Below are 56,326 nucleotides of genomic sequence, written 5' to 3' on the forward strand. Positions count from 1 at the left end.
AAGCTTTGGAGCTCACTTTCACAGTGCCATCTGCCTGCTTGGCTTCGGTCCACAAGCGTGTGTAAAAAGGTACACCCAGCAGCAGTTTTTCGTTAGGGACCTCTTCCAGCACTCCTTGCAAGCCCCGCTCCACCCATGGTAGTGATGCGACAGAACCAGCTTTTGGACTCGCTGCCCAATGCTCATCATATGTCATCACCGCAACATAATCGACGACCTCAGCCAAAGCTTTCCGATCCAGGAACATGGACCATTGCTTAGCATTTGACTTGATCGTCACATCTATGGAAACGGTCAGTCCTTGCTGATGGAGATACGGCGTCAGCTCTCGAACAAACTGAACGAGTTCCTCTTTCTCTTCTAAATATACGTTCTCAAAATCGATGTTGATGCCATCGAGATCATAAAGATGAGCGTAGTACAGGAGTTGGGCAATTAATTGATCGCGCTTGTCATAGCTACCGAGAACGGACTTGGTCCAATCGGGATTAAAGCCGTTTGTAACTAGCCCCCAAACCTTGTAGCCCCTCTTGTGGGCCCATTTGACGTATGCAGAATCGGCCCTGTTCAACAGATTTCCTTCTGCATCCTTCATTTCAAACCAAGTAGGAGAAACTACATTTACCCCTGGTAATGCATCAATTTTTGAAACATCCGGATTTTTACTGACGACGTGCTCCCATACGAGGTTGATCTTACCCTCAGGCTTCCAAGCTGCGTGTTGTTGTCCGTTAGCAGTCGTGTGCTCCAGCTGGACTTTGCGCACATCCATCATTTCAATACTTCTCTCTGAAATATATCCCCCTACACCCGAGGTGGTTAAAACATGATACCAGTTTTCCTTCTTTCCAAGAACGTCGACAATCTCACCCGCAGACAGCTCTGCTACAATCGGGGTTCGGTGAGAAGCACCGGTACGAACTGCTTGTTTTTCCTCGGCAGCGATCACTTTTGCTCGCTGGATTTCGTAGCCCTCTTTTTCGACGACTAGGACACCCGTATCTGCTTTTCGCTCAAATGAATAAGGATACAGCTTTTCCAAAGGGTCCAGCGGGACATAGCGTGTACCTTCGACCTCTTTTACTGGAACGAGTAAATCCACAGGTTTTTTGTTCAGATAAGCGACAACTTCTCCGCTCTCCATCCGAAGCACCTTATCCTTCGTCGTGACGATAACGGAACGTGTAGGTTCATCCCAAAAAATCGCTGGATCAATGTTTTCTTTAATGAAATCAAAGGGCAACAATATTTGCTCTGATTCCAATATATACGTAGACTCTTTCTGCGATCCTTCGTATACAATCACATTTTTATCACCATCATACGGCTGCACATGCTCGGTTGAGGCACGGAGTACAAAAAACCAGTAAATGCTGCCAAAGATAGCCAACAAGAAAAAGCTTAACAAAAACAGCCTGCCAAAGGCCCTTCTTCTTCTTCGTCTTGGTCGCAGAGCTCTACCAGACTCCCTGCTCATAATCTCCACCTGCTTCCCGGTACATAAGCCTGTCTTCTGACTTGGGCTGTATGATTTGACTCATTATTTCGATCATAGCGTTGGTTCAATACATTCACAACCTTTTGTATTCTGGTAATTCACGGACAAGCTTCTACCAAAAAGAAGACGTATGAGAAGCCAAAAGGTTACAGATATCGACAGAAAGGGTTATGTCCTCCATAAGCAAACACCCCCTGCATCACCGGGATTATCCGATTCAAGCAGGAGGTGCTCATCCATCAAATACATTTTTAGTGGGGATTCTTTTGACAGGAATCACAAACGCCATAAACTTCCATACGATGTCCGGTTACTTTGAAGCCAATGTCCTTGGAAGCAGCTACTTCTGCATCCCGCAAATACGGAAAGTGGAAGTCACTGATTGCCCCACAGGTGGTACAGATCGCGTGATAATGATCTTCTTCCACATTGGCATCGAATCGGCTGGACGCATCCCCGTAAGTGAGCTCTGTAACCAATCCAGCATCTTTAAAGACTCGTAGATTGTTATAAATCGTTGCAACGCTCATATTCGGGAATTTGCCTTCAAGGGCTTTATATATTTCGTCAGCCGTCGGGTGAGTCATCGTTTCCAGCAAATAGGTCAAAATTGCATGGCGCTGTGGTGTCATACGAACCCCGGTATTCTTCAGGATTTCAACAGCTTTCTCCACACGTTGTACCATCTTGTTACACCCCACAGTCTTTCGCAAGACAAAAGAACAAGCTTCTCTAATGTCATTGATTAGAATTACTATAAATAAGTGTACGTCTAGTCGGCGAAAACTGTCAATATCCATTCATTCGATTTGAACAGAAAGAAGTGGAAAATCAAGTTTTTCACTTTGCTTTTGCAGGCTTTTTGGTTGCAGTTTTTTTGGCTTTTTTGGCTTCCGCCTGTGCAAACTTACACATGGATTGAAGTGTACAGCTACCGCACTGTGGATTGCGCGACGAACATACACGTCTGCCGTGCCAAATTAGCCAATGATGCGCATCCGTCCACTTCTCTTTTGGAATGCGCTTCATGAGCTGACGCTCCACTTCGTCCACATTGTCGCTATTCGCAAGGCCTAACCGATTGCCTACGCGGAATACATGTGTATCCACTGCGATCGCAGGAATCCCGAATGCATTGGACAAAACGACATTTGCAGTCTTTCTCCCTACCCCTGGCAATGCTTCGAGCTCGGCATGCGTTTGTGGAACTTCGCTATTGTATTTTTCGTACAAGATTCTACAGGTCTCTAGAATGTTTTTACTCTTATTCTTATACAACCCGAGCCCTTTTATATGCTCTTCCATTTCTTCCTGTGTCAAATGAAGGTAATGCTCCGGCTGGTTTAGGTGCTGGAACATGGGTGCGGTAATCTCATTCACCCGTTTATCTGTACATTGGGCCGAAAGAATGGTCGCAATAAGAAGTTCAAACGGGGTTGTATAATTCAATTCACAGTGCGCATCCGGATAAAGCTGCTGCAAATTATCCAAAATGTCGGCCACAGGTACTTTGCGTTGTGCCATAAATATATCCCCCTTTTCCCTACATTATACCGTCTTGGTCAACACATCGATCGATAGCACCGCAGACTGCAACTGTTGTACAATGAGTCTGGAAGTATTTGACGGGAGGAGGTTTCCATGAAAGTATTCCTGACTGGTGCCACAGGTTTTGTTGGACGGGGTATACTCGAGCGCTTGCCGGCAGAAGGATATGAGACGGTTTGCCTCACCAGAGCTGGTTCAACAGGTAAGCTTCCCTACAACGAAACCGCCAATGCGCATATAACGGAAGCAACTGGCGATCTATTTGATAAAGAATCATTGATGAGAGCGATGCAAAGCTGCGATGCTGTCATCCACCTCGTTGGAATTATTCGCGAACAACCGGGGAAAGGCATTAGCTTTTCTCGTATCCATGTAGAGGGGACAAAAAATGTACTGGAGGCTGCCAAGCGAGCGGGAATCAAGCGCTTTGTCCATATGAGTGCTCTTGGTGCACGCGAAAACGCCACGAGCGCCTACCATCGTACCAAATACGAAGCGGAGCAGCTTGTACAAGCAAGCGGTATTCCGTACGTCATTTTCCGTCCATCTGTTATTTTTGGTCCTGGGGATGAATTCGTGAACATGCTCGCCGATCTAGTCCGGTTACCTGTCACACCGGTCATTGGCGATGGTTCCTACCCTTTGCAGCCAGTCGCTCGCAAGACGGTGGCGGATGTATTCGTCCAAGCCTTGAGCAGACCCGAATCAACCAACCAAACCTACGAAACAGGTGGACCCGAACGGCTTTCCTACGGACAAATTCTCGATACGATTGGCGAGGCCATTGGAAAGCGAAAGGTCAATAAAATCCACATCCCTCTCGCTCTCATGAAGCCTGTGGTAAATATGTTGGAAAGATTTCCATTTTTCCCGATTACCAACACGCAGCTCACTATGCTGCTAGAAGGAAACGCATGTAAGGATGGAAAGCTTCTCTACGAGACTTTTCATACGGAGAAAATCGACTTTCTTCCGGGAATCACCTCTTACCTGCGTACCAAATAAGTGAAAGCCCCCTGTTTGATCCCAGGGGGCTTTTGCCTATTCGTGCAGTGTTTTTTCTACAGCACTTGTCTCTTTATTAACATGGCGAGCTACAACGAACAGAAAATCGGACAGTCGGTTGAGGTATTTGACCACGGACGGGTTTACCTGCTCCTGCTGTGCCACATGAACAGCTTTGCGCTCTGCACGTCGGACGACCGTACGGGAAACATGGAAAGCAGCCGCAGCTGGATGTCCGCCAGGCAAAATAAAATTGGTGAGCGGCGGCAACTTAGCATCTAGCATGTCAATTTGCTCTTCCAGAAAAGTAACGTCCTCTTCTGCAATCGGCCAACCGACCTTCTTGCCTTCTGGTGTCGCCAGCTCAGCTCCTACATGGAACAGCTTTGTCTGAATGACATGGAAGACATCCTGCAATTCCTTCCATTCTTCTGACGCAGGCAACATGGCCAGTGCCAATCCAATCTGCGAGTTGGCTTCATCGCACGTGCCGTATGCCTCTACACGGTCCGCAAACTTAGGCACGCGAACACCTGCGACCAGTGACGTCTCACCTTTATCCCCTGACTTTGTATAAATCTTCATTCCCTATCCCCTCCACAGGTTCCGTTTACAAGGCTTCTGCGACCAGAATCAATTCTGAGCTATTTGCATCAAAAGGTGTCTTTGCAAAAGAGCCGTATCGTTGTGTGACCTTCAAGCCGTTTAAACGAAGCAGGTGATGGAGTTCCGCAGGGAAAATGTAGCGGAGAGTAAATCGGCCTTTTACCCGTTCCGTCACAACTCCCTGTGCATCCGTACGCTCGTAAATACGTGTCACTTCGGACAGTTGCTGAAAATGGTCATAACGTGTGTAATCCCACATCGCAACCTCTTCCCCCGACGGAAGTGGATAGGTGCCACGCAAGGACATCTTTTCATTTTCCTCGTAAAAATGATGAATCTTGGGCACAAACACGTTCATGATGAACTTCCCACCTGGAGCCAGATGCTTGCGAATGCAGGTCAATGCCTTCATTTGCTCTTGAACATGCAACAGGTGCAAAAACGACCGAAACGGAATCATAATCAGCGAAAATGACTCCTGCAGATCAAAAGCACGCATATCCCCTTGCGATAGCTTCAAGCCAGATGTCACACCTTGTTCCTCTGCTTTTACCTGAGCCCTTGCCAGCATATCTTGGGATAAGTCAATTCCGGTAACGTCGATGCCAGCCTGCGCCATCGGAATACTGATTCTTCCGGTGCCGCAAGCGAGATCCAGCACTTTTCCCCCGGCCAGCTTGGCTTGTTCCAGATAGAACTCAACATCACCTGCAACTCCGCGTTGCGTGAGATCATAGTAGTCAGCCCATTGATACATATTGCTCATCGGGTCCTCCTATGCTTGCATTTCTTCTGATTGAAGGTAGGCCATCACGAGCTTTGCCGTGTTGTCGAGCGCTTCTTTATGTGTACGTTCATGGGAGTGGGATGCATCTACTCCCGGTCCGATCAAGCCATGGACAACGTCATATCCGGCTCTCAGTGCAGCACTTGCGTCAGAACCATAGTAGGGATAAATATCCACTTGGTAATTCAGATCATTCGCTTGTGCGAGCTTGGTCAGATGGCTGCGCAATCCGTAGTGGTAAGGTCCAGTGGAATCCTTCGCACAAATGGACACGCAATACTCATCTGTCGTCTGTCCGTCCCCAATCGCGCCCATGTCGACAGCCAGGTACTCCACTACATTGTCAGGGATGCTGGAGTTACCGCCGTAACCGATCTCTTCATTATTGCTGATAAAAAAGTACGTAGTGTAAGGCAGCTTCAAGCCGGATTCACTCAGTTCTTTCAGAACCCCCAGCAGCACAGCCACGCTTGCTTTATCGTCGATATGGCGGGACTTGATAAAGCCGCTATCCGTTACCGTCACGCGCGGATCGAAGGAGACAAAATCTCCGACGGAAATTCCAAGCGCAAGTACTTGTTCTTTGTTTGTGACCTTTTCATCCAGTCGGACTTCCATGTTCGCCTCATTGCGCTCAGCTTTGCCAGATTCTGAGCTGTATACGTGCACGGAAGCTTTGGTGGACAAAATGGTACCGGTTACAAGACGACCGCTGCTAGTCTCTACAACGCAGTGCTCCCCTTCAATCGCATTGAATGCAAAGCCGCCGATCAAGGTCAGCTTCAAGCGCCCGTTGCTCTTTATTTCTTTTACCATCGCGCCCAGCGTATCTACGTGAGCTGTCAAAAGTCTTGCTTTGTCGTTATTGGCCCCCGCTACTGTTGCAACGATTGCTCCTTTGTTTGTCCTTTTATAGGACACGCCAAGCTTCTCTAACTCTTGTGCAACCCAGGCCATTACTTTTTCTGTATTGCCAGATGGACTTGGGATGTTCGCCAATTGGCAAAAGCTTTGTACAACATATTCCGTGGATACACTCATCTGTATGTTCCTCCATTCGCGCTTTGCGAAATAAACGTTAGGATTGAAGTTCTTCCTTAATAAATTGAAGTACTTCCTGCACATGCCCTTTGACCTTTACTTTTGGCCATGCTTTTGCGATGTTGCCTTCTTTGTCGATGACGAACGTCGTGCGTTCTATGCCCATGTACTCTCGTCCGTACATTTTTTTCAACACCCACACACCATAAGCCTCGGCCACCTGGTGATCCGGATCTGCCAGAAGTGGAAACGGCAATTCGTGCTTTGCGATAAATTTGTCATGCGATTTCACAGAATCCGGACTGATTCCCAGAACAACTGTATTCAGCTCAGCAAAGCTCGAATGGAAGTCACGGAAGTCGCATGCTTCTGTGGTACATGTCGGTGTTTGGTCCTTCGGATAAAAATAAAGCACCACATTTTGTCCATGAAATTGGGAAAGTGAGAGGGTCTGATTGTTGCTCGCCTGCAAAGTAAATGCAGGTGCAGCTTGTCCTACTGCCGTCAAACTTTTCCCTCCTCTCGATAATATCCTGTTTTCGCTGGTCCCATTTTACCACAATCTAGTATTCACTTCATCCGCATACAAGTTGCGCTTTGATTCAGAAAAGGATAGAATAAAAAAAAATAAAATTTGGCCTAGTCAGTTGGATGGTGAATTCGCATGAAAGAGTTTTTTGAAGTAACAGATCCAGAAGCGCTAAAATCGCTTGCTATAGCGGAACGGGTTAAAATTTTGGAACTCTTTGAAGATTTGGAGCCCAGAACAGCCAAACAAATCGCTACAGAACTAGGCGAAAATGCTGCACGGCTACATTATCATGTGAAGGAGCTCGTGCGTGTTGGGCTGCTCGAGCAAGTGGATACCCGGGTAAAAGGCTCTATTGTGGAGAAATACTATGAGCCCGTTGCCAAGGTCATTCAGGTCAAGCTCCAATTGATGATTGAAGAAAACGCTCAACAATTAAGTGATGTCATGTTTACACCGTTTCGTACTACGGAAAAGGACCTCATGCGAACGCTCAATCGCTTCGTCGCAAGCGACCAAGATGTTCGGAAAGAATACCAAAATACGTTCGCTTTTAATTTGACCGAATTTTATTTGAGTCAAGATGAACGTAATCAATTTGTAGAAGACATCTCTGAGCTGTTGCAAAAGTACAAAGGGTTCAAACCGGAATCTGGCCGTCGAAAATTCAAGTTTTTCGACATCCTGTTCCCAATGACTCCAGCTGACCCAACAGATGATACAAATGCTCCTTTTGATGATTCGGATGAGTAAGTCACCAAGAGAACCATCAGATACGATGGTTTTCTTTCATTTTCTAATCAAAGGAGAACCCCAATGCGGACGATCTTGTTTGATTTCGACGGCACAGTTGCCGATACCCTCCCCTTAATATTCACCGCTTTTCGTTCTACCTTTCAGGAGTTTTTGCAGGAGCATTATACAGACGAGCAGATTGTAGCTCTCTTTGGCCCCACAGAAACAGGCATTTTACAAAACAAGCTTCCCTCATATGCGCATGACAACGCCTTCGCTCATTTTTATCGTGTATACACAGATGAACACTCCCGCGTACAAAACCCGGAAAATATCCGAAGCATGCTCGACGAACTACACGCAGCAGGTATCCAAATGGGCATCGTAACAGGAAAAGGACGCAAAAGTGCTGACATCTCCCTTCGAGAATGGGGATTAGATTCGTATTTTTCCGTCGTGATCACAGGGGATGAGGTCACACATCCAAAGCCACATCCAGAAAGTATTTTTACCGCTATGAAACAGCTAGGCGCAACTCCTGCGGAAACCATTTTCGTAGGTGACAGTGATGCTGACGTGTTGGCTGGCCGAGCCGCTGGTTTGCGAACAATCGGTGTGGATTGGCTTTTGGTTACACAAAAGGCGGGAAAATTCGATCCCGAGCCTGACTACCACTTTACAGATGTACAAGCCTTTACTGATTGGATACTTGGACGCTAGTTGAAAAAAGGGTGTGCCCTGCGCCGAAGCGTGGACACACCCTTTTTTTGATTAATACGCCCTTCCGAACCAGACGCTATGCTGTGACTCTTTGCCGCAGCAAATGCAGGCTTTCTTTTGTACAGGAGGCTCAAACGGGATGTTGCGCGAGGTGAACCTGGTTTCTTCCTTGATCTTCGATTCACAAGCATCATCCCCGCACCAGCCAGCTAACACCCAGCCGCTCGTCTTTTTTTCGCTCTCGTTTTTGGCAATATGAGCGGATAGCTGCTCCAGTGTATCGATCCCCAAATATGAGTTCTCATCACGGAAGGCTAGTGCTTTTTGGAACATATTTTGCTGAATCTCTTCCAACAGTTGAACAACGGTCTGCCCGATACCGTCAAGTGAAACCGTCACCTTCTCTCCTGTATCACGACGAGCCAAAATCACTTGACCATTTTCCACGTCACGCGGGCCGAGCTCCAAACGCAGCGGAACTCCGCGCATTTCCCACTCATTGAACTTCCAGCCTGGTGTTTCTTCGCGAAGATCAGCACGGACGCGCACTCCTGCGGCCTTGATCTGGTCAAAGAGTGGATCAAACGCCTCCATGACTTTCTCGCGCAGCTTCATCGGACCGACTGGTATCATAATTACCTGTGTCGGAGCCATGCGAGGTGGCAACACGAGACCTCGGTCATCGCCATGCACCATGATCATCGAACCAATCAGTCGCGTAGAGGTTCCCCATGATGTGGTGTGAACGTACTTGAACTGATTGTCACGATCCAAAAACTTGATTTCAAAGCCGCGCGCGAATTTATCGCCCAAATAGTGCGAGGTGCCCGCTTGCACTGCTTTGCCATCCTTCATCATCGCTTCAATGGAATACGTGTCGACAGCACCAGCAAAGCGTTCACTTGGTGTTTTTTGTCCCTTCCAAACCGGAATCGCCAGCTCCTGCTCGACGACCTCTCGGTAAATCTCTAGCATTTGCATCGTTTCCTGACGAGCTTCTTCCTCTGTCGCATGTGCTGTGTGGCCTTCCTGCCAAAGAAATTCCGATGTCCGCAAGAACGGCATCGTCCGCTTCTCCCAGCGAAACACGTTTGCCCACTGGTTGATTAATACAGGTAGGTCACGATAACTCTGAATCCATTGGCTATACATATGTCCGATGATCGTCTCGGAAGTTGGACGTAGCGCGAGCTTTTCCTCTAGTGGCTCGCCACCAGCCTCTGTTACCCAAGGCAGTTCTGGATTGAAGCCCTCGATATGCTCTTTCTCTTTTTGAAAGAAGGACTCGGGGATTAGCATCGGGAAATAGGCATTGCGATGCCCTGTCTCTTTGAAGCGCTTATTCATCGCCTCTTGAATTCGCTCCCATAGCTCAAAGCCATCCGGCTTGAACACGATGCAGCCGCGTACCGGTGTGTAATCCATCAAATCCGCCTTTTTAATGGCATCGATGTACCAACGCGAAAAATCCTCCGATTGCGGTGTAATTTCTTTTACAAACGCTTTGTCCTCTTTCATCCGTCTACGCTCCTTTTTGTTCTTACGTAAAATGCAAAAAATCCCCCATCCCAAAAGGGACGGAGGATTAACTTCCGCGGTACCACCCTGATTGACCACAGCATACGCCATAGTCCTCTCGATAACCCGATAACGGTGGGCATCCGGCTCAGCTCTTCACCAGCGGCTTCAGGATGGGTTGCAGTTAACCTTTACGTATCAGCCTTCCAGACTAGGGCCGACTCTCTGTCACGTGGGTATAGCTGCGGGTCCTTTCATAGCCTTTTGTGACTATCTATTAACTAAACATATTAGCGAGTCACATCGTGGTTGTCAATTGCTGGTACGCGGAGCGATTCTGGAGCCGAGCTTCACATAGATCGGATACGCAACCACTGAAATCATAACACCTTTGAAGAGATTAAATGGTACGATTCCGTACAGAACCAATGACCAGATACTTGTCGCATTGAACATGGTCAAGAGCTGTTCAATCGGCATTTGATAAAGCACAGCGTATGCAGGCAACAGCACATATGCATTTGCCACAGCCATGACAATCGTCATCAAAATCGTTCCCAGAGCAAGACCAGTCAGGAAGCCTTTTTTGCCTTGGCCGAGACGCTGCATGTAAACAGCCGCAAAAATAAAGCTTGATCCTGCCACAATGTTTGCGAGCTCACCGATCAACAGACCGTCTGTATTTTTGAAGAGCATGTGCAATGTATTTTTTAGTACCTCGATAATAACGCCAGCTACAGGTCCGTACATGAGTCCCCCGATCAATGCCGGGAGTGTACTGAAGTCGAGCTTCAAAAAGCTTGGCATCAGCGGAACGGGAACCTCGAGATACTGCAGAATAAATGCAACGGCCGCCAGCATGGGAATCGTCACCAGCTTTTGGGTTGCACGTGTGCGCGAAGAATGCAGCGCTGTTTCTTTCATGTTTACCATCTCCTCATTTTTCTACTCCTTCTTGAGGAATGGCAACAGTCGTTGTACTCACACGTCTTGTTACACAAACAAAAATAAACCCTGTGGCTATAAGTTCCACAGGGCATTTGCAAGCGTATGACAAAACCGTGCGCAAATAAAAGGTACAAGAAACAAGAGGGCTGGCCTCTACGTTCTCATCCCGTTTGCACAGGCAAACAAGCACGTGTGATAAACGTACTGTCGTCATCCTTCTCCCATCCAGACTGTACTGTCGGCTCTGGAATCACACCAGATCCTGCACTCCGTCGCTATTTGCAGCTCGGGAGGCTCGCGGGCTTAACATGCATAAAGCATGATCACCGCCGGTCGGGAATTTCACCCTGCCCCGAAGGAATGTGTAGTTGTATACAGCATATTATACTGCTGTTTTTTGATTTGACAATAGAGGAATCTGCCAGCTCGATAATTTTTGCTTATTTTTCCGATTTGTTTAGTATGAATAATGAGTAAAAAAAGACACTTGCTAACTAGAGAGCACTTCATGCTATCATTCGCTTGTACAATAGAATCGGCTCCTCAAGGGTGGTCGCGGCTCATCCCCATTTGAAAGGGGGTGAGGCCTGTGGTAACGAATGAAACACTCGGACTGCTTTTCCAGTTTGGGTTGTTCCTGGTCGCTTTAATCGGCTTGGTTGTTACCTTGACCAAAAAGAAATAGACCGCCCTTGAGTTCGCACCTCAGCGGTCTATTTCACACCCAGATTTGAGCCGCACCCCTATGGGGGAAGCTCCTATTGTACCGACCGCTCCAGTTGCCGCCGGAACGGTCTTTTTTACTTTATGCTTGTGGATCTCGTTACATCCAATATTACCACAGCGAGGTCGAATTATAAATAATCAAGAACCTGCTCCCCGATACTTCGTAACTCCCCAGTTCCAGACTAACAGCCCGATCCCGAAAAAGATGACAGCAACTACCGGTGTCATTGCCGCATACGTGTACCAGACTTCCTTACGCAAAAAGTAAGCCGCCGGATAAACACCCACGAAGGCAAACGGCAGCACGTAAGTGAGCACAAAGCGAATAGCCTTGTTGTACACGTCTACCGGATAGCGCCCGTATTGCTGGATGTTGTAGATCATCGGGGCAATCCCTGTCCGCGAGTCAGAAAAGAAGCTAACCGCAGCAATCGCGGTATACACGCCACCGTAAATCAGTGCCCCGCTGATTGAGAGCCCGATAAAGATGAACACGTCGTACCAGTAAAACGACAAATCAAGTTGAATGGCTGCATACCCCATGATGATGATCCCGGTTATCACTCCAAAAATGCGGTCTGGCGCAATTGACTCGAGGCACACCTGTGCCAGATTGTGAATCGGTCTCGTTAAGATGCGATCCATCTCGCCCCGGATGATATAGCGCTCATTAAAGTCCCAAAAACCGAAGAACATCGAGAACAATGCGTATGGAACCAAAAAGAAACCATAGATAAAGATAATCTCGTCACGCGTCCAATCCCCCATAAGCGGAACATGCGTGAACACGACAATAATAAAGATGAGATTGATTAGCTCAGAAACCAGATTAGACACAAAGTCCCCGAGAAAATCCGTTCGATAGGCAAGCCTCGTCTTAAAGTACTGGCTCAGGTAGTCGGCAAAAATACTGAAAATATGTCTCATGTTTTGCATGCTCTACCCTCCTTGCACAACCAGCTTGTTGCGGGCAAGACGCCACATCACCAAGATGGGAACCAGTATGACAAACATCCAGATGAACTGAAAACCGATCAATTCCCAGGAACGTTCCGTTGTAATCGCACCTGTGAAGATCAGGCTCGGGTAGTAGTTAACGGCCTGAAATGGAAGGTAACCCATTACCGTTTGCGCCCAGCCCGGGAAAAAGCTGATCGGCAGCACGAGACCAGACAACAGATCCACCACGACCCGCTTGGCTCGCATCATGCCATCGTTTCGGAACAGGAAGAAAGTCAGTAAGCCTGTCACCAGATTGATTTGTGTATTAATCAAAAACGCACACATCAAGCTGATCAAATACAGCCCCCATCCAGTCGCTGTCGCCGGGAAGCTGAACGGAATGATCAGACTGATAAGGAAAATACCTGGACCCGCGAAAAAGAGAAACCGAAAGATCCCTTCCCCGAACGCCTGCGCCGTTTTCACGGACAAGTAATTATAAGGGCGTATCATTTCGATCGCGACCTTGCCTTCTCGGACGTCCTGGGCTATTTCTGTATCGATGTTGTTAAAATAAAACGCCCGCGACATCCAAGCAATCGCAACGTAGGAAGTCATCTGTTCCACCGTCAGCCCGCCGAGCTGCTGCTGCCCTCCGTAGATCGCTCCCCACAAAAAGTAGTACGCACCGATGTTAATCGCGTAGATAATGATCCCGCTGTAATAGTTCACACGATAGGCAAGCATCGTCAAGAACCTCATGCGGATGAGTTCCATATAAAGCTTACGCATGGTTAGCTACCTCTTGGTCTGAGGAATAAATGTTGCGAACGATATCCTCTGTGCTCGTCTCCTCAATTTTCACATCGCTGACTTCAAACGATGACATGACTGTCGACAAAACAAAGGGCAGCATTTCCTGACTTCGCGCTACTTTTACACTGAGGGTAAAATCATTGATTTGCTTGATCTCACAAGGCATCTCTCCCAATGCCTGACGAAGTGCGGCTGTTGAAGTGCGCTTTTTCATTTGGAAGGACACCTCTGTGCCATTGCCCCATTTTTCCTTGAGGTCATTCAACAATCCATCGAAGATCAGCTTCCCTTTGTCCATGACAAGCACGCGTTTACAGAGTGCTTCGATGTCTGACACATCGTGAGTCGTCAACAAGATCGTCATATTTTCCGTCTCGTTCAGATTGCGGAGAAACTCACGGATTTTTTGCTTAACGAGTACATCGAGTCCAACTGTCGGCTCATCGAGAAACAGCAGGCGTGGCTTATGAATCAACGAAGCAGCCACTTCACAGCGCATCCGTTGACCAAGACTCAGCTTGCGCACTGGCTGACTGACGAACGGAGAAATCTCCAGCTCCTCAATCAAACGCTCCAGCCACTTTTCTCCTTCTGCCTCATCTACTTTATAAACACTCTTCAACAGACGGAAGGACTCTATCGGAGAAAGGTCCCACCAAAGCTGAGAGCGCTGCCCGAAAACAACTCCGATGGAACGAACGTACTCTTCCCGCTGCTTGAAAGGCACATAGCCGTTAATGACGATTTCTCCGTCGCTCGGGGTCAAGATACCGGTCAGCATCTTGATCGTGGTCGATTTTCCGGCACCATTTTCCCCAATCAGCGCGAACATTTCCCCTTCCTGTACTGTAAAGGAAAGGTCATCCACCGCATTTACCGTCTTGTACTCCCGACTGAACAAATCACGAAAAGCACCACCAAGGCCCGGTCTGGACTGATGGATGCGGAAATCCTTTTGTAAATGATTTACTTGAATCATGGAAAACCGTCCTTTTTTCTTCGCTTAAATACCATTTGTAGTGTATATGAGCCAATCGAATTGTGCAAAAGGCAAACTGCACCAAACTGTTAATGAAGATAAAGGATCATGCCCGTTTTGTCGTCAGACTTTTTGAAGCGGATATACTGGATGCATTCGGGATCGTTGTTTTCCAGAGAGATGAGCTCGTCTGTGTAACGTTGCAGCCCTTTATGTACGATCGGCAGCACCGTCTCTTCCCACTTCGGCTGTGCTCCACCTAAAGCTCTCGGCATGAAAAGACCATCCGTTGCCAACACTAATGCCTTCACGCCAACTCGATTCATGCGTCCATACTCGATAAAGTCCCGACAGGCAACATCGCCATTCAACACGCCGTAGCCTCCTGGTCCATTCGCCTGATAGCGGTTATGGATCAGGATGTCCATACATCGTTCGTACAGCTCTGTTCGAGTACACAATCCTTCTTTGATTCCTTCTCCCCACTTCGCCATGACTGCCTGTTCCAAATGGCTGACTTGCGTATGCGTCAAGGGGCGTACCGTGTCATCATCATAAACGGCAAAAATCATGCAATCTCCCAATTGAGCGTACTCGATATGGGCATCTCCTACACGAACGACTGCACAGGCCGCTCCCCACAATGCTTCCTTTTTCTCAAGATCAATGCCGCTTTGCCGCATCTGCCCTTGAAGGGCTTCGTTTATCGTCTCCAAATACTCGTGCAAAGCTGCATCCTCCGGCATTGCTTCCAGCTGCTTTTTTACAAGCTCAGCCGCGATAGCTCCGCCTGTCTGTCCTGCTGCGTTCTCATACGGAATCAGCGAAGTAATACCGTCGATGACCGAATACACATGCTTGACCTGCTGAATCACATAGGCGTCCTCATTGCTTTTGCCGCTTCCTTTCATGGAGATGCTCTCAAGTTTCATGATGACCCCGCCTTTACCCAAGGAGTGATTTGCTTGAAAATTGTATCATTTTTCCTTTTCTTCATCTATAGCTCTCGTTCATATCCAGTTGTTGAACTGCTGTGGTAAGATAATGAAGGACTTTTTCCAAAAGAAAAGAGGGAATATGCATGAAACGTGAACGATCCGCGCAACTGCACGAGCAAGCACTCGACGTTATTCTAGGCGGGGTAAACAGCCCTTCCCGCTCTTTCAAGGCTGTAGGTGGGGGAGCACCCGTAACGATGGAACGTGCCCAGGGCGCGTATTTCTGGGACGTGGACGGCAATCGATATATTGACTATTTAGCAGCATATGGCCCCATCATTACTGGCCATGCACATCCACATGTAACCAAAGCGATTTGCGAAGCTGCTGCCAACGGAACCCTGTACGGTACACCTACTCCATGGGAAATTACCTTCGCAAACATGATCCGCGAAGCAATCCCATCGATGGAGCGCATTCGATTCAACAACTCTGGTACAGAAGCAGTCATGACATGCATTCGTGTAGCACGTGCCTATACCGGACGCGTCAAAGTCATCAAATTCGCAGGCTGCTACCACGGCCACTCCGATTTGGTGCTCGTTGCTGCTGGCTCTGGACCATCTACCTTGGGGATTCCGGACAGTGCAGGTATTCCACAAAGCATTGCCAGCGAAGTCATTACTGTACCTTTTAATAATATCGAAGCATTCGCAGATGCTATGAGCAAATGGGGAAGCGAAACGTCTTGCGTCCTCGTTGAACCGATTGTCGGCAACTTCGGTATCGTGGCACCTGAGCCTGGCTTCTTGGAAGAGGTTAACCGCATCACGCACGAAGCTGGTGCACTTGTTGTCTACGATGAAGTGATCACGGCCTTCCGCTTCTGCTATGGCGGAGCACAAAACCTCCTCGGAGTCGAGCCAGATCTGACTGCATTGGGCAAAATTATCGGTGGCGGTCTGCCAATCGGCGCTTATGGCGGTCGTCGGGAAATCATGGAGCAAGTCGCCCCACTCGGACCTGCGTATCAAGCAGGAACAATGGCTGGTAATCCTGCTTCCATCCGTGCGGGAATTGCGTGCCTGGAAGTATTGAAGCAGCCAGGCGTGTACGATGAATTCGAACGACTGGGCGCCATGCTTGCAAACGGCATCATCGAAGCGGCAACCAAACACGGCGTAACCATCCAGCTCAATCGTGTAAAAGGAGCTTTGGCTGTTTACTTTACGGACGAGCCTGTTCATGATTATGATGCAGCTCAGAAAGCGAACGGAGAAATATTTGCCCGCTTCTTCCAGCTGATGCTGAATGAAGGTGTATGCCTGGCACCATCCAAATATGAAGCTTGGTTCGTGACGACAGCTCATACAGAAGAAGACATTCAATACACCATCGCTGCTGTAGACCGCGCCTTTTCTCAGCTGTAAACCATTCCCACGTCCTTTCGCAACCGTCCGAGGAAATAATAAGCCTGTTCGCGATTATGTTTTCGAGGAGGATATCTCGGTGTCCAAAGGTGAAAAATCATATCCGCAGGCTCCAGAAAAGACGTTGGATTCCAAAATGAGCAGTAAAATGCTCGAGGTGACCGGCTTTCAAAACCCGCGAAAAACCGAGCATCACAAAACCCAAAATCACGACAGATAACCATCAAAATAGACACATTCCCAATCGTAATGACGAGGAGTGTGTCTGTTTTTTTCGCCTGCGGCAACATTGTCATTAATGGACACAGATTGTACAATAAAATAATGAAACTGTCATAGGACTTATTCGTATACATGAATATGGGCTAGAATGAAGTAGTATAGATTACAGCGAGGAGTGAGTGTGGAATGTTTTTCCATCCTATGGATTTCCTGATTCTGATTGCATTCGGACTGTCGCTCTGGGCACAGTTCCGTGTGAAAGGAACTTTTAACAAATTCGCCGAAGTTCCTACCTCCTCCGGTCTAACCGGTGCAGAGGCCGCCCGCCGCATGCTTGATGCCAACGGCTTGACGAACGTCCCTGTTCAGCATATTCCAGGTACATTGACTGACCACTACGACCCGACTGACCGTGTCGTACGCCTGTCTGATCCTGTATACCTTGGCAACTCGATTGCCTCTCTGTCCGTTGCTTGTCACGAGGTCGGCCATGCAATTCAGCATAAGGTCTCGTACCCGATGCTGGTAGCTCGCCATCGCATTTTCCCGGTAGTCAACCTGGTGTCCGGTGTGGCGCCATTGCTGCTGTTGGCTGGTTTCTTCTTTAAAATGGCTGGCCTCTTGCTCATCGGGATTATCTTCTTCTCCGGAGCAGTTGCCTTCCAGCTCGTCACACTGCCTGTGGAGTTTAACGCAAGTAGCCGTGCGAAAGACCTGATGCTCCAAATGGGCTTCATCCGCAATGAAGAAGAACGTGGGGCAAGCAAAGTACTGGGCGCAGCCGCTCTGACGTACGTAGCTGCCGCTCTGATCTCTGTTCTGGAATTGGCGAAATACATCATGATTTTCCGTAGCTCTGACGACTAATCCGTTTAACGAAACAGCAAAGGTACAGCTCTCTCATAGGGGAGGCTGTACCTTTTTTCATGAGGCTACGTTACAATAAGACGGGGGGTTTTGCACATGCGAATTGGAATCATTGGATTAGGCAGTATGGGACAAATGCTGGTGAAATCACTCTGTAAAAGCGGTGTGATCCAGCCCGAGTATATCACCGTCTTCAATCGAACAAGAGAAAAGGCTGAAAATGTGCAAGCATCACATGGCATTCTCATAGCCGAAAGTGCGCAAGAGGTATGCGACCAGGCAAAGCTAGTCTTTCTCTGCACAAAGCCACTCGATATCCTGCCTGTACTGCGTGAGTTGTCTATCCCTGAAAGTGTACATATCGTTTCTGTGGCAGCAGGTGTTAGCATCGATGATTTAGAAACCGTCCATGCTGGCGCCGTAAGCAAGGTAATTCCTACCGTCACTTCGCAAGAGCTGCATGGTGTATCTCTATTTACATGCAGCAGTCGAACAAGTGCAGAGGATCGCAATGAGCTCCTCACTCTCCTGTCTTCCATTAGTCAATCACAGGAAGTATCTGAGGTCGAGATCGAAACAGCGACGATCCTCACCAGCAGCGCCCCAGGACTGATCGCAGGAATTCTTGATTCGTTCGCGCAGGCAGCCGTTCGCAAAACACCAGAGCTTGACTTGGATACTGCCAGAAGCATGCTGGTGGAAACGATGCTGGGAACCGCTCTTTTGCTCAAAAACGAACAGCTTAGCTTCGACCAGCTGATCGAACGTGTTGCTACCAAAGGTGGCATTACCGAGGAAGGCTTGCGTGTTCTTGACAAGACGCTTCCTTCTGGATTTGACGAGTTGTTTGCAATGACAGAATCCAAGCACGCTGCTTTGAAGATACTTGTCCAAAAACAAATAAAAGCATAAATCGCGGATAGGAGAACTAGACGATGATCATCGGTTGGATTGGTTTGGGAAACATGGGCATACCAATGGCTAGCAATCTGCTGGCAGCAGGCTACGACGTACGTGTCTGGAACCGTACACCGGGAAAAGCTGCGCCATTGGTGGCATTGGGTGCGAAACAGATTGCGACTTTGTCCAAGCTGGTAGCACAAAGCGATGTACTGTTCACTATGGTAAGCGACGATGAGGCCGTAAAAGCAATCTATACAGGATCAGATGGTCTCTTGAGCCTTCCAGTGCAAGGAAAGCTGGCGGTGGACATGAGCACCGTTTCACCAGATACTTCCCGGTTTCTTGCCGAGCGGACCAAACATGCTGGGCTCCGCTTTCTCGATGCACCTGTCTCTGGCAGTGTAGGGCCTGCAAAAGAAGGGAAGCTCGTCATCATGGTAGGCGGAGAACAGGCTGATTTTGAGGTAGCCAAGCCTATGCTGGACAAGCTGGGCAAAGCCGCGTTTTATTTGGGACCAAACGGAGCGGGTACATCTGCGAAGCTGGCGATCAACCTGCTGCTCGGCATTACAGTACAAGGTGTGTCTGAAACATTACTATTCGCACGATCCCTCGGCATTGGTACAGAGCAGATGCTGGACATCATTTCCGAGAGCGCCGTAGGAACACCACTCATTCGCGGAAAAGCGGCTTCCATCCTCGCTGACGACTATCCGGCTGCCTTTGCCCTAAAGCATATGGCCAAGGACCTTCGCCTTGCGAATGAAGCAGGCGTCTCTACCCCATTGGCTGAATCCGTAAATGCGACCTATCGGCATGCACTGGAATCAGGACTGGGCGAGCTGGATTTGATGGCGATCCTGCGTCATCTCGAGGGAAAATAGTTTTCGTGGTTAGACTGACCCTACATAAAATGAAACAGCGGCTACCTAAGACCGGTAAATAAAGTCTTAGACTGACCGCTGTTTTTTGCATTCCACGCAGAGCATACGCCTACGTTTGACATATATTGCTTACAAAAGGAGGAGTATGATATGCATCCAGATTTTCAATATGTACAATACAGTCATCCACTCCCAATATACGCTGGTAGGACCTTTCGCTATGACTATGATGATGGCAATGTATTTATCATTCATTTCTTTGACGCTACTCATCGGCATGATGAAGGGATTGCTGGACCGCATAAAGGATTCAATGGTTACTATACATTCAACTACGTGGAGATAGATCCTTGCGTTTACTTTATGTATTGGCTAGAAGAAGTCTACACGGTCAGCCAAGTTGCTGATTTTAATAGAATGCTGGTCTATACCCATTATACCTATGATGAACAAGGTGTCCGAAAAAGTCTGTTCCATTCCGGCACCATAACCGAACTTTACTAGCTCCACCTCATAATCCGTGAAAGATGACGAAGCGAAAGACCGGAATTGCTTCCGGTCTTTTGTTGTCCAATCCGCTATTGTTTGGCCTTCAGCCATGCATTAAAAATCTTCGCTTCCTCTACTGCCCGTTGATCTGACATTATATCACTGGGTTTGTTGCCTTCCCCGATGATATAGCCCGCAAATGGCATGCCTACAAAAGAAAACACATACTGAAACTGCTGAATCAGCGGCAGCCCCTTCAATCTGGGCTGGTCTCCGCCAGTCGTAATGACATACGCTTGCTTTTGTCCGAGCGATTCTTTGAAGGAATAACGCTTGTCACGCAAGCTCTGCGACCAGCGATCCACATAGTTTTTCATATGCCCCGACATGCCATACCAATAGATCGGCGTAGAGAAAATCAGAAAATCATGGGTGAGCACCGCTTCTGTCACTTCATCGTAATCATCCGCGACTGCATTGAAGCCTCCCTCGTCATGCCTTTGGTCGTGAATCGGTTGGATCGTCTTCTCTCGCAACCGGATGCTGGTATGAGGCACTCCCTCCAATGCCAGATTGGTTAACTGTTCTGTGTTTCCTGCATCTCTGGAGCTTCCATGCAAAACGAGAATCTTCATATACTCACCATCCTTACATCTTTGTTTGCTCCTTTTATTGTATGGTGAAAGAAGGACTTTCTCAAACCTTTAAGCACCTAACCGAATCTTTAAACTGTCAGACCACCACCTCTAATCAAAAAGGCTGCCTTACCAGTAGAAAAGTCTACGGATAAGACAGCCTGTTCGTGTTTTAGTTTACGGAAACCCCACTAGAATGCTCCGTCTGCTTTTTTTGCAAACGCAGCGCAAAAAGGAAAGCAAGGAGTAACAAGCCAGCAGATACATAATAAACAACCCGGACGCCCTGCCATTCAGCAATAGCCCCCATCACCAGGGCAGAAGTGCCAAAAACGAGTAAATCAATCGTCCCCTTTGCTGACAAGACATAGGGCAGTACTGATTCCTCCGTCTCTTGCTGCAAAAGTGTCTGCTTGCTTACATGCACCATTTCCAAAAACGGTCCCAACGCAAACGAAAACAACAGTGCCACCAGAGCGTTCGTACTACCGCCAAAACAAAAGGTAAAAAATCCGACGCCAATCGTACCGCAAATGATCCAACGAAATAAATGACGCCGCATTCGCTCCGCATACATCAATAGCAGCGTCCCACCCGCAATGGCTCCGAGCATGTAACCGGCATTAATATAGCCCCACCATTCTTCCCCTTGTCCAAGCACATCGAGGACAAATGGCAGCATAATCGCGGCGATCCACACACCCCCGGACAAGCCGATCACGACATCCATCGCGACCAGCAGTCGCAGGACAGGTACATCGCGAATGGCTTTCCATCCAGTGAGCCAGTTGGTTGTCGCCCCAGCTGCCTGTTCTTCTCGCAGCTTTTCGCTTGCCGGTGCAATGCCTGTCATCGCGATCGTTGCCACAACATAGGCACCAACCGTTCCCCACAAAACAACACCTGCTCCCAGCCAAGAAACGAGCAATCCCCCTGCGGCCCAGCCAGCAAAATGAACGGTTTGATCCGAGGTAGCAAGCAAACCATTCGCTCGCATGAGGTCTTCTTGTCCGACCAGCTGCGGCACCATAGCATTGCGTGCAGGGTTTGCCCAGCCATCCATAAAGGCGATAGCTGCCCCCAATCCGAACAATAGCCAGATCCACTCTCCCTGCTCTCCTACACCGCTGCTGACAGCTAATGAGGCTACAGCCAACAGTATCGTCTTCAAGCCTTGCGACAGCACGAGCATTCCCGTCAACGACAATCGCTGAAACACTAACGGAGCCAACAAGCTGCTCACAGACTGCGAAGCTACGATGACAACCGGTATGAACGCCGTGTACATGACAGAGCCAGTTGCGGCGTAGATGATCGAAATAAACGCGACAATATAAAATACATCCCCAAGGTTGGCCAATGTCTGACCCGCCCAGAGGCAAATAAAGCGTCGATGCCACATAAAGCACACCCTCCTGTCGGTTCAGGACAGCCTATACGTCCTGATGGAATATGTTATTCACACCGACTCGCCATCACAATGGAGGTGCACCTCTTTTCGCGAAAATTACCTTTTATTCTATTCCAGAATCAGGATGCTGTACAGATTTGTTTCGAAAAAAGCTGTAGTACACCCAGCCTGCGTTAATAAACAAGAAAGCACTCGTCATGTAAAAGACTCCGCTAATGCTTACATAGCCTGCCAAAAAGCCACCAATCATCGGCCCAAGCATGCTACCAATACTGACGAAGCTGTTGTTATAGCCGTATACGCGGCTGACCATATGTACAGGTGTTGCACGTCGCAGCAAAGCATTGACGGATGGAAGCAATCCTCCCAGCGATAATCCTAACAAAAACCGGAGCGCGACCAATTGCCATACCGTATGTACCAGACCTTGTGGAATGAAGATGATTGCGGCAGCCAAAAGCGAGAACAAGAGCACTTTTTGCGAACCGAACCGATCTCCTAAACGCCCCAGCTGTGGGGAGGCAAAGACGTTTGCTACCCCCATGCACGCCTGGACAATACCGGCCCACAGCGCTACCTTTGCTCCCTCTGATCCAACCAATTGCGAAATGTAGATCGGCAACACAGGGATAATGCTAAACAACGCAAACTGGATCATTACGGTTACAAAAAAGAGCGCCGGGAGTTCTTTGGAAGAAAAGATCATCTGAAAGTCTTCGCGTAGACTCGACCGTTCCTTTTTTTCAGGTGGAACAAAATTCTCTTTCACCATAAACGTAATGACCAAGGTCGCCAGTAATAATACGCAACCGGTAATCACAAAAATCATCCGAAAGCCGATCTTCTCCGCGAGAACACCACCAAACAGCGGTCCCATAATCGTTCCGGCTGTAATAAAAGACTGAAGCAGCCCTGTTGCATAGCCAATTCGTTCTTTGGGTACAGAGGATGCTACCAATGCGGTACTGGCAGGGATGATTCCCCCAACAAGTCCATTGAGCAGACGAAGGGCCAAAAGCTGCCACAGACTTCCCGCAAAGCCGGTCAGTGCCATGGTAATAGACATGAAAAACCCCGAGCGCAAAATCATGATCTTGCGCCCGTGCTTATCGGCCAAATTTCCCCAAATAGGCGAGACGAGGCCCGCCGTCAAAAAGTTGGCTCCAAAAATAATCCCCGCCCAAGCCGTGACTTGATGTGGGTCTTCAATTCCGAAATCCTGCTGAATGTAAAGCGGTAAAAAAGGCATGATCATGCTCATCGCCACCATGACGAAAAACAACGATCCACAGAGCACATATAAATTACGGCGCCATATCTCCATCGGACTTCCTCCAATCCCATCTGCTTATCCCAGTTGAAGGTCGGATGTACTTCCTAAATCCTGCACACTCCAGAGGGCATAGTATGCTCCCTTTTTGGCAAGCAATTGCTCATGCGTGCCTTCCTCAACGATTTGTCCCTCTTTCATGACAATGATTTTGTCCGCATGGGTGATCGTTGAGAGTCGATGGGCCACGATCAGCGTAGTTCTTCCTTTTGCCAATCTGGACAAAGACTCCTGAATCGTGTGCTCTGATTCCAAGTCGAGTGCAGACGTCGCCTCATCCAGAATCAGAATACCCGGGTCACGCAGGAAAACACGCGCTATCGCGATTCGCTGCTTTTGCCCGCCAGAGAGCTTTACTCCGCGCTCTCCCAGTTCAGTATGGAAGCCATTCGGTAATTCGCTAATAAAGTCATGAGCATTTGCCGCCTTCGCAGCTTCTTGCACAGCACTGTCATCCGCCTCAGGATTGCCCATTAAAATATTCACTTTTGCTGATTCACTAAACAAAATATTATCTTGCTGTACCATTCCGATGTGATGACGCAAATTTTGCTGCTTCACATCGCGGATATCGATGCCATCAATCGTAATTTTCCCTTCTGTCACGTCCCAAAAACGCGGCAGCAAGCTAATCAGCGAAGACTTTCCTCCGCCTGACATCCCGACAATCGCAACGGTTTCACCAGAAGAGATGCTCAGATTCACATTGTTCAAGACGAGAGGGCCTTCCTCCCGATAACGGAAGGACACGTTCTCAAAGCGGATTTCTCCGCGAATTCGTTTGGTTGCAGGGTCTACAGGCAGCTCCCCCGCGTTTGGCTTGTCGACGATATCGTATGATTCATCGATAAACTCGAACATCCGGTCCATCGAGGCAATTGCCTGAGTCAATACCGTACTGGAATTGGCCAGACGTCGCAGCGGCGTGTACAAGCGCTCCAAATAAGCATAAAACGCTACGAGCGTCCCTACGCTCATGCTCCCGCCAATGACTTGGTAGCCAGCATAGGCAATGACCAAGAGCGGTGCGATATCCGTCACCGTATTGACCACGGCGAAGGTTCGTGCATTCCACCGCGTATGTGCCAGTGCCTTATCCAAAAACTGATTGTTCTCCTTGGCAAATTCCTTGCTCTCCTGCTTTTCTAATGCAAAGCTGCGGATGAGCGACATGCCGTTCACGCGTTCGTACAAATACCCTTGTAAACGCGCCAGTGCAGCAGAACGATCCTTTGTCAATTGACGCAAGCGCTTGTAGAAAAATTTGACGGAGATACTGTACAAAGGGAAAACGATAATCGCGACAATCGTCAGCTCCACGTCCATATAGAGCATAATCCCCATCGTCAGCGTAATCGTAATCAGGTCCAACCAAAGATTCATCAATCCTGTTTCCACGAAGCTTTTCGTGGATTCCACGTCGTTAATAACCCGAGAGATGACCTCACCTGTTTTTGTATTGTTGTAGTAACGCATCGACAGTCGTTGCAAATGAGAAAATAATTGATTGCGAATGTCAAACAAGATGCGACTAGATACCCACTGTGCATAGTATTGCCGGATGTACTCAACAGGAGCGCGAACGATTGTAAATAACAAAAAGGCCCCGAGCATCAGCCAAAATAACTGTTTCAGCTTTTCCTCTTGAGGAAGCGGACTGGGCAGCAGGTCATCAATGACGTATTTGATAAGAAGCGGCAGAGCAAGTGGGATCGCAAACTTAAGAATACCAATAAATATAGTGCCCAATATTTGTTTCCAATAGGGCAGGACATAAGCCAAATAGCGGCGTATGCTCAACCATCATACCTCCTTTGCAAACAAGGAAATCCCTCCCCCGGTCATTCGGGAAAGGGATTATTCCTCATCATCTCGTACTAAAAGATAACGCTCGTACCAACGTTGGACGAAACCGTTTTGAAAAGGGCCACGTCGTGCGCTTACCCAATCCAGCACCTCTCGCAATGCTGTCTGCACTCTTTCCACAACAAATGGAGGATAGTTCATCTGTTTGCTATGTAAAAGAAACTCCTCTTCGTCGAGAATCGAGTACGTCATATCGGGAAATACTTTTACGTCGAGATCATAGTCTATGTAGCTTAGCAATTGTCCCTTCATGCTGAAGGGCGAACCAATGTTGCAATAATAATAAATACCGTCATCACGAATCATGGCAATGGTATTGAACCACTGGCCTCTACCAAATGTACAAATGGCCGGTTCACGCGTACGCCATTCCCGCCCGTCTGCTTCTGTCACCTTGACCCGATCATTTCCCCCAATCACCACCGCATCACTGGTATGAATCAACGTAGATTTGTCCCATATGCGGTGCAGCGAATGGTCGTGTTTATAACTTTCTATGCGGATATTGGAGCCCGGAGCTGGTGACATGACTCTCCCCTTTCTTCTCTTCTCTATTTGAATGGGGACAAGCCTCCTTTAAGAAGAGAGCTTTTTGGAAAGTGTAACATATTTTTGTACTTCATAGCCAAGTGAAAGGTAAAACGGAAGGACTTCCGGATTTGATTGATTGACCATGATCAAGACGTTATTGACACCTCGTTGCTTGAAACGCTTTTCAATTGCTTCAACGAGTTCGCGACCAATACCTGAGCCTTGCATCTCAGGAAGTACAGCCAATCGGTAGAAATAGGCACGAGCGCCGTCAATCGTGCCAACCACGACCCCTACCACTCTGCCTTCAATTTCTGCAACCATTACCAGATCGCTGTCCCAAGCCAAATGCTGGGCCAAATCGTTCAATGACTCTTTGTCCGATTGGTCCAACCCCGTCTCCTGCCAAATACGTGTGATAGCCGAATAGTCACCGAGTCGAAACGGACGAATCAGCATGTGTTGCCTCCTTCGTAACCTTCTTCCTCTATTGTACAACACATGGACAACTTTGTCTTGTGTCGCAACACCACAAAGTCTCCAACTCCATACTCCATCTTCCATAAATAATTATGTCAAAAGAGAAATACCACCGTCTACAATCAATGTTTGTCCGCGAACCATCCACGCTTTGTCGGAGAGCAAGAACATCACAGCATTAGCCAAATCTTCTGGCTCCACAATGCGTCCTGCTGGCGTACGCTCTGCTGAGCTACCGAGCAATTCTTCACGATTCGGGAAATGTTTGAGTGCATCCGTATCCACCGCTCCGCCAGATACAGCGTTTACTACAATATTATGCGGTGCGAGCTCCACTGCCAAATAACGAGTAATCGCTTCTACAGCTGCCTTCGATACGCCAACCGCTGTATAGTTGTCGAGTACGCGAATGGACCCAAGGCTGGACAAGCTCACGATTTTTCCGCCGTTGCCGCCCTTGATCATTAGTTTTGCCGCTTCTTGCGCACAGAACAACAGCGCCTTGCTGTTAATTTCCATGGTCCAGTCCCAATGGCTTTCTTCCAGCTCCATCAGCGGACGCAGTACACCCGATGCCGCATTGTTCACAAAGACATCCAAGCGCCCGAATTCCTGGTCAATTTCTGCAAACAATTCTTTGATTTTTGCTACATCCCCTACATTGGCTTTGATCAGATGGACACGAGCGCCCTTTGCTTCCAGCTCTGCTGCTGCTTCTCTTGCCGCAGTGCGGTTACGCAAATAGTTCAGCACCAGGTCATAACCCTGTTCCGCCAATTGAAGAGCAATCGCTTTTCCGATCCCTCGGGTCCCGCCAGTAACCAGTGCAACTTTTTTCGTTGTATTCATAAAAAGATTACCTCCCAACCTGACCAACTATTAATAGCAGGTACTAATATGTAAAAATCACCTTTTCATTATACAACTCCACCTGCGCTTTTTCTACCTACGGAAAAAATCCAGGCATGACTTGATCCTCTCAACTATAGCCATACTAAGCTCGCGGTATCAGGCAACCACTACCACATAAGGAGGAATGGCAGGGTGTACATAGGTCGGGAATTATCCGAATTAACCATGGTGCCACTAGCTGATTGGGAAATGAATGAGCTGCTTTATTACCATCACAATTTTTCGCAATTGGCAGCTTACCTCAGTGCAGAAGGAGCCTCTCTTCACGTCAAAGTCATCCATGAGCTTGAATCCCGAGGGCCTGTGAATGGAGACAGCGGGGGATGGGATCATTCCTCGTCACCTATTTACGATTAAGTCAAAAGCCCGGCTGCTCGTGATGTAGACACGGCACCGGGCTTATTTTTAGATACGGAATTGGCCGATCTGGTTTTGCAATTCCTCCGCGAGGTGTTCGAGAGAAACGGCTGAGGAAGCGATCTCTTCCATAGAGGCTAGCTGCTCCTGGGCAGCTGCGGATACACTTTGTGTTCCATCAGATGCTTGCAGTGTCACTTCGGAAATATGACCAATGATCTCAACCACTTGCTGTGCCCGCGTGGAGAAATCACGCGTCGCCTCAGATACCTGGCCGATTTTCTCTGCCACTTCATTGACAGCTGATTGAATTTGTTCGAAGGACTGGCCAGCTTCGTTCACTTTTTCAATCCCTTCCGTGACTTCACGCTTGCTCTGATCCATTACTATCACAGCATGGTTTGTCTCTGCTTGAATCCCGGTGATGAGCTGACCAATTTGTTGTGCTGAGCTTGCGGATTGCTCTGCCAGCTTGCGTACCTCATCAGCCACCACAGCAAAGCCTCGTCCATACTCCCCTGCTCGAGCCGCTTCAATTGCTGCATTTAGTGCGAGCAGATTGGTTTGGTTTGCGATGGCAGTGATCACATCCACGATATTTCCGATTTCCTGAGAACGCGTACCCAAATTATCCACGACTTTCGCCAAACCGTGAATTGATTCGCTGGATGCGTTCATTTGCAGCACAGCCGATTGAATGGCTTTGTTTCCGGTCACTGCCAAGTCTGACGATTCCCGAGCTGCGATGAATACGTTTTGTGTATGCTCTGCGATTTGACCGATTCTTGCCGACATTTGTTCAACTGCTGCGTTACCCTCCTGCGTATGGGAGACTTGCTGCTCGGTTCCTTCCGCCATTTCTTGCATGGTCTCTGCGATCTGTTCTGTCGCTTTGCTTGTCTGATCCGCACTTGCAGCGAGCTGCTCTGCCGAAGCAGCCAGCTGCTGGACAGAATCATTCACAGAATGGAGCAAGGAACGAAGAGATTCCGCCATATGATTGAAGGCTTTGCCCAACGTCCCTAACTCATCGTCACTTCGTATATCTACTTGTTGTGTTACATCGCCTTGGCTCATTTTTTCCGCTGCTTCTGTCAACATGCGCAGAGGACGGAGTAAGGAGCGCAAAATCAGGAAAATGACTCCGCCAGCTACCACCAGTGCAGCAATGATAATCACGAGCATCGTGTAAAAAATCGGGTTCGCTGCTTCTGCTGCTTCGCTTTCATACATTACGCCTACCAGCTTCCAGCCCGTATTTTCATTGGTAGTAAACACAGCCTGTACGGGATTTCCCTCGTGATTAAATTGTAGACGTCCGGACTCTTCCGCATAAACAGTATCTGCCCAAGACTCTGCAACTTCAACGCCCGACTCTCCATTTGGATTGACAAGCATCTTGCGGTTTTTATCTAAAATAGCCATATATCCTTGCGTACCAATCTTCGCCTGCTTAACAGTTGTGTCCAGCGCAGTCAGTTGAATATCAATCCCAAAGACACCGGACCGATCAGGCAATGCCATGGCTATTCCCACCACGACTTTGCCCGTAATGGCATCAATGTATGGGTCCACAATAATGCTTTTCCCAGGATGCTTCATGGCTGCTATGTACCACTCTCTTTTTCGCGGGTCGAATCCGTCCGGGAGCTTGGAATCGGTTGCAGTTATCATGCCGCCATTCTGGTCCCCGATATACGCTTCACTCACTTCCGAATTTATAGCGAGAAAGCGCTGCAATTTCTTTTTCGTGTTCATTCTGGTCTCTTCCAGGATGTCATTGCGTACAATATCAGCAGCGATCCACTCCACATTTCTGGACTGCTCCATCAGTGTGTGATTCAAAAGCGCATCTATCAACCGAACATTTTCAGAGGCAGTCGTAAGTAATTCATCTGACAACTCTGACTTGGCACTCTGATAAGAGAGCAACCCGAGCAAAAGCATGGGGAACACTAATATGGTGGAAAATGTAGCGATTAGCTTAGATTTTACAGTAAGTCTGGGTGTTTTCATTCGCTAGCATCACCTTTCTGCGTGTCATGGTTGTCCTATATTGATACCCGCTATATGCCTAATGGTAAACCTTCATTTGCCCACCAAACTGCACATTTGTTTATTATTTATTATCTTTTATTATATTCAGAATATACTTTCTTCTAGAAATAGGTAAAAAATCGCTTTACAACAAGAAAAAAATGCCATATTCTAAGAGTACGTTCCACACACTACTACTACGGAAAGAAAGGAGGCAGCACCATGATGATGATAGCAATGTATCCAAATCCATCTCTTATTGATCGTCTTGTGGTTGTTCCAACTGAATATAGCAGCGCCTCCTGGGTCGACGAATTCCAGTAGTATTCGTACTCTTTAACGTTTCCATTTCGTCTATTACCGACCACAGGCGTTGTTGCTTGTGGTCTTTCTATGCCCTTCAAAACGGCAAGTCCGTTTGTTGATGCCAGAAGACCGCAGGCTTTCGCCCGTGGTCTTTTTATTTCTCACTAATTAACATTTTTAACCTTGAAAGGGGGTGATTGGTAATGGTACTAAACTTTTTGCTTTTCACAGTCAAGATTGAACGCAATAAGGAACAAGCGGAGACACTTTTCGGAGAATCTGCTCGCTGTCGCTATCTCGAAGAACGCGCTGAAGAACATGCTTTTGAAGCTGCACAATTTGTGAGCCGCATTTAATGGACACCACTACTTGACCATAGGAGGGATTTTGGTATGAAAAACAAACAACGGCGTCAGATGATGAGGTTTACAGGAGTCAAAGCGATAGATGGTAGCTGACTGCACCAAACTAACGGGATGGGAGGGATACACTCATGTACATTCCAATGATTTTCTTCACAATCATTATTGAGAAACGGAAATTGACACCAAAGCAAATTGAAGCAAAATACAAGCAACAGCAAACGCTGAAACGCATCGAAGAACAAAAGCATCAGATCGTGACACAATTTCCAGAGTTTTTAATTCGATAAAACGAAACACTTTCACAAAGATCATGTCTGCGGGGGCATGATCTTTTTATTTTCCACTGCTCCCCCCTCTCGCGAAGCTTTATAATGGATTCAGAAGAGAAACGTGGGGAGTGAAATCATGGAGTATCAAATCGTCTTTTTAGACATTGATGGAACACTCGTCAACGAAGAGAAAATCATACCACCAGATACACTCGAAGCCATTCAAGAGCTGCAAAGAAATAAGATCGAGGTCGTCTTAGCAACAGGCAGAGCTCATTATTATTTTGACGAGCTTGCCCAGCAGTGCGGCATCCACTCGTACGTCAGTTGCAATGGCGCATATGTTGTCTATCAGGGAAAAACCATTTATGATCGCCCCATCCCGACCAAAACACTCGATCAATTGCAACAGATCGCGGCCCAGCACGACCATCCCATCGTGTTTCAAGGCAGTACGGCGGGCTTTTCTACCCATAAGCGTCATCCATATTTGGATTGGACCTTTCAGCAATTGAAGCTCGATTCCCCTGATCACAATGCGGACTTCGCCCATTCTGAAAATATTTATCAGGCGCTGTTGTTTACACCAGATGCACACGAACAGCAGTACAAAGAAGAGATTTCCGCTCTCTCGTTTATACGCTGGCATGAATATTGTATGGATGTTTTTGCGAAAGGCGGTTCAAAAGCGCTTGGTATTGAAGCGCTCCTCTCACATATCGGCCTTGCGCCAAGTAAGGCAGTTGCTTTTGGAGATGGTCTAAATGACAAAGAGATGCTCTCTTATGTCGGGATGGGAATTGCGATGGGCAATGCGCATGAAGCTTTGTTGCCGTATGCCAATTACGTGACCCGCCATGTCGATGATGGCGGAATATCTCACGGCTTGCGTCACATCGGTCTGATGAAATAAATAAAAGCTGCCGAGGAATGCTCGACAGCTTTGCCTAATTGTTATTTTTGTCCCAACAGCTCGCGAATTTTTTGATGTGCCATCGGGATGGTGTAAGCATCTAATTCCTCCCAAGCTGCGTATCTTGTATGAGCGGGGAGCTCGTCCCCCTCGATCCAGTCACAGGACCATACCTGCATGTTCCACTGCAAATGTGAGAAGACGTGCTGAACCGTACCTAGCGGCTGTATGACTTCTACATCGATTCCGAATCGTTCACGCAAACCGACTGCAAGTGCCTCCTGCTTGGCAGCATCACTTTCCTGTTCGGTTTCAACAGTAGGGAATTCCCACATGCCGGCGAGAAGCCCTTGATCGGGACGCTTGTTCACCAAGACTTTGCCGTCGCGAATGATAATGCCTACTTGCAGATCTACAGGACGTGGGGGTTTGGCTTTGCCTTTGACCGGCAGCTCTTCTGCCACTCCCTCCTGACGCGCCATACAGTAGTCAAACACCGGACATGTCAAGCATTGCGGAGTGCGCGGCACGCAGACCATCGCTCCTAGCTCCATTAAAGCCTGATTGAAATCTCCCGCTCTTCCCTCTGGAATGACCTGGCGTACGAGATGCTCAATTTTGATTCTCGTAGCAGGCTTGGCGATGTCGTCGGTTAAATACAACAGGCGGGAAAAGACACGCATTACATTTCCATCCACAGCCGGCTCCGCCTTTTCATAGGCAATGCTAAGAATGGCACCTGCTGTATACGGACCGACACCTTTTAGTGTAGCGATTTCTTCTGGTGTATCCGGCACAACTCCTCCATAGCGAACCGTTACCTCGCGGGCTGCGGCTTGAAGATTGCGCGCGCGAGAGTAATAACCGAGTCCCTCCCACGCTTTCAAGACATCTTCCTCGGGCGCTTTCGCTAAATCACTCACCGTCGGAAATTTCCCCATGAAATTCGCATAATAAGGTTTAACGGTCTCTACGCGAGTTTGCTGAAGCATGATCTCCGATACCCAGATGCGATATGGGTCTTTGTTGATCCGCCAAGGCAAATCCCGCTTTTGTGAGTCGTACCAGGCCAGCAAATCCTGTGCAAAGCCAAACACATGAAATTGTTCAGGAAGTGTATATTTTAAGCTTTCTTTTTTTCTTGCCATTTCCGTTCATTCTACTCCTTTTCAACCCAGTTTAAGCGGGACGAAAAGCCCACACATGCAGTTTCGCAGCTCCGCCGGAAATACAGTCGCAAAAGTCCTGGTCTGCCAATCGGTTTGCCTTGATTTCTTCGTATATATGAACAGTCTCAACCTCAAATGTTTCGACAAACAGACCGGGCTGATCCAGGCCCTCCATCAAGCGATACTGATGTGCACCCATCGCTTCCATTCGCCCAGCCATCGAGGTGAGCAATCGCAGAGCGTGACTCTGCTTTTCAGTATCCAGCTTGTATTCAATGAAAACCGTTAGCATGCGACATGTTCCTCCTTTAACAATTCAACGCTTTCATCATACCCTCCCCACCCCGTGCGAACAAGCACACAAATATTTTCAGAACGGGCGGGAATTAACCTTAGGCAAAAGCTATAATAAACAATAAAAGTGGAAGGAAGGGAGGAAGACAACGATTCCATGGATACAGCCACACATTTTGCCATGGGCTTTGGATTGGCCGGGCTCGCCTATCTTGATCCTGTCGTAGCTTCTACTCCGTCACTTGCAGTGGCCGTCATGATTGGAACGGTCATTGGCTCGCAGGCACCTGATTTGGATGGCTTAGTCCGCCTTCGTGGTACCGCTGCCTACATTCGCAACCACCGAGGCGTTTCTCACTCGGTTCCCGCTTTATTTCTCTGGACTGGAGCCATTTTTGTTCTCATCCAGGCCATGATGCCACAGCCCCATTGGCTGCATTTGCTCGGCTGGATATTCCTGGCCGTCTGTTTACACGTATTCGTTGACTTGTTTAATTCCTATGGCACAAAGGGCCTGTACCCGTTTCGCGACAAATGGGTGGCGCTCAACGCCATTTTCATTTTCGATCCGTTCATTTTCGCTGCTCATCTGGTAGGCTTTATGCTATGGGCGGCAGGTGCGCATCCTGGACACGTCTTTTTATGGATATACGTGATCATTGCTGGATACTACTACTGGCGGATTCAGGTGCAAAGGCGAACGACCGAGCTGGTTCGTCAGCGAATCGGCAAAGCTGGAACCTTCACCATCATCCCTACTCTTTCCTGGACGTATTGGACCTTCGTCGCCAAGACAGAGCAGCATTGGTATGTAGGTGAAGTCATTTCGGGGGACGTCGTCGTCTTGGACACCTTCTCCATCAAACCGGAAAATGAGCGGATTGCGGCAGCCAAGAAAAGTTACAAAGTCCAGTCCTTCCTTGCTTTTACCCATCATGTGCATGTAGAAACAAAGGAACGCTCCTTTGGCTATGAGGTCAAATGGATTGATCTGCGCTACCGCTCTCGTTTTCAAGGGAAAAGTCACTACATGTTCGTCGCTGTGGTCTACCTCAATTTTGATCTGACTATCCGCGATTCCTTCGTCGGCTGGATCCATCGCGGTGAAGAACAGCTTACCAAAAAATTAGATTCAAAACGCTCGTAATAAGTCGAGACTACCGCCCCCGCCAGTAGAGGGCGGTTATTTTTTTGTCATCTGACCCGTTCATTTTTACCAAAATTGCACCTGTTCTCCTAGTCAAATACCCATTACGATCAAGAGAACAACGACATACTGGGGGACTCGACATGATACCAATTCGTTATTCCAAGCGTACCATTACTGATCAGGAGCAAATTGACCAGTTTTTGCAAGTGGCAAAGGTCGGCCATCTCGGCTTGTCCAATGAAATCGAGCCGTACATCCTGCCTTTGAATTTTGCTTGGTGGAATGGCTGTATTTATTTTCACGGCGCGGATTCTGGCAGAAAAATCGAGATGATCAATGGTAACAACCGCGTATGCTTCAGTGTTTGCGAGGAGTACGGCACAATCGCCTCGCCTGTGCCTGCCCATATCGATACAGCTTACATGAGTGTGTTTATCGCCGGAACAATTGAACGTGTTTCTGAGCCTGAGGAGATGCGCGAGGCGATGCAATCCATGATCGACAAGTACGTACCCGGCTACTATTCAGAACCGTTGCCCTTGCAGCATGTCATCAAGTATCGTTCTTCGATGGGCAGTACAACCGCCATCTTCCGGATTACGCCTACCGTGCTGACCGCCAAAGGCAATCCACTTTCTGAAGAGAAACAGTTCTATCCAGGCAGAAAAGTCGAGATGGATGTATAGCAACGAAAAAGACACGCTCCTTTTTATAAGAGGCGTGTCTTTTTTTCCTGACTGATCTTTACTTATTATACGGAGCACTCATTCCTGTCGAAATCGCAATTCGGTTCCAGCTGTTGATCGTATTGATCGCCATAATCAAGGCAACGTATTGGTTCTCGTCAAAATGCTCACGGACCTGCTGATAGAGCTCTTCAGAAACACCGTTAGCTGTAATGACCGTGACAGCTTCTGTCAGAGCAAGGACGGCCCGCTCTGCCTCTGTGTAAACCGCAGATTCTCTCCATACACTGAGTAAATAAATGCGTTGCTCTGTCTCACCGAGCTTGCGTGCATCCTGTGTATGCTTATCCATACAAAAAGCGCAGCCGTTGATTTGGGAAGCACGAATTTTGATCAGCTCATTCAGTTTTTTGTCCAAGCCGCTCTCATTCACGAAATTTTCCAGCTTGAGCATGGTTTGAAGCGCCTCAGGATTTGCTGCACGATGATTGAATCTAGCTTGCATGATTCATCTGTCCTCTCCATTCGAATTTGCTTTCAACCTCAAAGACGAGTGAAGCGTCGTTCTTGTGACGAATCATCCATTTTATTTTTGTAAATGGGGAAGCTTATCTGGATTGACCATCATGTACAAGCGTGCAATGCGATCTTGTTCTTCATTCATTGTGATCTGGATGATCATTTTTAGCTGACCTTCGGAGTAGACGGCGATTCCATCTTGGCCGTTGATCGAGCGAATCTGCATGGTAGCATGAGAAGCCCACCTCGGCCATACCCCCATCCAGAAGGCAGTAATCCGCTCATCTGAGAAGATGGGATGCATAGCCGCACGAACTTTCCCGCCACCATCGCTGACAAACACGGCATCTTTTGTCAAAAGTCCGATCAACAACTTCGCATCTGACTGGGAGATGGCCTGCATCAGCTGTTCTACCAAGCTCGAAGTCCGACTCGACTGAGGGACGATCGCCTGATAACCTGCTTCAGCCAGCTTTTTTCTCGCAAGGCTAAACTTCTTACGGCAATTGACTTCGGTCATTTCAAGCATCGCGGCAATTTCGCCGTATTCGTAGTCGAGTGCCGTCCGGAGCACAAAAACGGCACGTAGCGTCGACGGCAGATTCTCCAAGAGAACAAGCAAGCCATACGAGACTGCTTCTTCGGCAATCACAGTTTGCAGGGGATCATTGGTTTCTGAAGCGTCCAGCATCGGCTCTGGCAACCATTCCCCTACGTACTGCTCCCGCTTCCAACGGGCTGATTTTAATAAGTCCAGACAACGATTAGTCACCGCTTTGCACAGATAGCTTTTTACATGGTGAATGTCTTGGATGTCGGTACCTGCCAACGCAAGAAACGTATCCTGAACAATGTCCTCCGCTTCCGTTACCGAGCCTGTCATCCGGTACGCAAGGGAAAACAGTAATGATTTATACTCCCGATAAACATCCTCCATGTGCACTGGCATTATTTCGTATCGCCAAACTGCCAAAGTGTGTGACTGAGACTTCCATAGCGGATGCTCATATGGAGACGCTTCGCTGTACGTTCATTGTCGGCAGCTCCCATAACGTAAACGAGCGGAACAAAATGCTCAGTTCCATATGCGGGAACAGCTTTTTCAGCATGTGGAGCAAGCTCGCGGTAGTTGGCGAGATCCTCGACATTCCAGTCAGTCAATGTTGTTTGCAGCCAGTCTTCGAATTGCTCCGCCCACTCAAAGGGAGTACTATCGGACTCTCTCAGGTTCATATAGGAAAAGTTATGGACGGTTCCGCCACTGCCGAGGATCAGAACGTCTTTTTCGCGGAGCGGACTGAGTGCTTTGCCGATCTGATATTGCTCTGTCACGGTCAGGTTCGGATTAACCGATAGGGCAACAACAGGAATATCTGCTTCCGGATACATATGGCGCAGAATGACCCAATGTCCATGATCAAGTCCGCGTGTCGTGTTGAGAGCAACTGGCACGCCCGCTTCCTGAAGAAGGCGCACTGTTTCCTCCGCTATTTCTCGCTCTCCTTTTGCTGGATACTCAATATCGTACAACTCCTGCGGGAATCCGCCAAAATCGTGAATCGTCGGGAAGATATCCATCGTTCCCACCATTTGCTCAAAAGCTTCCCAGTGAGCCGAAAACATGACGATCGCACGCGGCTTGCGCGGGAGCAGACTCGGCAATTGGTTCAGTGCTTCTGTATAGGCATTGTTTTCTATAGCAAGTAACGGGGCACCATGTGCAATGAAAAAAGACGGCATCATTTGTGTACACTCTCCTCTATACTTTTTAAATCTAGTTACTTTTAGTAAGTATTATATCTCATAATCATCGCAGTTACAAGTGTATCCATAATCGATGCCGTTTCTTTTCTCTGAACAAAAAAGGCTTGCCGCTCCTAAAGAACGACAAGCCTTATGGCTAGTAAAGTTACTATTACTTCGTTGCTGCGAAACGCTTGCTAACTTCATCCCAGTTTACAACGTTCCAGAACGCACCGATGTAGTCAGGGCGTTTGTTTTGGTAGTTCAGGTAGTAAGCATGCTCCCAAACATCCAGACCAAGGATAGGTGTTTTCCCTTCCATGATTGGGCTGTCTTGGTTAGGAGTAGAGCTGATTGCTACTTTTCCGCCTTCTGCAGTCAACCAAGCCCATCCAGAACCGAAACGAGTAGTAGCTGCTTTTGCGAATTCTGCTTTGAAGTTGTCAAAGCTTCCGAAAGCCGCGTTGATTGCGTCAGCCAGTTCACCAGTTGGTGCGCCGCCGCCATTCGGGCTCATGATTTCCCAGAACAGTGTGTGGTTAGCATGGCCTCCACCGTTGTTGCGAACAGCAGTGCGGATAGACTCAGGCAGAGCATCCAGATTGCTGATCAGCTCTTCAATGCTTTTACCTTGCAGATCAGCGTGTGCTTCCAGAGCTGCATTCAGGTTGTTAACATAAGTAGCATGGTGGCGTCCGTGATGGATCTCCATGGTTTGCGCGTCGATATGTGGTTCCAAAGCGTTGTGTGCATAAGGCAATGCAGGAAGTTGATGTGCCATTGTAACATTCCTCCTCAAATTATGTAGGTCAAGCTTACGACTTCATTATACTGTAAGCCAAACAGTTTTTCAACAAATCGGTATGCAAAGTATATTAATCTATTTATTATTTCAAAGATTTCTATCTTGCAAACGAAAAGGAGCGTGCTAGACTTGGATTATTACAAACGAAGAGAATCAGGTGATTACTAGTGGAAATGGACTTATCAACGATCGTACTTCTCGCCGTCTTTGGATTCATTGCAGCATTCATCGACAGTACTGTTGGTGGAGGTGGACTCATCTCTCTCCCTGCTCTGCTCGGTCTAGGAATGCCACCGTACCTTGCTCTTGGCACGAATAAGTTGGCTGGCACGATTTCATCTGCCACCAGCTCCTACACCTTTATCAAGAACGGCAAATTTGACAAGAAGCTCATGCTGATCTTATTTCCCGTCTCCTTGATCGGCGCCTATTTCGGAGCGAAAACAGTTCTGTTCGTTCCTCAGGAGTTTTTGAAGATCCTTGTCGTTATTATGATGGCACTCATTTTTGTTTACACCCTTTTTAACAAACGATTCGGTCAAGATTCCAATTACAAAGGGCTGACCAAATTTACGCTCGGCATCGGGATTCCTTTTACCTTTTTAATCGGATTTTACGATGGATTTTTCGGGCCGGGAACCGGTTCGTTTTTTGTTTTTCTGATGGTGCTTTTGTTTGGCTATGATTTTGTGATTGCAGCTGGCAATGGCCGAATATTGAATCTAGCCAGTAACATTTCTGCGCTTTTTGTCTTCACAATGGAGGGCAAGGTCGTCTTCATGACTGGGCTCATCATGGGGATTGCGATGCTGTTGGGTGCGAACCTTGGTGCCAAAATGGCCATCAAAACGGGAGTACGTTATGTCCGTCCGTTGTTCTTGGTCGTATCCATTACCTTGATTGTGAAGATGGTGTATGAGTTGATTTTTACTAGTTAATTTAAAAAGGCGTAAAGCCTTGTACGTTACTGTAGTGGTGGGGAGGAAGCAGGAGAAAACGCTCAGCTTCTAGGGCCACCCCCTGTGAGACCCTCTGCACGACTCCATGCAAAAAGCGAAACCGCGTCCAAAGTAGTCCATTCAGGAAGTTTTTCAGAGGTGGACGCTTAAGAGCGTGTTTCGCTTTTTGCATTCCGTCTTGGTCGGTGTCCCTAAGATCTTCGCTTATTTCTCCTGTTTCCTCTACGAGCTTTCCGTGTAATACGATTTTTAAATGCCCTAAAGATTGAAGAATGTAATCAGCTACGCCAGAGAAGAATATTTCCAGACGTAGCGACTTGTGGAGTCCTACCAAGCGGAGAAGGGATTCGCGGGCAAAAGAAACGCAACGTGCTCGCGCTACGTAGCGGCTACCACTTTTGCGTTTCCCCGCGAATCCCTTCGGAGCGGACAGTCCCAGCCCTCAGCAGGACGGAGCCTGGAGCCTAGACTGGAAATATTCTTCTCCCCACTACAGCCATAAGCACGTGATGAGTCAGCCTGCAAACATCTACAGGCTGACTTTTTTATGTCTGGCTTAACAAAAGAGTCTCTTAGTTAGCCCCGGCTGTTACAGCTTTTGCCTGATGATCACGCACCGCCTGATTGCTCGCCGCCATAAACGCCTGCGCGACCGCCATCAGTACATCTCGATGCTCGGAAACTCCTTTAAAATGGCTTCCGTTGGCGCTGACCGTCACGATCGCTTCGCCTGTCGCATGCTCTCCCGACGACAATGAATACAGCTCCATGTCTGTAAACTCCACGTCGAACGGCAGTGCCTGCTTGATGCCTGCCACCAATGCCTCGACAGGTCCTTCGCCGGTGCCAGAGTATGCTTGTTCTTCTCCTGTCACATTGTTCGTAATGGTGCAAGAAGCCATACGACTTCCGGAGGTGCCGGTGAGCACTTGCGCATTGACCAGTGTGAACGGCTCCAGTACAGCATTCACGGTATGTCCTACCAACTCAAGCAACTGATGATCTTGGACAACTTTTTGCTTGTCAGCCAGCTCTTTAAATTGAACGTACAGTGTCTCCATCTGTTCGTCGGTCAGCTTTATCCCGAACTCGTTTACGCGGTGCTTAATGGCATGGCGACCAGAGTGTTTTCCGAGAATGATCATGTTGCGAGGCACGCCCAAGCTCTCCGGGTCCATGATTTCGTAGGTGCTACGCTCTTTTAAGAGACCGTCCTGATGAATTCCCGCTTCGTGCTGAAAGGCATTGCGACCGACAATTGGTTTGTTGAAAGCAATCGGGAAGCTCATGGCACGGGATACTTTTTGTGAAGTGGTGTAGATGTGCTCTGGTCTGATGCCAGTCTCGGCATCCAGTGCTTCTTTGCGCGTCTCAATTGCCATCACCAGCTCTTCCAAGGAGCAGTTCCCTGCTCGATCACCGACCCCGTTGACCGTTACCTCGACTTGGGTGACCCCAGCACGGATCGCTGCCAAACTGTTTGCAACTGCGAGTCCCAGGTCATTATGGCAATGTGCGCTAAACTCTACCTTGTCGCTGCCTCGGACATTTTTCATGACACGAGTGAACATGGCCCCATACTCTTCTGGAAGTGCGTACCCAACCGTATCGGGGATGTTGATAATGGTTGCTCCTTCTTCGATCGCTGCCTCGATCATCTCAAACAGGAACTCATCACCTGTACGAGTCGCATCCATCGGAGAAAATTCGATCCGGTCTACAAACTGTTTGCCGTACGCAATCATCTCGCGTGCGATCTTAATCACTTGCTCTCTCGACTTGCGGAGTTGGAAATCTAGATGAATGCTGGAGGATGACAGGAACATGTGGAGTCTACGGCGCTCTGCCGCTTGTGTAGCACGAACGGCTGCATCGATGTCCTCTTTCACCGCACGAGCAAAGCCACAGATTTCCACACCGTGCACCTCTTGCGAAATACGTTGCACCGCCATGAAGTCACCAGGACTGGAGATCGGGAAGCCTGGTTCTATGACATCCACGCCGAGGTCTGCCAAATGCTTCGCTATCACAATTTTTTGTTCTGGAGAAAGAGACGCTCCTGGTGCTTGCTCTCCGTCACGCAGTGTCGTATCGAAAATATGAATTCGTTTTGTCATGGGTATTGCCTCCTTAATTTTCAGTTATTTTCCCAATAAAAAAACCCGCCGTCTCCCAATACAAGAGACGACAGGCTTTTGGCTGCCGCGGTACCACTCTCGTTGATCCCCTCTTTTTTCAAAAGAGAATCCACCTCGCTGTCCCGATGACGTGGGACGATCCGTCAAGGTCTACTGTTTGTTTTCAACCTTGCCGCTCCCGGGTGAGATTCGAGCATTTCCTGACTGCGTCGCACCTACCCGCAGCTCTCTGGACAAGAAATTCGCTTTACTAGCTCCCGTTCTTCGCGTTTGCTCTATGTCGTTGTGAAAATCAAAAAGGCCTGCCGTCTCTATCGAAGAGACGACAGACCTTGTCTATCGCGGTACCACTCTCGTTGACCCCAGCTACTCGCCAGAAGTCCACCTCATGTACTGATCCTAGTCGATCAGCACAACCCGATCACGGAGGTTAACCGTCAGAACTTACTGTACGATGCAGCGCTACATCTTGTTCAGTCCTGCCGCTCCCGGGCGAGCTTCACTGGCTTCTCTGACTGCGTTGCACCACCCCGCAGCTCTCTAAACAGATCAGTCCACTTACTGTTCCCGTTCTTCGCGTTATTGTTAGTATTGTTTGAAATTTTATTCGGTTTATATCTGGTTGTCAATAATTAATTGAATCCTCTCACCGAGCTGCGGCCGAACTGTCTGTAATAAAGGCAGGAAAGACTCAGTATCACGAGCACTAAGGCGGAGTAAATATTGCTATAGACGGACGCTTCTGGATAGCTATTGAGCAGATTCCAGCTCACAGCAGCTCCTTCATCAATCGTTTTGCCGAACAAGGTAGCTGCAAGTGCACCCGCTATAAAGTTCAGCATTGCCAACATTCCCATACCGACCCCGATCTGTTCCTTTGGTAGCGACTGTGAGATTGCGTTTGACATCGAAATCATCATAAATGCTAATCCGACATTGCCAAAAATCAGAAAAACGGCAATGAGGAACGGGGATACTCCCGCAAAGGAAGAGAAGAGGACAAAGCTGCTCAAAAGTAACACAGACGCTGAGTAAAATAAATACGAATTCCCTTTCTTATCTGCAAGAATCCCAGCCTTTTTCCCCAAGAACGCAGTCACAATCGCTCCCGGTACCATGACAAAGCCAATGAGCCCCGGTGCCAGATGATTCACATCGGCCAGCAACTGTGGACTAAGAAAAGTGAATGAATAGCCACTCCCTATCATCAGAAAGGCAATGACCAGCCCAAGCGAATAGCTTTTACTCCGGAATAAGCCAGGGCGAACAAAAGGTTCTGCGGTCGTCCAAATTCTTACCAAAAACAGAAGGAATGAAAGGATACACCCCAGTGCAAGCAACAAGCTCTGATTCGTAATAGCCAGCAAAAGCAATGCAATCGTTACTGCGAGAAGCCCACCGCCGATCCAGTCCATTCTGACAGCTTCCCGCTCCTCCTCCTCCAAATACTTGCGGAAAAAAGGAACGGCAAAAAGCGTGAACAACGGCATACAGAACAGCCATCTCCAATCGAGCAGACTGACTAGCAAAGAAGAAAGAACGGGACCTAATGCGCTACCGATTGCCATCCCGGTCATGGAGATCCCTAGAGCTCGTCCCCTACTTTCTGAGGGAAAATAACGCACCGGAATAATGGAAGACGTCGCCGGAACAACTGCAGCTCCTGCTGCCTGCACAATTCTGCCCAAAAGCACCATGCCATAATTATCAGCGAAAAATCCGATAACGGAGCCGATGGCAAATAGAATCAATCCGAATGTAAGCAAGTGTTTGAGCTTGTAGGAATCGGCTAGCTTGCCGTACAGCACGGTTCCAACCGCATAGATTAACAAAAAGGCAGACGTCACCCAGCTTACTTGGCTAAAGGATAAATGAAATTCTGTCCTGATTTGCGGTAACACGATATTAAACATCGTTGCACTCATCACCGTAATCATGAGAGTAAACACGAGTACGCGAAGAACTTTTTCAGCAGATTGTTGTTGTGGCTCAGTTTGCATATTGGAAAGACACCTCTCGTTATCACCGATTTCTTCCCGGGAAGGTGATTGTTTGCCTTGCTTGTTGTAGTTTATAATGATTTTTAAATAAACGAAAATATATCTTTTGATATGCAGTTGATATACCTGAGTATATGGAGTTGAATCAAATGGAATTGTTGCAATTGCACTATTTCCGAACAGTGGCTAAGTGGCAGCATATGACGAAAGCAGCCCAAGAGCTGCGGATTGCTCAGCCTGCTCTCAGCAAAACCATTGCTCGATTGGAAGAGGATGTCGGGGTTCCGTTATTTGACCGCGAGCGAGGACGTATTCGGCTGAATACATTTGGGAAGGCGTATCTGGAGCGTGTAGATAAAGCACTGAACTTGTTAGAGGAAGGTCAAAAAGTCGTATCGGATCTGGCCGGAATGGAACATGGTCGTATTCATCTGGCAACGTCGACCTTGGATCTATTATCAGAACCGCTGGGCAAGTTTCTCGCACTCCATCCCGATGTACATTTCCAGATCACACAAGCCACCATTGAAGAAATGGCAACTCTCCTGGAGTCAGGCGAAGTGGATATTTGCTTCACTCATTTGCCGATCAGGGTCCCGGATATTTTGACAACACCCGTATTAAAAGAAGATATTCACGTAGCTGTCCCCCGTACACATCGCTTAGCCAAGCAAACCAGTATTCGACTAAGCGAGCTGGCTGAAGAATCCTTTATCGGCTACAGGGAGGACTTTCCCATCCAAATGCTGTACGATCAGTTCTTTCAAAAAGCAGGGATTACCCCCAAATTCGCTTGTCGGGTAGATGATCCTGGGTCTATTCAAAAGCTGGTTCGGGCAGGTCTTGGCATCGCCCTCTATGGCTGTATCAATCGAGAGGAAGACCCTCACCTTGTCATGGTTCCGATCAAAAACCCGATCTGCCAGCGACATTTTCAAATGATTCGGCATGAAAAAAGATATCTCTCCCTGGCAGCACGCAAATTCTGTGATTTTATCATCCAGTATTTTGCTGAGTCTCTTGATAAATAATCCCCTTTCCAACAGAAAAAAGCCTGGCATCCTTCGCCAGGCTCTTCCCCTACTCTTGTTTTCTTTTTTTCATACGTAAAATAATGCCGTCAATGAGCAGTCCGATCCCCGCTCCGTAAAAAGGGGCCGCAAACCGAGTTCCTTCGGCAAGCGGCAGGTCTTTCAAATACACGATAAACACACCGCCAATAAAACCGATCATCGTGTAGCGCAGCCGGGTCGCCCCCATCAAACGACACTCCCTTTCACGCTACTTCCCGAATTTATTTGGCATTTTCATGTTTTTCATGGTACGGCTCATTTGTTTGAGCTGCTTTTGGTTAAGATTCATCCCCATTGAACGGGCCATGGCTTGAAGCTGCTTGTCGTCCATTTGCATGTTGGACATTTGTTTTTTCAATAAATAAGTCCCTCCATAAAATCCACCAGCGAGACCGATTAACAATGTAACAATTGGAATTACCCAGTTGTACCAAGCCATCAATACATTACCATCCTCTATACGTAATTATGAACTCTTTTATTGTACCATAGTTGGGCTATCTTCTGTAAATTGTGATTAGAAAACTTGGAAAATGAGAACACTGCCCTCAACAATATCTTTGTTTCAAGCATATTCTAATAGCAAGAGGTGAATCAACTATGGCTCCAATTGTGATTCTGGACGCTGGACACGGTGGCAGCGATCCAGGTGGAGGAAACAACACGCAATTTACCGAGAAAGATATGAATTTGCAAATATCACTCTACCAATATAACCGCTTTTTGGCTCTAAATATTCCTGTCGCTATCACACGGACAACCGATGAGACTCTGACAAGTGATGCTCGGACTGCTCTGGTTCGAAACAGCGGTGCTCGCTACTGTATAGCGAACCACATTAACTCAGGTGGCGGCCGAGGCTCCGAGGTCATTTACTCCATTTACGGCACCCCAACCTTTCCTCAATTGATTCAGGATGCCCTGACAGCGGAGGGGATGCCGAATCGGCGCATTTTTACGCGGACACTGCCAGATAATCCGCGGCTCGATTACTATTTCATGCACCGGGAGACTGGCAGCGTGGAGACGGTAATCGTCGAGTATGGCTTTGCCGACAATACTTTGGACGCAAATAAACTGCAACAGGATTGGCGAGATCTCGCGGAAGGGGTAGTCCGGGCATTTTGCACGTACGCTAAACTTCCCTACCAGCCCCCTACGACTCCTACTTCTACTCCAAAACCTACTACAGCACCGACCCTTGCTCCCACCACTTCTCCTGGAAACGGAGAAGGAAATGTGCCTAACTGGAAGCAGGAAGCCGTCAACTGGCTGTATGGTCAAGGCTTATTAACAGACGAACAATGGCGTAATCAACCAGACAAACCTTTGCCGCTCTGGGCACAGGCTGTCATCCTGAAGCGTTTATTCGAAAAGCTGAAAACGTAGAGTCCTGTTTAATCGTCTGCCTTAAAACGGGTCAGCGGCGTATCCGTTAAGCCCGAATAATTTCTTTTTGCTGGTACACTCACCAATTCGTCCTCTGGGTAACGGTAGGCGGTTAGCATTCCGCCGAACACACACCCTTGGTCGATGTTGATGGTGCCATTTTTTCTTTTTGGTTCTGGATGCGGATCATGTCCCCATACGATTATCGGCGAAGTCACTTTTCTCTCTTTTGCCCACTCTCTGCGAATCGGGCGCCCATCCGGCCCTGTCCCTGCCACATCGCCGTATCGACAAAACGTGTAGACCGCAGGCGAATCCATCCCTATGTAATCATCGCGAATCCCCGCATGAACGGCGACTACTACTATTTTTTCATTCCGTTTGATGATCATGTGTGAAGGAGAAGAAAACAGCAATCTGCGGCTTTGCTCTCGCAGCAAAGAGGCCTTCTTCGGACCGTACTCTTGCTGATACAGCCGAATCTCTTCTTCTACCTTTTCATCTCCGTGAGCCAATGTCACTGGTCTTCCATCCAACCAACGAGCTACTTTCCACCCATGGTTACTATCCACCATCTCAGCCAGACCTGCCGTGACATGATGGTGAAAAAATTGCAGCATTTGGATTGAGTATGGTCCACGACTCGTGATATCACCGAGGGAAAGGAGCTTTCGGCCGTGGGGATGGCGATAGGTACCGTCTCGGGTTTGTTCATATCCCAAGCGTTTGAGCAATTCTATAAATTCGTCGTAACAGCCGTGAACATCGCCAACGATATCCACGCCATTGTCAGCCGAAAGCACCTTGGAGCGTGTTTGAGGTTTGTGCCTCATAGCCCGTCCCTCCTTTCCGTAATCTCTCATTCGTTACTTACTATCTTTACCACATCTACGAAAAAAACTCACGGTTTGTATACAAGAAAACTGTGTAAACAAGTAAACGCGCGAAAGAGCCCCTGTTTACTGAGGAGCTTTTTGGCGCGTCTACCTATACATGATGCGATGTGATTAGCCTAAACTATGCGTATGCACGTAAATGGCCGCTTGCGTGCGATCCTCCACATTCAGCTTAGCAAGAATGTTGCTCACATGGGTCTTCACCGTTTTGATCCCGATAATCAGCTCATCTGCAATCTCCTGGTTGGACTTGCCCTGACCGATTAGCTTCAAAACCTCCAACTCGCGCGGCGTCAGTTGTTCATGTGGATGAGACTCTTGACCGTGACGGAAACGGGCCATGATTTTTCCTGCTACCCTCGATTCCAAAACGGGCTCACCCGCCGCAGCAGAGCGGATTGCCTTTGCAATCTCGGCTGCACGCGAAGTCTTCAGTAAGTAGCTGAATGCCCCCGCTTCAATGACCGGATATACCTTTTCGTCATCAATAAAGCTAGTCAAGACAATAACCTTACTGGATGGACAGGTTTCTCGAATACGCCGAGTCGCTTCCACACCGCCGATGCCTTCCATGACTAAATCCATCAAAACGACATCTGGGCGCAGCTCTTGCGTCATTCGCACCCCTTCTTCCCCACTGCCTGCCTCTGCTACGACTTCAATATCATCCTCTGTAGACAAATAAGCAGCCAGACCCATCCGAACCATTTCGTGATCATCTACCAGTAGTACCCGAATCACCGAGCCTTCACCCTTCCCGTTCCGTCTGTGACATTAGAGGAATACGCACCTCAATTTGCGTTCCCTTCCCAATCGCCGAGTAAATCTCCATGGAGCCCCCGACCTCTGCTACGCGTTCTTGCATGCTGCGCAAACCGTAGGACGTCATTTTCTCCCCATCCGGATCAAAACCAACACCGTCATCCGTTACTCGCAGGCGAACCTGCTCTTGCAGCGTAAACAGCTTCACTGTAATCTGGGTAGCTCTGGCATGCCGCAATGTATTAGACAAGGACTCCTGCAAAATGCGGAACAAATGATCCTCAATTCCACTCGGCAAGCCTTCAACGTCTTCGATCTCCCAAGTCAACTGCATGGTATTTTTACGCGTCAGCTCATCTAAAAGTTCCAAAATGGCTTCCTTCAATGACTTGTTTTGTAACGTAGCCGGGCGAAGATGCAAAAGCAATGCCCTCATCTCCGCTTGTGCAGCTGCCGCCATCTCTTCGACCAATTCAATTTGTTGGGCTGCACGTTGGGGATTTTTTTCTACAAGCCGCTTCATCGCCGCAGTCGTCATAGCGATGGCAAACAGCTGCTGGCTGACTGCGTCATGCAGTTCTCTCGCCAATCTCTGTCGCTCCTCTGTTACCGCTGCATGCTTCAATTGTTCAGCGAGAGCCGCATTGTGGTTCGACAGCCGCTGCAAAGATGCTACTTGCTCTTCCCATTGCGAAGCCAAGCGATTGATCTGCCATCCTAATTCGCCCACTTCATCGACACCCAATTCGGGGACCCGATACGACAGCATCCCGCGCCCAAGCTTCATGGCAGCTTCCCACAGTACACTGAGTCTCTTTTTCAACAAATTGCCGATGATATAGGAAATGATTAATGCCACTAAGACACCTGCAGGTAAAGAAACAACAAAAGCAGCAAGCTGAATCAAGCCCTCTGGATCGACAGGCAGATGGATGCCTATATATTCTTCAAACCACCACACGAGGTTGCGGTCGCTGATTATTTCGTTGTACCACCGATGAAGCCCAGGGTGATCTTTCCATAAAAAGTATAGCCAAAAGAAGCAAATAAACGCGGCAGTAACTGCACTGACGGCCAGTAACATGCCATAGCGCACGTATTGCCACTGAATACTTGCCAATCGCTGTCGACGCATCCGCCAGTACCTCCTAGATGTACTTGACTTTTATATCGCCGACAAGCAGCGAGATATGCAAGTTTACTTTTTGCAATGCTTCATCATACTGATCAGCACGAATCTTAACACTGCGATTGATACCTCCCTGACGGTGGCTTAGCACCTCCAGGTCACCAATACTCAACCCTGCCGTTACCGATACAGGAAGATCGACCGGCACATAAATCGTCACATCACCTACCCAGCCCTCTACGACAAGAACCGCTTCATCCCGCACCAACACTGCCCGGGAAAGATCAATCACAACATCCCCGATTCCATGCCAGACATGCAAGTAATTCAGTTCAAAACGCCCCGAGGTCAGGTGATAATCGCCAATCAGAGAACTGCGGGAATCTTTTGGCAACGTGTCGTCAGGTGATGAAAACATTCTTTCGTGATGAGGAATTTTGCCACCAGCCTGCTTCCATTTGTTCCAGCTGTCTAGCCAAGTGTGTTCCTCTGTTGAAACCTTCACGTCATTCGGGACACTCGCATCACTAGCCAAAATCGTTTCAGCAGCAGATGGGGTCTCCTTATCGCCCAATGGTTGATTTACACGGTGATCTCGACTGCTGTTCTTGCCTCGAATCAACTGAAACCCGACAAAAATAAACACGATTGGCACTGCAATCTGGAACAAATCATCAATCCCGACACCAAACCACATGTCCATCGTGATGATGGTCCCCAGGAAGAGTAGAATCCCTCCGCCAATCCTCTTTTTCTGTCCCCACAAACGAAGACCGAAATAAATAAGCACCATCGGCCACAAATCAAATAGACCGAACGAAATGATACCCAAACTGTCTAACAAAAGACCGATTCCCGTAAAAATAATCAGGACACCAGCCAACATTTTGTGCAAACGGGACAGTTTCACAAAAGTCTCCTCTCTCACGCCCCATGCTGATCGTTTTCACTTTGACCATTACGACATGTATAAATGAATGCAGGCGGAATATTCAACAGGGTAAAGTCGATCCCGACCCAAGGAAAACGATCCTGCAACTCAGCTTGGAGTTGTAGCGAATATTGGAATGTAATAAATAGGCCCCCTGGCTTCAGTACAGATTGAACTTCGTCCAGAATTGCTGCCCGCAGCTCTTGTGGAAAATTGGCGAATGGCAGACCTGAGATAATGACATCTGCACCTGCAAGGTCCTGCTCCTCCAAGTAAAACCTAAGTTTAGTCGCTTCCTCCCTGATAGGAAGATCGGGAAAACGTGATTGAAGCATAGAGCGAAATTGGGAATCTCGTTCCACAAGCACATACTGTGTGCCGGGATGCAAGCGCTGATAGATCGTTTGGGTAAATGCCCCTGTACCAGGTCCCAGCTCCAGGATCACATCGGTTGAAGCCCAATCGACGCTTTTCAACATTTGCCCACACAAAAAACGAGAGCTGGGGATTATACTACCGACGCGTCCAGGCTCAGCGATAAACCGCCGCAAAAAGACCAAGAAGTCTTGCAAGAATCGTACCTCCTAGGGGAAAAGCAGCCTGATGTACACAGGCTGCCGAATTGACACAATCTATTCTACACCTTATCCCCCAGTTCCTGTTGAATTAGGATTGTACTGGTTTGGCTATCGGTGATTTCACTTCATTAATGGATGCTTTGATGCTGGCAAGTTCTGCATCGAGATCATCCTTTTCCAGTTCAGACAAAGCGTTCTCCCAAGCGCGGTTCGTTTGACGCCATTGTCCACTCATTTGCGCTTCTGCTTCCATGCGCATGACTTTTTCCTCCATGCGGGCGAAGCCACGGCCTGCGGACTGATTGCCGATACCGACAACTGCCTGATTAACTTGCTTTTGTGTACGAGCTACTTGTGCACGTGCCATCAGTGTGAACTTTTTCGCACGCATTTTATAGAACTCTTCCTTCAGCTCAGCCAGCTTCTCGCGCATTTGCGCAGCTGCCTCGGATGCTGACAGGTAGAGAGTTTCATATTCCGCTGCACGGCCTTCGTATTGCTTCTTGTCAGCGAGTGCTCGACGAGCCAACTCGTCTTCTCCCTCAGACAAGGCGAGCTTGACTTGACGATCGCGTTTTTCGATCAGAGCATTGGCTTCGTCCAATTGCTGACGGAATTTCTTTTCCAGTGCAACTTGACGGGCAACCGCTACTTCAACTTGTCCGATTTCTACTTCCATGTCACGCATATATTGATTCAGCATCACTACCGGATCTTCCATCGAATCCAATGCATCATTTACCGAAGCTACTGTCAGGTCACGCAAACGTTTAAAGATACTCATTATTTTTTCCTCCTCATCATATCACATCATATTGTTCATCCAAAAGACTCTTGCGACATAGTGTTATTGCGGCTGCTAAAACGGTTATGACCGTTTTGTTACGTTTCTCTCCCAAGTGTCCAGCGTATCTTCCTTTAATACTTTTTGGGCCCATTCACGCTCCCAAGCAGGTGGCGCTTGTTTTGGTTCTTGGCTGGGACGCAGTAAGCGATATCCCAGATAAATCACCCCAATGGCCAGAAGCGCGTGAAACAGTAGGTCAAGCTTGCCAATCAACATCAGGAACCCGAATAGGAAGACTAGGATTCCCCAAAAACGTGAACCGGTTTGTCCCATGATCTTTTTGGCACCGTATAACATGATCACGCCGGGAATGATGAACCCGATCAAATCTCCGATATCGATACCCACCAGATCTAGAAGAACCACCCCACCGACTAGCAGCAGAACCAGCCCGAGTAGAACTTTGCCAGACCGTTCGCTCATTACTCGCTTACCTCCATTCGTTTTGCATGTGGTGCTTGTGGAACGTTATGCCCTTATTGTAGCCCCCGGTATAGGCTTCCCATAACGGGCGTGCGGTTGGTTTTTCCCTCCGTCCTCGGACGGAGAGAATTTCCTGCCCTAATCGGACAAGCTGTCCCCCAAGCCAGAACAAGGCCGCGTCGAAAGGCGGCTTGCACTATCGAACGAAAACGTTACAGCATTTGACGGTATCTTTGTGACGAATATGTGAACGAACAGATAAAAAGAAGGAAAAAAAGGACTGGCGTAGAATCTTCGTAAGAGTGCGTGTAAAAAAACATCGAAAAATAGCCGAATTCCGCTTGGCGGAAACGGGGGAACCACGTTTTTGGGGTGAATGGTTGCTACTCCTAGCAGCCTAGGGCGTCCTTTCGACCGAACCCTTCAGCTAACCTCGTAGGCTCACGAAGGGAGCAGTTTCTTTTGCGCAAGGTGGTTTTATCTTTATTTATGGCTGGATTGCTTGCTATGGGGGCAGGCGCTGCACAGGCTGCTGAGGAGAATTCTCTGGGTGAAGTAGTCAGCGACTTGTACGGTACCCCTTACAAATCTTCCGGCTCGTCCAAAAAGGGCTTTGACTGCTCCGGTTTCACGCGCTACGTATTTGATGCGTTAGGTGTAGATCTACCTCACAATTCTGCTTCCCAGTACGAATTAGGTACAGAGGTTGACAGAAAAGAATTGCAGCCAGGCGATCTCGTATTCTTCAATACGAACGGTCACAGCATTTCTCACGTGGGTATCTACATTGGAGACGGCACATTCGTGCACTCGGAATCTGGTCGTGGAGTCGTCAACACCAAGTTGAACGATCCATACTACTGGAGCAAGCGTTATGTAGGCGCCAAGCGTCTGAGCGTTCCTGTTCTAGCGAAAGCAGAAATTCCGAAAAAGGAAAAAGCGGTGCAAGCTGCATCGTTGCCGGAAAAACCAGCTCAAAAATAGTCGTTCGGCAAAATAATAAAAGCCAGGGACAAAACGTCTCTGGCTTTTTCTGACGAAATTTAGTACCTGGTCTAAAGAGGTACCCTCACATATTCGAACAACTTAATAACTTACGGGGTTTCTTCCCCTGACCAGGTCAAAGCATGTTATGATAGACAAGACCCATTCTTTGAATGGTATTCCTTATTAATAGAAGTAACTGGGGGTTGTTCCGGTGAAAGATCACATTTTAATTGTCGATGACAATCTGGAAATTATTGAACTGCTAGAAGACATTTTGGAGAACGAAGGCTTCACCGTTTCCTCCGCAGAGAGCGGAGAAGATGCACTCTCCCTGCTCAGCCAAGGAGAGCGACCCAACCTGATCCTTTTGGATATTATGATGCCCAACATGAGTGGCTACGAGCTCTGCTCTCAAATTCGCCGTGAGTGGGATTTGCCTATACTGTTTCTCAGTGCAAAAGGAAAAGCGGTAGATAAGGTAGTCGGCTTCGAAATCGGCGCAGACGATTACATCACGAAGCCTTTTGATACAGAAGAGCTGCTCGCTCGCATTCGTGCCCACCTTCGTCGCTATGAGCGCATTCGCAAACATACCGAAGAGCAGCCTGAGAAGGAAACAGCCTCTTCTCCAATTACAGTTTTGAAATTCAAGGACCTGGAAATTCATAAAGAAACGTATTCCGTTTATGTATGTAATCAAAAGATTGAGCTCTCTACAAAAGAATTTCAACTGCTCACATTCCTCGCAGAAAACGCGGGCATCGTTTTTACTAGAGAGCAAATTTATGACCGTGTCTGGGGATATGGTTATGGCTCGCTCAATACAGTGACCGTCCATATCAAAAACCTCCGTGAAAAGCTGGAAACAGAACGGCAGTTCATCAAAACACAATGGGGGACAGGCTACGTATTTATCGGGGAGAAGCTTTAAATGAGCTTACGCAATAAAATTTTACTCTCCTTCATTGCCTTGCTCACACTCAATATTTTGTTGTTTAAATTTGTTTTTCAAGACATTATTGTCGCTCAACTCAAAAATGATCGGCATAATCAGTACCAGGCTGAGAAGGAAGCCGCAGAGAAGGTCATGCTCAATCAACTGCTTCTCGTCAGTAATTTCAAGGACCCAGTCGAACGCTTGGAGCTTGATAAGCAGTTGCCAGACGACGTGATGTACCGAATGGTCGTGAAGGATGCTAATGGTAACACCATCTACAGCAAAACATCACGCGCCTATAATTTGAAAATGCCTTCTCCCTCCTCATCAAGCCGTGGCGAATCTGCCAAGCAAAGTGACCTCAAAGTGGTCGCTGAGTACCATTTTCAGCAGGAGCCACCGCGTGTAGGGGAGATCGTTGTTTATTTCTACACAGATGATTACGACATGATGGCGACAACAGGGGTTTCCATGATGCTTTTGTTTATTTACGGAAGCATTAGTCTGGTGGGATTGATTCTGCTCGCTTTGTTCGTTCGCTGGATACTACGACCCGTGAACGAATTATCGCGCGTCACCCAAGAAATCCAGGAAGGGAAGCGGCTGGTCACTTTTACGTATCGCTCGCATGATGAGTTTGGGCAACTCTTTCGATATTTCGGGGATATGGTTGATGAGCTTCGTTTAGCGGAAGAAAGACAGGCCGAAATGATTGCTTCAATCGCCCACGACTTCCGCACACCTCTTACCACGATCAAAGGGTATGCGTCATATATCGGCTCTGGTCGTGTGGCGGATATGACCAAAATACAGAAACAGATGGGCAAAATCGAGCTAAAAACGACGGACTTAGAAAAGCTGCTGGATGAGTTGCAGGACTTCACCACCCAAAGCTCCGAAGTTCGACTCGACATTAACCGCATTCATGTCAAAAGCTTCTTGAGAGGAATCATTGAGGACTATTTGCCAAGAATCAAAGAGGCAGGCCTCACCTTTCAATGGAAGCTGCGCATCTCCAATGAACTACACATTGAAGCGGATGAGACCAAGCTGCGCCGTGTCATGGAAAACTTGATGAACAACGCCATTCACTACAACAAGCCCGATGGCTCCATTTACCTTACTTGTGATCAGCGAGAAGGACATGTCCTTTTTACTGTCATCGACAAAGGTGAAGGAATCGCTACTGAAGATTTGCCGAAGATTTTCACCAAGTTTTATCGGACGGAAAAATCACGAAATCGCAATAGCGGCGGTACAGGCTTAGGCTTAACGATTTGCAAGAGCATCGTCCGGCTTCATGGCGGAGATCTCAGGGTAAACAGTGAACTGGGAATGGGAAGCAGTTTCTCCTTCACCATCCCCTTCTTCCACGGGTAGCTTTCACAAGCTACCCTTTCTTTATATTGATTTATTCTTAGTTAATTTTTTCTTTATATTTTACAAGTAAAATAATTTTTGTAAGCATGTTGCTTTCAGTGATAAATAACCCCCAGTTCGGTATCTGACACAATCGGCGAAACCGTATTGATAAGATGCCTCTTTTTTTGCCCTCCGTTTCCATTTTTTTCTATCTCTTCTCCAAACGCATCGGTAGTCCGTTCTTGGGACGCAAGGTAACCAACGGCTCAGGCTCTACTGTCTGATTCGGTTCAGCCAGTCGTAGTCGATATCGCTGTGCGATCGTCGCCAGTAGCAAAGCTGCCTCCATCAAAGCAAAGTTGTTCCCGATACAAACACGCGGCCCGCCGCCAAACGGGAAATAAGCATAAGCTGGATTTCGTTTTAAGAGATCGCTGTCAAAACGCTCTGGAATGAATTGTTCAGGCTGTTCATAATAGCGTGGGTTACGGTGCATGACAAATTGGCTCATCATCAGTGTTTCGCCAGGCTTGTATGTGTGACCGCCGATCTCAACCTCTTCTACCACTTCCCGGTTAATCGTCCAGGCCGCAGGGTAGAGCCTCAGCGTTTCCTGTACAATGAGATTCGTATACTTCAGCTGGGGAAGATCCTCGACTGTCGGCAGCTTTTCACACAGAACCGTCGACAGCTCGTCATGCAGCTTTTTCTCCACCTCGGGATATGTAGCCAGCAAATAGAAAATCCATGACATGGTATTCGCCGTCGTCTCATGGCCAGCTACAAAAATGGTCATGACCTCATCGCGCACCTGCTCGTCTGTCATTCCTTCCCCATCATCTTCATCACGCGCTGCCAAAAGCATCCCCAACAAGTCCTTATGCTCCTCTCCTTCGCTATTACGCCGAGCTTCGATCAAGGAGTAGATCGTTTTGTCCAGCAGCTCACTCGACTCCAGGAACTCCCGATTGCCTTTGGTAGGTACGGACAACGGAATGTCGATAAAAGAGGAGCCTTTGTTTGCCACGTACTTCAAACCAACATCAATGGCATGTCCAATCTGATCGGCGCCTTCCTTGACGGTTTTGCCGAACATCGTCTCTGTAATGATCGCAAGGGTTACTTTCATCATGTCTGAATGAATATCGCGAAGCTCTCCGGTTTTCCAATCCGCCATGAGATCCACTGCTTGCCGGACCATTACCTCCCCGTAGTTGGCGATACGTTCTCGATGAAAAGCTGGCTGCATAAGCCTCCGTTGTCGCAGGTGCTTTTTTCCTTCACTGGTGAGAATCCCATCCCCTACGACAGGTCGTGCCGCCTGCAATCCTTTCCCTTTCCGAAAATGCGCCTGCTTGCTGACCAAAACCTCTTTGATGTGATCCGGATTCGTTAACAGGTAAATATGGCGGGAAGGACCGAAGCGAAAATGGACGACTTCTCCATGCTCTTCTACAGCGTCGCGGATAAACTGAAGCGGCGATCTGCGAAATGCCATCAAATTCCCTGAGATCGGAAGGCCTTTTGGACCGGTGATCGTGATATTCATGGGTCTCCTCCTTTTTTACATGCAAAAATCCTACCGATAGTATCCGGCACAATAAGGAGATTATGCGAAAAAAAGCCACCCGAACTTCGGATGGCTTAAAAATTCATTTTGTTTATCGTGTAATAGGTTGATCTGTGCGCAACAGACGAGAAGCAATCAGTCGCTCGCGTACCTTGATGCCAATCAAAGAAGCCAGAACTGCTTTGACAACCCCTACAATAAGGAAAGGCGTTACACCAAAAGCGACAGCTTTATCCCAAGGAATGTCCATGACGTATTTGAGCTGAACAGCACCAAAAGCGAGTGTGACAAACATGCCAATGATATTGGCGATGATGGCGTTTTTCAAGGTGAATCTTGTTTTCTCCAAGTAGAGTCCGGTCACATAAGCGGTTGCAATAAACCCAAATATGTACCCGCCGGATTTTCCGACCAATATTTGCAATCCGCCTTTTGC

62 protein-coding genes, 2 riboswitches and 2 other annotated features (2 of these 66 only partly in view) are annotated in these 56,326 nt (G+C 48.0%); of the genes, 22 read left to right on the forward strand and 40 right to left on the reverse strand.

Annotation, left to right across the window (positions count from 1 at the left end; translation table 11 throughout):
* The 3 genes from E8L90_RS17660 to nth all read right to left on the reverse strand — a co-directional run.
* Positions 1–1,477 carry the 5' portion of a glycosyl hydrolase family 18 protein gene (locus E8L90_RS17660; protein WP_137030570.1) on the reverse strand. It extends 257 nt beyond the left edge of the window, so the window shows 1,477 of its 1,734 coding nt (coding positions 1–1,477); it begins with the start codon at positions 1,475–1,477; its stop codon lies off the left edge, out of view.
* 272 nt (positions 1,478–1,749) lie between these two features.
* Entirely contained in the window at positions 1,750–2,184 is a 435-nt protein-coding gene (perR, locus tag E8L90_RS17665; protein WP_012684796.1) for a peroxide-responsive transcriptional repressor PerR, read from the reverse strand.
* 154 nt (positions 2,185–2,338) lie between these two features.
* Positions 2,339–3,022 carry an endonuclease III gene (nth, locus tag E8L90_RS17670; protein ID WP_137030571.1) on the reverse strand — a complete coding sequence of 228 codons (684 nt, stop codon included), beginning with the start codon at positions 3,020–3,022 and terminating at the stop codon, positions 2,339–2,341.
* 117 nt (positions 3,023–3,139) lie between these two features.
* Here nth and E8L90_RS17675 point away from each other — a divergent pair, with 117 nt between their 5' ends.
* Complete coding sequence (locus tag E8L90_RS17675) at positions 3,140–4,051, forward strand: complex I NDUFA9 subunit family protein (RefSeq protein WP_137030572.1); 912 nt, start codon at positions 3,140–3,142, stop codon at positions 4,049–4,051.
* A 36-nt stretch (positions 4,052–4,087) separates the two neighbouring features.
* On the opposite strand, the gene E8L90_RS17680 is transcribed toward E8L90_RS17675, so the two are convergent.
* The 4 genes from E8L90_RS17680 to bcp are packed head-to-tail and all read right to left on the reverse strand — an operon-like array spanning position 4,088 to position 6,993.
* On the reverse strand, positions 4,088–4,636 hold the full coding sequence (locus E8L90_RS17680) for a cob(I)yrinic acid a,c-diamide adenosyltransferase (RefSeq protein WP_137030573.1): 549 nt from the start codon (positions 4,634–4,636) through the stop codon (positions 4,088–4,090).
* Positions 4,637–4,661: 25 nt separating this feature from the next.
* The gene (locus E8L90_RS17685; protein WP_137030574.1) at positions 4,662–5,423 is read right to left on the reverse strand and encodes a class I SAM-dependent methyltransferase; all 762 of its coding nucleotides are present in this window, start codon (positions 5,421–5,423) and stop codon (positions 4,662–4,664) included.
* 9 nt (positions 5,424–5,432) lie between these two features.
* Positions 5,433–6,485 (reverse strand): M42 family metallopeptidase, encoded by a 1,053-nt coding sequence (locus E8L90_RS17690; protein WP_137030575.1) that lies wholly within the window; start codon positions 6,483–6,485, stop codon positions 5,433–5,435.
* Between the two features lie 37 nt (positions 6,486–6,522).
* Entirely contained in the window at positions 6,523–6,993 is a 471-nt protein-coding gene (gene bcp / locus E8L90_RS17695; RefSeq protein ID WP_137030576.1) for a thioredoxin-dependent thiol peroxidase, read from the reverse strand.
* 156 nt (positions 6,994–7,149) lie between these two features.
* On the opposite strand from bcp, the gene E8L90_RS17700 reads away from it, so the two are divergent.
* Together E8L90_RS17700 and E8L90_RS17705 are read left to right on the forward strand one after the other, a co-directional pair.
* Positions 7,150–7,767 carry a winged helix-turn-helix domain-containing protein gene (locus E8L90_RS17700; RefSeq protein ID WP_137030577.1) on the forward strand — a complete coding sequence of 206 codons (618 nt, stop codon included), beginning with the start codon at positions 7,150–7,152 and terminating at the stop codon, positions 7,765–7,767.
* Between the two features lie 63 nt (positions 7,768–7,830).
* Positions 7,831–8,469 carry an HAD family hydrolase gene (locus E8L90_RS17705; protein WP_137030578.1) on the forward strand — a complete coding sequence of 213 codons (639 nt, stop codon included), beginning with the start codon at positions 7,831–7,833 and terminating at the stop codon, positions 8,467–8,469.
* 51 nt (positions 8,470–8,520) lie between these two features.
* Here E8L90_RS17705 and proS read toward each other — a convergent pair whose 3' ends face one another.
* Together proS and E8L90_RS17715 are read right to left on the reverse strand one after the other, a co-directional pair.
* A complete protein-coding gene (proS, locus tag E8L90_RS17710; protein ID WP_137030579.1) occupies positions 8,521–9,987 on the reverse strand; it encodes a proline--tRNA ligase in 1,467 nt (488 codons plus the stop codon).
* A 312-nt stretch (positions 9,988–10,299) separates the two neighbouring features.
* A complete protein-coding gene (locus E8L90_RS17715) occupies positions 10,300–10,911 on the reverse strand; it encodes an ECF transporter S component (RefSeq protein WP_137030580.1) in 612 nt (203 codons plus the stop codon).
* A 233-nt stretch (positions 10,912–11,144) separates the two neighbouring features.
* Positions 11,145–11,299, reverse strand: a riboswitch (FMN riboswitch).
* 225 nt (positions 11,300–11,524) lie between these two features.
* Between E8L90_RS17715 and E8L90_RS30870 the strand changes: the two genes are divergently transcribed.
* Positions 11,525–11,620: a putative holin-like toxin gene (locus E8L90_RS30870; protein ID WP_012684786.1), complete on the forward strand. Its 96-nt coding sequence runs from the start codon at positions 11,525–11,527 to the stop codon at positions 11,618–11,620.
* A gap of 179 nt (positions 11,621–11,799) precedes the next feature.
* Here E8L90_RS30870 and E8L90_RS17720 read toward each other — a convergent pair whose 3' ends face one another.
* From E8L90_RS17720 to E8L90_RS17735, 4 genes are all read right to left on the reverse strand, one after another.
* Positions 11,800–12,597: an ABC transporter permease gene (locus E8L90_RS17720; RefSeq protein ID WP_137030581.1), complete on the reverse strand. Its 798-nt coding sequence runs from the start codon at positions 12,595–12,597 to the stop codon at positions 11,800–11,802.
* A 3-nt stretch (positions 12,598–12,600) separates the two neighbouring features.
* Positions 12,601–13,395 (reverse strand): ABC transporter permease, encoded by a 795-nt coding sequence (locus E8L90_RS17725; RefSeq protein ID WP_137030582.1) that lies wholly within the window; start codon positions 13,393–13,395, stop codon positions 12,601–12,603.
* Complete coding sequence (locus E8L90_RS17730) at positions 13,388–14,398, reverse strand: ABC transporter ATP-binding protein (protein ID WP_137030583.1); 1,011 nt, start codon at positions 14,396–14,398, stop codon at positions 13,388–13,390. The genes E8L90_RS17725 and E8L90_RS17730 overlap by 8 nt, the downstream gene beginning before the upstream one ends.
* An 89-nt stretch (positions 14,399–14,487) precedes the next feature.
* Positions 14,488–15,330 carry a protein phosphatase 2C domain-containing protein gene (locus tag E8L90_RS17735; protein WP_167497608.1) on the reverse strand — a complete coding sequence of 281 codons (843 nt, stop codon included), beginning with the start codon at positions 15,328–15,330 and terminating at the stop codon, positions 14,488–14,490.
* Between the two features lie 149 nt (positions 15,331–15,479).
* Here E8L90_RS17735 and E8L90_RS17740 point away from each other — a divergent pair, with 149 nt between their 5' ends.
* From E8L90_RS17740 to E8L90_RS17760, 6 genes are all read left to right on the forward strand, one after another.
* Entirely contained in the window at positions 15,480–16,766 is a 1,287-nt protein-coding gene (locus tag E8L90_RS17740) for a glutamate-1-semialdehyde 2,1-aminomutase (RefSeq protein WP_137030585.1), read from the forward strand.
* A 79-nt stretch (positions 16,767–16,845) separates the two neighbouring features.
* Positions 16,846–16,986 (forward strand): hypothetical protein, encoded by a 141-nt coding sequence (locus tag E8L90_RS30325; RefSeq protein WP_007729817.1) that lies wholly within the window; start codon positions 16,846–16,848, stop codon positions 16,984–16,986.
* Between the two features lie 188 nt (positions 16,987–17,174).
* Positions 17,175–17,855: a zinc metallopeptidase gene (locus tag E8L90_RS17745; protein ID WP_137030586.1), complete on the forward strand. Its 681-nt coding sequence runs from the start codon at positions 17,175–17,177 to the stop codon at positions 17,853–17,855.
* A 96-nt stretch (positions 17,856–17,951) separates the two neighbouring features.
* Positions 17,952–18,767 carry a pyrroline-5-carboxylate reductase family protein gene (locus tag E8L90_RS17750; RefSeq protein ID WP_137030587.1) on the forward strand — a complete coding sequence of 272 codons (816 nt, stop codon included), beginning with the start codon at positions 17,952–17,954 and terminating at the stop codon, positions 18,765–18,767.
* Positions 18,768–18,790: 23 nt separating this feature from the next.
* On the forward strand, positions 18,791–19,642 hold the full coding sequence (locus tag E8L90_RS17755; RefSeq protein ID WP_137030588.1) for an NAD(P)-dependent oxidoreductase: 852 nt from the start codon (positions 18,791–18,793) through the stop codon (positions 19,640–19,642).
* Positions 19,643–19,792: 150 nt separating this feature from the next.
* Positions 19,793–20,146 carry a MoaF-related domain-containing protein gene (locus tag E8L90_RS17760; protein ID WP_137030589.1) on the forward strand — a complete coding sequence of 118 codons (354 nt, stop codon included), beginning with the start codon at positions 19,793–19,795 and terminating at the stop codon, positions 20,144–20,146.
* Between the two features lie 74 nt (positions 20,147–20,220).
* Here E8L90_RS17760 and E8L90_RS17765 read toward each other — a convergent pair whose 3' ends face one another.
* The 7 genes from E8L90_RS17765 to fabL form a co-directional block, all read right to left on the reverse strand.
* Positions 20,221–20,766: a flavodoxin family protein gene (locus E8L90_RS17765; RefSeq protein ID WP_137030590.1), complete on the reverse strand. Its 546-nt coding sequence runs from the start codon at positions 20,764–20,766 to the stop codon at positions 20,221–20,223.
* A gap of 172 nt (positions 20,767–20,938) precedes the next feature.
* Entirely contained in the window at positions 20,939–22,168 is a 1,230-nt protein-coding gene (locus E8L90_RS17770; protein ID WP_137030591.1) for an MFS transporter, read from the reverse strand.
* Positions 22,169–22,280: 112 nt separating this feature from the next.
* Positions 22,281–23,501, reverse strand: coding sequence for an MFS transporter (locus tag E8L90_RS17775; protein WP_137030592.1), 1,221 nt, complete (start codon positions 23,499–23,501; stop codon positions 22,281–22,283).
* A gap of 24 nt (positions 23,502–23,525) precedes the next feature.
* Positions 23,526–25,307, reverse strand: a complete 1,782-nt coding sequence (locus tag E8L90_RS17780; RefSeq protein WP_137030593.1) for an ABC transporter ATP-binding protein — start codon at positions 25,305–25,307, stop codon at positions 23,526–23,528.
* A gap of 57 nt (positions 25,308–25,364) precedes the next feature.
* A complete protein-coding gene (locus tag E8L90_RS17785) occupies positions 25,365–25,901 on the reverse strand; it encodes a DUF402 domain-containing protein (RefSeq protein WP_012684764.1) in 537 nt (178 codons plus the stop codon).
* A 48-nt stretch (positions 25,902–25,949) separates the two neighbouring features.
* Positions 25,950–26,363 (reverse strand): GNAT family N-acetyltransferase, encoded by a 414-nt coding sequence (locus E8L90_RS17790; RefSeq protein WP_016742780.1) that lies wholly within the window; start codon positions 26,361–26,363, stop codon positions 25,950–25,952.
* Between the two features lie 111 nt (positions 26,364–26,474).
* The gene (gene fabL, locus E8L90_RS17795; RefSeq protein ID WP_012684763.1) at positions 26,475–27,233 is read right to left on the reverse strand and encodes an enoyl-[acyl-carrier-protein] reductase FabL; all 759 of its coding nucleotides are present in this window, start codon (positions 27,231–27,233) and stop codon (positions 26,475–26,477) included.
* A gap of 195 nt (positions 27,234–27,428) precedes the next feature.
* On the opposite strand from fabL, the gene E8L90_RS17800 reads away from it, so the two are divergent.
* Positions 27,429–27,653: a hypothetical protein gene (locus E8L90_RS17800; protein WP_012684762.1), complete on the forward strand. Its 225-nt coding sequence runs from the start codon at positions 27,429–27,431 to the stop codon at positions 27,651–27,653.
* 48 nt (positions 27,654–27,701) lie between these two features.
* On the opposite strand, the gene E8L90_RS17805 is transcribed toward E8L90_RS17800, so the two are convergent.
* Positions 27,702–29,669, reverse strand: a complete 1,968-nt coding sequence (locus tag E8L90_RS17805) for a methyl-accepting chemotaxis protein (RefSeq protein WP_137030594.1) — start codon at positions 29,667–29,669, stop codon at positions 27,702–27,704.
* A gap of 530 nt (positions 29,670–30,199) precedes the next feature.
* Here E8L90_RS17805 and E8L90_RS30330 point away from each other — a divergent pair.
* The 3 genes from E8L90_RS30330 (at position 30,200) to E8L90_RS17815 (ending at position 31,543) form a co-directional block, all read left to right on the forward strand.
* Positions 30,200–30,352: a hypothetical protein gene (locus tag E8L90_RS30330; protein ID WP_167497609.1), complete on the forward strand. Its 153-nt coding sequence runs from the start codon at positions 30,200–30,202 to the stop codon at positions 30,350–30,352.
* 137 nt (positions 30,353–30,489) lie between these two features.
* Positions 30,490–30,648 carry a YrzI family protein gene (locus E8L90_RS17810; RefSeq protein WP_137030595.1) on the forward strand — a complete coding sequence of 53 codons (159 nt, stop codon included), beginning with the start codon at positions 30,490–30,492 and terminating at the stop codon, positions 30,646–30,648.
* A gap of 118 nt (positions 30,649–30,766) precedes the next feature.
* On the forward strand, positions 30,767–31,543 hold the full coding sequence (locus E8L90_RS17815; RefSeq protein WP_137030596.1) for a Cof-type HAD-IIB family hydrolase: 777 nt from the start codon (positions 30,767–30,769) through the stop codon (positions 31,541–31,543).
* 41 nt (positions 31,544–31,584) lie between these two features.
* Here E8L90_RS17815 and mutY read toward each other — a convergent pair whose 3' ends face one another.
* Positions 31,585–32,691: an A/G-specific adenine glycosylase gene (gene mutY, locus E8L90_RS17820; RefSeq protein WP_137030597.1), complete on the reverse strand. Its 1,107-nt coding sequence runs from the start codon at positions 32,689–32,691 to the stop codon at positions 31,585–31,587.
* 31 nt (positions 32,692–32,722) lie between these two features.
* Positions 32,723–33,004, reverse strand: coding sequence for an MFS transporter (locus E8L90_RS17825; protein ID WP_137030598.1), 282 nt, complete (start codon positions 33,002–33,004; stop codon positions 32,723–32,725).
* Between the two features lie 159 nt (positions 33,005–33,163).
* Here E8L90_RS17825 and E8L90_RS17830 point away from each other — a divergent pair, with 159 nt between their 5' ends.
* Complete coding sequence (locus E8L90_RS17830) at positions 33,164–34,153, forward strand: metal-dependent hydrolase (protein WP_137030599.1); 990 nt, start codon at positions 33,164–33,166, stop codon at positions 34,151–34,153.
* Positions 34,154–34,296: 143 nt separating this feature from the next.
* A complete protein-coding gene (locus E8L90_RS17835) occupies positions 34,297–34,842 on the forward strand; it encodes a pyridoxamine 5'-phosphate oxidase family protein (RefSeq protein ID WP_137030600.1) in 546 nt (181 codons plus the stop codon).
* A gap of 58 nt (positions 34,843–34,900) precedes the next feature.
* Here E8L90_RS17835 and E8L90_RS17840 read toward each other — a convergent pair whose 3' ends face one another.
* From E8L90_RS17840 to E8L90_RS17855, 4 genes are all read right to left on the reverse strand, one after another.
* A complete protein-coding gene (locus E8L90_RS17840; protein WP_137030601.1) occupies positions 34,901–35,347 on the reverse strand; it encodes a carboxymuconolactone decarboxylase family protein in 447 nt (148 codons plus the stop codon).
* 81 nt (positions 35,348–35,428) lie between these two features.
* Complete coding sequence (sigJ, locus tag E8L90_RS17845) at positions 35,429–36,310, reverse strand: RNA polymerase sigma factor SigJ (protein ID WP_137030602.1); 882 nt, start codon at positions 36,308–36,310, stop codon at positions 35,429–35,431.
* Entirely contained in the window at positions 36,310–37,104 is a 795-nt protein-coding gene (locus E8L90_RS17850; RefSeq protein WP_137030603.1) for a dioxygenase family protein, read from the reverse strand. The genes sigJ and E8L90_RS17850 overlap by 1 nt, the downstream gene beginning before the upstream one ends.
* A gap of 172 nt (positions 37,105–37,276) precedes the next feature.
* Positions 37,277–37,885, reverse strand: a complete 609-nt coding sequence (locus tag E8L90_RS17855) for a superoxide dismutase (RefSeq protein ID WP_137030604.1) — start codon at positions 37,883–37,885, stop codon at positions 37,277–37,279.
* A 191-nt stretch (positions 37,886–38,076) separates the two neighbouring features.
* Here E8L90_RS17855 and E8L90_RS17860 point away from each other — a divergent pair, with 191 nt between their 5' ends.
* The gene (locus tag E8L90_RS17860; protein WP_137030605.1) at positions 38,077–38,847 is read left to right on the forward strand and encodes a sulfite exporter TauE/SafE family protein; all 771 of its coding nucleotides are present in this window, start codon (positions 38,077–38,079) and stop codon (positions 38,845–38,847) included.
* A 593-nt stretch (positions 38,848–39,440) separates the two neighbouring features.
* Here E8L90_RS17860 and E8L90_RS17870 read toward each other — a convergent pair.
* Positions 39,441–40,985: a 2-isopropylmalate synthase gene (locus tag E8L90_RS17870; RefSeq protein WP_137030607.1), complete on the reverse strand. Its 1,545-nt coding sequence runs from the start codon at positions 40,983–40,985 to the stop codon at positions 39,441–39,443.
* 60 nt (positions 40,986–41,045) lie between these two features.
* Positions 41,046–41,280 (reverse strand) — a binding site (T-box leader).
* Between the two features lie 41 nt (positions 41,281–41,321).
* Positions 41,322–41,590, reverse strand: a binding site (T-box leader).
* A 48-nt stretch (positions 41,591–41,638) separates the two neighbouring features.
* A complete protein-coding gene (locus E8L90_RS17875; RefSeq protein WP_137030608.1) occupies positions 41,639–43,006 on the reverse strand; it encodes an MFS transporter in 1,368 nt (455 codons plus the stop codon).
* Between the two features lie 149 nt (positions 43,007–43,155).
* Here E8L90_RS17875 and E8L90_RS17880 point away from each other — a divergent pair, with 149 nt between their 5' ends.
* Entirely contained in the window at positions 43,156–44,037 is an 882-nt protein-coding gene (locus tag E8L90_RS17880; RefSeq protein WP_137030609.1) for a LysR family transcriptional regulator, read from the forward strand.
* Positions 44,038–44,086: 49 nt separating this feature from the next.
* Here the strand turns inward: E8L90_RS17880 and E8L90_RS17885 are convergent, their stop codons facing one another.
* Both E8L90_RS17885 and E8L90_RS17890 read right to left on the reverse strand, forming a co-directional pair.
* On the reverse strand, positions 44,087–44,266 hold the full coding sequence (locus tag E8L90_RS17885) for a hypothetical protein (RefSeq protein WP_137030610.1): 180 nt from the start codon (positions 44,264–44,266) through the stop codon (positions 44,087–44,089).
* A gap of 21 nt (positions 44,267–44,287) precedes the next feature.
* On the reverse strand, positions 44,288–44,518 hold the full coding sequence (locus E8L90_RS17890) for a YneF family protein (protein WP_012684742.1): 231 nt from the start codon (positions 44,516–44,518) through the stop codon (positions 44,288–44,290).
* 161 nt (positions 44,519–44,679) lie between these two features.
* Between E8L90_RS17890 and E8L90_RS17895 the strand changes: the two genes are divergently transcribed.
* A complete protein-coding gene (locus E8L90_RS17895) occupies positions 44,680–45,468 on the forward strand; it encodes an N-acetylmuramoyl-L-alanine amidase family protein (protein WP_137030611.1) in 789 nt (262 codons plus the stop codon).
* 8 nt (positions 45,469–45,476) lie between these two features.
* Here the strand turns inward: E8L90_RS17895 and prpE are convergent, their stop codons facing one another.
* The 7 genes from prpE to E8L90_RS17930 form a co-directional block, all read right to left on the reverse strand.
* Positions 45,477–46,301 (reverse strand): bis(5'-nucleosyl)-tetraphosphatase PrpE, encoded by an 825-nt coding sequence (gene prpE, locus E8L90_RS17900; protein ID WP_137030612.1) that lies wholly within the window; start codon positions 46,299–46,301, stop codon positions 45,477–45,479.
* A 174-nt stretch (positions 46,302–46,475) separates the two neighbouring features.
* On the reverse strand, positions 46,476–47,105 hold the full coding sequence (locus tag E8L90_RS17905; protein ID WP_137030613.1) for a response regulator: 630 nt from the start codon (positions 47,103–47,105) through the stop codon (positions 46,476–46,478).
* Between the two features lie 7 nt (positions 47,106–47,112).
* Positions 47,113–48,261: a HAMP domain-containing sensor histidine kinase gene (locus E8L90_RS17910; protein WP_137030614.1), complete on the reverse strand. Its 1,149-nt coding sequence runs from the start codon at positions 48,259–48,261 to the stop codon at positions 47,113–47,115.
* 13 nt (positions 48,262–48,274) lie between these two features.
* Positions 48,275–49,165 (reverse strand): cell wall-active antibiotics response protein LiaF, encoded by an 891-nt coding sequence (gene liaF, locus E8L90_RS17915; RefSeq protein ID WP_137030615.1) that lies wholly within the window; start codon positions 49,163–49,165, stop codon positions 48,275–48,277.
* A gap of 14 nt (positions 49,166–49,179) precedes the next feature.
* A complete protein-coding gene (locus E8L90_RS17920; RefSeq protein WP_137030616.1) occupies positions 49,180–49,758 on the reverse strand; it encodes a class I SAM-dependent methyltransferase in 579 nt (192 codons plus the stop codon).
* A gap of 94 nt (positions 49,759–49,852) precedes the next feature.
* Positions 49,853–50,548, reverse strand: coding sequence for a PspA/IM30 family protein (locus tag E8L90_RS17925; RefSeq protein WP_137030617.1), 696 nt, complete (start codon positions 50,546–50,548; stop codon positions 49,853–49,855).
* An 84-nt stretch (positions 50,549–50,632) separates the two neighbouring features.
* Complete coding sequence (locus E8L90_RS17930; protein WP_137030618.1) at positions 50,633–51,034, reverse strand: LiaF transmembrane domain-containing protein; 402 nt, start codon at positions 51,032–51,034, stop codon at positions 50,633–50,635.
* Between the two features lie 318 nt (positions 51,035–51,352).
* A riboswitch (cyclic di-AMP (ydaO/yuaA leader) is annotated at positions 51,353–51,492 on the forward strand.
* A 4-nt stretch (positions 51,493–51,496) separates the two neighbouring features.
* Between E8L90_RS17930 and E8L90_RS17935 the strand changes: the two genes are divergently transcribed.
* The 3 genes from E8L90_RS17935 (at position 51,497) to E8L90_RS17945 (ending at position 54,338) form a co-directional block, all read left to right on the forward strand.
* Positions 51,497–52,018: a C40 family peptidase gene (locus tag E8L90_RS17935; RefSeq protein WP_137030619.1), complete on the forward strand. Its 522-nt coding sequence runs from the start codon at positions 51,497–51,499 to the stop codon at positions 52,016–52,018.
* A gap of 214 nt (positions 52,019–52,232) precedes the next feature.
* On the forward strand, positions 52,233–52,952 hold the full coding sequence (locus E8L90_RS17940; RefSeq protein WP_007721564.1) for a response regulator transcription factor: 720 nt from the start codon (positions 52,233–52,235) through the stop codon (positions 52,950–52,952).
* Positions 52,953–54,338 carry a sensor histidine kinase gene (locus E8L90_RS17945; RefSeq protein WP_137030620.1) on the forward strand — a complete coding sequence of 462 codons (1,386 nt, stop codon included), beginning with the start codon at positions 52,953–52,955 and terminating at the stop codon, positions 54,336–54,338. It begins immediately after the preceding gene.
* A gap of 190 nt (positions 54,339–54,528) precedes the next feature.
* On the opposite strand, the gene E8L90_RS17950 is transcribed toward E8L90_RS17945, so the two are convergent.
* Both E8L90_RS17950 and E8L90_RS17955 read right to left on the reverse strand, forming a co-directional pair.
* A complete protein-coding gene (locus E8L90_RS17950) occupies positions 54,529–55,869 on the reverse strand; it encodes a cytochrome P450 (protein WP_137030621.1) in 1,341 nt (446 codons plus the stop codon).
* A gap of 112 nt (positions 55,870–55,981) precedes the next feature.
* Positions 55,982–56,326, reverse strand: partial view of a biotin transporter BioY gene (locus tag E8L90_RS17955; RefSeq protein ID WP_137030622.1) — the 3' portion only. Its footprint extends 219 nt past the window's final position; the window shows 345 of its 564 coding nt (coding positions 220–564); its start codon lies beyond the right edge, outside the window; the stop codon is at positions 55,982–55,984.

Origin of the sequence: Brevibacillus antibioticus (assembly GCF_005217615.1) — a bacterium.
Taxonomy (GTDB): domain Bacteria; phylum Bacillota; class Bacilli; order Brevibacillales; family Brevibacillaceae; genus Brevibacillus; species Brevibacillus antibioticus.

Excerpts from the sequence above, each read along its gene's own strand:
- perR (WP_012684796.1), bottom strand. The coding sequence starts at position 2,184 with ATGGTACAACGTGTGGAGAAAGCTGTTGAAATCCTGAAGAATACCGGG.
- nth (WP_137030571.1), bottom strand. The coding sequence starts at position 3,022 with ATGGCACAACGCAAAGTACCTGTGGCCGACATTTTGGATAATTTGCAG.
- E8L90_RS17675 (WP_137030572.1), top strand. The coding sequence starts at position 3,140 with ATGAAAGTATTCCTGACTGGTGCCACAGGTTTTGTTGGACGGGGTATA.
- E8L90_RS17680 (WP_137030573.1), bottom strand. The coding sequence starts at position 4,636 with ATGAAGATTTATACAAAGTCAGGGGATAAAGGTGAGACGTCACTGGTC.
- E8L90_RS17685 (WP_137030574.1), bottom strand. The coding sequence starts at position 5,423 with ATGAGCAATATGTATCAATGGGCTGACTACTATGATCTCACGCAACGC.
- E8L90_RS17690 (WP_137030575.1), bottom strand. The coding sequence starts at position 6,485 with ATGAGTGTATCCACGGAATATGTTGTACAAAGCTTTTGCCAATTGGCG.
- E8L90_RS17700 (WP_137030577.1), top strand. The coding sequence starts at position 7,150 with ATGAAAGAGTTTTTTGAAGTAACAGATCCAGAAGCGCTAAAATCGCTT.
- E8L90_RS17705 (WP_137030578.1), top strand. The coding sequence starts at position 7,831 with ATGCGGACGATCTTGTTTGATTTCGACGGCACAGTTGCCGATACCCTC.
- proS (WP_137030579.1), bottom strand. The coding sequence starts at position 9,987 with ATGAAAGAGGACAAAGCGTTTGTAAAAGAAATTACACCGCAATCGGAG.
- E8L90_RS17715 (WP_137030580.1), bottom strand. The coding sequence starts at position 10,911 with ATGAAAGAAACAGCGCTGCATTCTTCGCGCACACGTGCAACCCAAAAG.
- E8L90_RS17720 (WP_137030581.1), bottom strand. The coding sequence starts at position 12,597 with ATGCAAAACATGAGACATATTTTCAGTATTTTTGCCGACTACCTGAGC.
- E8L90_RS17725 (WP_137030582.1), bottom strand. The coding sequence starts at position 13,395 with ATGCGTAAGCTTTATATGGAACTCATCCGCATGAGGTTCTTGACGATG.
- E8L90_RS17730 (WP_137030583.1), bottom strand. The coding sequence starts at position 14,398 with ATGATTCAAGTAAATCATTTACAAAAGGATTTCCGCATCCATCAGTCC.
- E8L90_RS17735 (WP_167497608.1), bottom strand. The coding sequence starts at position 15,330 with ATGAAACTTGAGAGCATCTCCATGAAAGGAAGCGGCAAAAGCAATGAG.
- E8L90_RS17740 (WP_137030585.1), top strand. The coding sequence starts at position 15,480 with ATGAAACGTGAACGATCCGCGCAACTGCACGAGCAAGCACTCGACGTT.
- E8L90_RS17745 (WP_137030586.1), top strand. The coding sequence starts at position 17,175 with ATGTTTTTCCATCCTATGGATTTCCTGATTCTGATTGCATTCGGACTG.
- E8L90_RS17750 (WP_137030587.1), top strand. The coding sequence starts at position 17,952 with ATGCGAATTGGAATCATTGGATTAGGCAGTATGGGACAAATGCTGGTG.
- E8L90_RS17755 (WP_137030588.1), top strand. The coding sequence starts at position 18,791 with ATGATCATCGGTTGGATTGGTTTGGGAAACATGGGCATACCAATGGCT.
- E8L90_RS17760 (WP_137030589.1), top strand. The coding sequence starts at position 19,793 with ATGCATCCAGATTTTCAATATGTACAATACAGTCATCCACTCCCAATA.
- E8L90_RS17765 (WP_137030590.1), bottom strand. The coding sequence starts at position 20,766 with ATGAAGATTCTCGTTTTGCATGGAAGCTCCAGAGATGCAGGAAACACA.
- E8L90_RS17770 (WP_137030591.1), bottom strand. The coding sequence starts at position 22,168 with ATGTGGCATCGACGCTTTATTTGCCTCTGGGCGGGTCAGACATTGGCC.
- E8L90_RS17775 (WP_137030592.1), bottom strand. The coding sequence starts at position 23,501 with ATGGAGATATGGCGCCGTAATTTATATGTGCTCTGTGGATCGTTGTTT.
- E8L90_RS17785 (WP_012684764.1), bottom strand. The coding sequence starts at position 25,901 with ATGTCACCAGCTCCGGGCTCCAATATCCGCATAGAAAGTTATAAACAC.
- E8L90_RS17790 (WP_016742780.1), bottom strand. The coding sequence starts at position 26,363 with ATGCTGATTCGTCCGTTTCGACTCGGTGACTATTCGGCTATCACACGT.
- fabL (WP_012684763.1), bottom strand. The coding sequence starts at position 27,233 with ATGAATACAACGAAAAAAGTTGCACTGGTTACTGGCGGGACCCGAGGG.
- E8L90_RS17805 (WP_137030594.1), bottom strand. The coding sequence starts at position 29,669 with ATGAAAACACCCAGACTTACTGTAAAATCTAAGCTAATCGCTACATTT.
- E8L90_RS30330 (WP_167497609.1), top strand. The coding sequence starts at position 30,200 with ATGGTACTAAACTTTTTGCTTTTCACAGTCAAGATTGAACGCAATAAG.
- E8L90_RS17810 (WP_137030595.1), top strand. The coding sequence starts at position 30,490 with ATGTACATTCCAATGATTTTCTTCACAATCATTATTGAGAAACGGAAA.
- E8L90_RS17815 (WP_137030596.1), top strand. The coding sequence starts at position 30,767 with ATGGAGTATCAAATCGTCTTTTTAGACATTGATGGAACACTCGTCAAC.
- mutY (WP_137030597.1), bottom strand. The coding sequence starts at position 32,691 with ATGGCAAGAAAAAAAGAAAGCTTAAAATATACACTTCCTGAACAATTT.
- E8L90_RS17825 (WP_137030598.1), bottom strand. The coding sequence starts at position 33,004 with ATGCTAACGGTTTTCATTGAATACAAGCTGGATACTGAAAAGCAGAGT.
- E8L90_RS17830 (WP_137030599.1), top strand. The coding sequence starts at position 33,164 with ATGGATACAGCCACACATTTTGCCATGGGCTTTGGATTGGCCGGGCTC.
- E8L90_RS17835 (WP_137030600.1), top strand. The coding sequence starts at position 34,297 with ATGATACCAATTCGTTATTCCAAGCGTACCATTACTGATCAGGAGCAA.
- E8L90_RS17840 (WP_137030601.1), bottom strand. The coding sequence starts at position 35,347 with ATGCAAGCTAGATTCAATCATCGTGCAGCAAATCCTGAGGCGCTTCAA.
- sigJ (WP_137030602.1), bottom strand. The coding sequence starts at position 36,310 with ATGCCAGTGCACATGGAGGATGTTTATCGGGAGTATAAATCATTACTG.
- E8L90_RS17850 (WP_137030603.1), bottom strand. The coding sequence starts at position 37,104 with ATGATGCCGTCTTTTTTCATTGCACATGGTGCCCCGTTACTTGCTATA.
- E8L90_RS17855 (WP_137030604.1), bottom strand. The coding sequence starts at position 37,885 with ATGGCACATCAACTTCCTGCATTGCCTTATGCACACAACGCTTTGGAA.
- E8L90_RS17870 (WP_137030607.1), bottom strand. The coding sequence starts at position 40,985 with ATGACAAAACGAATTCATATTTTCGATACGACACTGCGTGACGGAGAG.
- E8L90_RS17875 (WP_137030608.1), bottom strand. The coding sequence starts at position 43,006 with ATGCAAACTGAGCCACAACAACAATCTGCTGAAAAAGTTCTTCGCGTA.
- E8L90_RS17880 (WP_137030609.1), top strand. The coding sequence starts at position 43,156 with ATGGAATTGTTGCAATTGCACTATTTCCGAACAGTGGCTAAGTGGCAG.
- E8L90_RS17885 (WP_137030610.1), bottom strand. The coding sequence starts at position 44,266 with ATGGGGGCGACCCGGCTGCGCTACACGATGATCGGTTTTATTGGCGGT.
- E8L90_RS17890 (WP_012684742.1), bottom strand. The coding sequence starts at position 44,518 with ATGGCTTGGTACAACTGGGTAATTCCAATTGTTACATTGTTAATCGGT.
- E8L90_RS17895 (WP_137030611.1), top strand. The coding sequence starts at position 44,680 with ATGGCTCCAATTGTGATTCTGGACGCTGGACACGGTGGCAGCGATCCA.
- prpE (WP_137030612.1), bottom strand. The coding sequence starts at position 46,301 with ATGAGGCACAAACCTCAAACACGCTCCAAGGTGCTTTCGGCTGACAAT.
- E8L90_RS17910 (WP_137030614.1), bottom strand. The coding sequence starts at position 48,261 with ATGCGTCGACAGCGATTGGCAAGTATTCAGTGGCAATACGTGCGCTAT.
- E8L90_RS17925 (WP_137030617.1), bottom strand. The coding sequence starts at position 50,548 with ATGAGTATCTTTAAACGTTTGCGTGACCTGACAGTAGCTTCGGTAAAT.
- E8L90_RS17930 (WP_137030618.1), bottom strand. The coding sequence starts at position 51,034 with ATGAGCGAACGGTCTGGCAAAGTTCTACTCGGGCTGGTTCTGCTGCTA.
- E8L90_RS17945 (WP_137030620.1), top strand. The coding sequence starts at position 52,953 with ATGAGCTTACGCAATAAAATTTTACTCTCCTTCATTGCCTTGCTCACA.
- E8L90_RS17950 (WP_137030621.1), bottom strand. The coding sequence starts at position 55,869 with ATGAATATCACGATCACCGGTCCAAAAGGCCTTCCGATCTCAGGGAAT.